Below are 56,973 nucleotides of genomic sequence, written 5' to 3' on the forward strand. Positions count from 1 at the left end.
GACCGCTGGTATCCGTCCTCCAAGACCTGCTCGGACTGTGGCGCGGTGAAAACCAAGCTCGCCCTGTCCGAGCGCGAGTACGACTGCGAGGCGTGCGGCCTGGTGCTGGACCGGGACCTCAACGCCGCCCGCAACCTAGCCGCGATCGCGGCTGATGCATTCACCGCCGGGAGTGGCCCGGTGGCTGGACGTGGAGCCGACCGTAAGACCCGCCCCGGCGGGCCGGTGGCTGCGAAGCGTCAACCCGGCACCGCGCCCGTGGGTAAGACCGGGACCGCCGCACCGCAAGGCGCGGCTGCATGAGCACTCAAGAGCGCTCATCCGCAACGGTTCGTCTGGTCCTACCCGGAGCGCAGACCCGGTACGCCGCGCATCATCCGGACCGACATCGCGGTGCTGTACGTGGGCGACGAAGCGGAGAAGCAGGCGTTACTCCTCGGCGAGCCCGAGCTGTTCTTCACCACGCCCGCGTACGATGGGTTGCCCCTGGTCATGCTGCGGCTGGCGCAGGTGGACGTGGATCGTCTGAAGGAGCTCGTCACCGACGCGTGGCGCATGCGTGCCCCGGACTCGCTCGTCGGTGAGCTCGATGACGGCACCGACTCGTTGAACCCCCATCTGAGCAGCGCCGATCAGTAAGCCGGGGTAGCAGCAGTCGGCCGAACCCGTTGCGGTGGTCGAGGCCGGCCGGCGAGCACAGCGGTTCCCTGGATCGGGCCTGTCACGATGGGCGCTCGACCGGACATGGAGTAGACGTGAGTTCCGGGACTGAGCACGAGGACCGCTTCCGACGCGTCTACGCGGTCAACTTTGAGCCGCTCTTGGCGTACGCGACGCGGCGCGTCGAGCAGCCGGAAGACGCGGCCGACGTGGTCGCCGAGACCTTCCTCGTCGCCTGGCGGCGCAGCCGGGACATGCCGCCCGAGGCCGAGGCCCGGCTGTGGCTGTACGGCGTGGCTCGGCGGGTCCTGGCCAACCACCACCGCGGCGGGGTGCGCCGGGAACGGCTGGGCGAACGGCTGCGGCAACGGCTGAAGGTCGCCGTCGCCGTCGACCCGGGCAGCGAGGTACCCCGACGACTCACGGTCCAGGCCGCGCTGGCCCGGCTGGGTGAGTTGGACCGGGAGGTGTTGATGCTGACCTTCTGGGAGGGCCTGGAGCCGCGCGAGGCCGCCTCGGTCCTGCGCGTGAGCCCGGCCGCGGTCCGTACCCGGCTGTCGCGTGCCCGGGCCCGGTTGCGAGATCTCGTCGGTGACGACCTCGACCCGCCCGGACATGTACTTGACGTCATGGCCGCACCCGCCTCGGAGGAGGGCAGATGACCGACGAGCACCTCGACCGGATGGTCCGAGACGCCGACCCGTACCGCGCCGATGTCATCAGGCACCTCGACGGGGCCGCGCAGAACCTCCTGGAGGAGATCATGTCCGTACCGGCCCTCGAACGCGTCGACGAACCGCCGGGCAAGCGCCTCCGGGCACGCCGCGGCATGATGAGCGGCCTCGCCGGCGCAAGCGTCGCGGCCACCGTTCTCGCCGGTGTCCTGGCTGTCTCGATCATGAATGACGACCAGCCGGGAGGCGGCCCGGCTTCCCCGACGACCACCTCCGAAGCGACGAGGACAACCTCTTATCCGGCGATGGTGCTCAAAGCGGCCGAGGAGAACCCGCGGTTGCTGATCGACCAGCCCGGCTGGAAGGCGACCACCGTCTACGGATTCGCCGAGAAGGCAGGCACCATCGCGTTCAGCAACGGCGAACGGCAGCTGGAGATGAACTGGTACCCGGCCGGCCAGTACGGCGGCTACCACGAGGATCGGCTCCGGGTCAGCAAGCCGGAGCCGGTGAAGGTCGACGGCTGGCCGGGCGACCTGTTCCGGTACAGCGCGAGCGACTTCGCGGTCATGCTCCGTCCCCGGGACGGTTCCTTCGTCGAACTGCGCACCGGGGGCGCCTGGACGCGTAGCGAGTTCGATCAGGTTCTCGCCGACGTGATCCGCGTCGACGCCCGCACGTGGCTGGCCGCGCTTCCGGCGGAGATCGTCACACCGGAGCGGGTGGCCGAGCGGGCGGCCGAGGTACTCGTCGACGTGCCGCTCCCTCCGGGCTTCGACACTGCCGCGCTGAACGACCTCGGCACCAACGACGCCTATCAGTTCGGTGCCGGGGTGACCAGCCGGGTCGGCTGCGGGTGGATCGCCGAATGGCTGCGCGCGAAGAAGGCCGGCGACGACGCCGCCGTCCAGCGGGCCGGTGACGCGTTGCGCAGCAGCCACAAGTGGAAGGTGCTGCACCAGATGAACGACGAGGGTGACTGGCCGGAGGTGTTCTGGGAGACCGCCGACAAGGTGGCCGCCGGAGAGCCGCCCGCCGGGTACCGACAGGCCCTGGGCTGCGAGTAGCAGTCCCGGATCGGGCAGCTTCTCGGGCCGGGCGCCGGGGATCAGGGGATCCCCGGCGCCCGCTCGGCGATGGGTCCAGAACCGGCCCGACCCCCAACCGGTCAGGCGGGACGCAGGTGGGTGCGCCGGCTCTTGCGCCCCGCCTCGTACGCGGCCCGGGCGGCCCGCCCCTCCGCGGTGGTGGCGACCTCGGCGACCGGAACGTCCCACCAGGCGCCAGCGTCCGGACCGGCCTGGAACCGGTCGGTCTGCACGTGCAGCACGCTGGTCCGGGTCGCCGCCTTCGCCGTCGCCAGAGCCGTACGAAGCTGCTCCATGGTCGACACCCGGATCAGGTCGGCACCGAGGCTGGCCGCGTTGGCGCCGAGGTCGATCGGCAGCGGCGCCCCGGTCCGGTCGAGGTAGGCGGTACCGAGCCGGTGCGCGCCGACGCTCTCCGACAGCCGGCCGATCGAGGCGAAGCCGGAGTTGTCGACCAGCACCACCACCAGCTTGAGGCCCTCGGCGACCGCGGTGGCCAGCTCGCTCGGCAGCATCAGGTAGGACCCGTCGCCGACCAGCACGAACACCTCGCGCTCCGGCGCGGCCAGCTTCACCCCGATCCCGCCGGCGATCTCGTAACCCATGCAGGAGTAGCCGTACTCGACGTGGTAGCTCTTCGGGTCGCCGCTGCGCCACAGCCGGTGCAGGTCACCGGGCATGGACCCGGCCGCGCACACCACCACGCCGCGCGCGCCGGCGGCGTCGTTGACCGCGCCGATCACCGCGGTCTGGGTGAGCGGCGCGTCCGGGGCGACGTGCCGGGCACGGTCCGCGACGGCCGTCCACCGCTCCCGCAGTTGGCTCACCGAGACCCGGTACGCCGGCTCGGTGGCCCAGCCGGCGCAGGCCTCGCGGAGGGCGGTAAGGCTCTCCCGCGCGTCGCCGACGACCTGCGTACCGGACAGTTTGGCCGCGTCGAAGCCGGTGAGGTTCAGGTTCACGAAACGCACCTCGTCGCCGAACAGGGTGCCGGAGGCGGTGGTGAAGTCGCTGTAGCGGGTGCCCACCCCGATCACCACGTCCGCGCCGGCCGCGATCTCGTTGGCCGCGGTGGTCCCGGTGACGCCGACCGCGCCGAGGGCGAGCGGATGGCCGTACCGCATCGCGCCGGTGCCGGCCTGGGTCTCGGCCACGGGCACCCCGTGCTCCTCGGCGAACCGGCGCAGCGCCTCGGTGGCCCCGCTGTAGATCACCCCACCGCCGGCCACCACGAGCGGCCGGCGGGCCGCCCGCACGATCCCGGCCGCCCGGGCCAGCGCCGCCTCGTCGGCGCGGGGGCGCGGCACGTGCCAGACCCGTTCGGCGAACAGCTCGTCCGGCCAGTCGTACGCCTGGGCCTGCACGTCCTGCGGCAGGGCGAGGGTGACCGCGCCGGTCTCCGCCGGGTCGGTCAGCACCCGCATGGCGGCCAGCAGCGCCGCCGGCAGCTGTTCCGGCCGGTTGATCCGGTCCCAGTAGCGGGAGACGGGCCGAAGCGCGTCGGTGACGCTGACGTCGTAGGAGCGCTGGTCCTCCAGCTCCTGCAGCACGGGGTTGGCCACCCGGGTGGCGAAGATGTCGCCGGGCAGCAGCAGCACCGGCAGCCGGTTGATGGTGGCGCCGGCAGCGCCGGTGACCAGGTTGGTCGCGCCGGGTCCGATCGAGGTGGTGCAGGCCAGGGTGCTGAGCCGGTCGGTCATCCGGGCGTACGCCGCCGCCGTGTGCACCATGCCCTGCTCGGTGCGGCAAAGGTGGTACGGGAGGTCGGCGCCGGCGGTGACCAGGGCTTCGCCGATCCCGGCGACGTTGCCGTGGCCGAAGATGCCGAAGCAGGCGGGGATCAGCCGCTGCCGGCGCCCGTCGCGCTGGGACCACTGCCGGGCCAGGAACACCACCACCGCCTGCGCCACCGTCAACCTGGGCATGACGCCTCTTTCGTTCCGGGCCGGGTCAGCGGCAGCCGCGGGTCGACCTGCTGCCCGGCCCAGCTGCCCCGGATCCAGCCGTGCCGGGGATCGTCCACACAGGCCATGGTGCGGGCGGCGCCGGGTCCGGCCAGCACGTTGAGGTAGTACAGGTCGTAGCCGGGGGCGGCCATCGACGGCCCGTGGTAGCCGTACGGGACGAGCACCACGTCACCGGTGCGCACCTCGGCCAGCACGTCTATCGGCCGGTCTGCGGTGCCGTAGACCCGCTGGTAGCCCGCCGGACCCTCGCCGGGCGCGCCGCCGGCCACCTCGAAGTAGTAGATCTCCTCCAGCGCCGCCTCCACCCGTCCGTCGTCGTAGGCCCGGTCCTCCTCGTGCTTGTGCGGCGGGTACGACGACCAGTTCCCGCCGGGGGTGAGCACCTCCACGGCGACCAGCCGGTCGCAGTCGAAGGCGTCCGGCGCGCAGAAGTTGTTGACCTGCCGGCTGGCCGGCCCGGCGCCGCGCAGTTCCACCGGCACGTCCCGAGCCGCGCCGTAGCGGGGCGACAGCCGGCGGCCGGCCCGGGCGGACGGCAGGGCGAAGCGGCCCTCGCCGCGGATCGTCGCCGTGGCGTCCCGGGGCAGGTAGGCGAAGTCGGTGACCGCGGCGAACACCGACGTACGCCCGGTCAGGGTGAGCCGCAGCCCGTCGCAGTGCACGGTGGCGGCGCCGGCCAGCGGCAGGACCAGCATCTCCTCGTCTCCGGTGGCGAAGCTGACCTCGCCGCCGGCGGGCAGGGTGAGCACCCGCAGTCCCGCGTACCGCCAGCCGGCCCGCTCCGGAGTGACCTCCAGCGCCCACGGCGCGCGGGCGGCGCCGCCCCAGGTCAGGTGCGCCTCGCCAGTCCTCACGCGTCCTGCCCGGTGGGCAGCAGTGACCCGGCGAGGTCCACCGCGGCGGCCACGTCGTCGTCGGGCGGGTAGAGCAGCGCCCGGCCGACCACCAGGCCGCGCACGCCGGGTAGCCGCAGCGCCCGCTGCCACCGCGCGTACACCACGTCCGGCGCCTCCACCGGGTCGCCGCCGAGCAGCAGGACCGGCAGGGTGGTCGCGGCCATCACCCGCTCCATCTCGTCGATGGCCGGCAGCTTCAACCACGTGTACGCGCTGGTCGACCCGAGCGCCTGCCCGACGCTGACGCCCTTGATGACCGCCTCCGGGCGCAGGTCGGCGCTGACCCGGCCATCGTTGCGGGCCACCCACAGCGGCTCGACCAGAGCCACGGTGCGGTGGGCCGCGAGCGCGGTGACCGCCTGGGCGCAGGCCTGCAGGGTGGAGGCGCTGCCCGGGTCGTCCGGGTCGATCCGGCAGAGCATCTTGCCGCCGTCGTAGCCCATGGCGGCGATGCTGTCGGCGTCGTAGGCGGTGAACCGGTCGTCGAGTTCGAAGGTGGCGCCGGAGAGGCCGCCACGGTTCATCGAGCCGATGGCCAGGCGGTTCTCCAGCGCGCCGAGCAACAGCAGGTCCTCCAGGATGTCCGGGGTGCCGAGCACGCCGTCGACGCCCGGCCGGGACAGCGCCACGCGCAGCCGGTCGAGCAGGTCCACCCGCCCGGCCATGGCCATCGGCCGGTCCCGCACGCCGAGGGCGCCCCGGGCCGGGTGGTCGGCGGCGATGACGAACAGCGGCCGGCCCGGCTCGGGCCACGGCCGGCGGGTACGGCGGGCTGCGGCTTCGGCGATCGCCTGCGGCCGGTGCGCGCGGGTGCGGGTCAGCGCGTCGTACTCGGTGCTCACCGGTCATCTCCTGTCAGGACGGCGGTCGACGACGCCGGCCGCGGCCCGGCGTCCCCGGCCAGCGCCGCGGTCTCGGCGTAGTCGGGCATGGCGGCGGAGCAGGCCAGGCGGGAGGCGACGATGGCGCCGGCGGCGTTGGCGAAGCGCAGCGTCCGTTCCAGTGGCCAGCCGCGCAGCAGCCCCAGGCAGAGCGCGCCGCCGAACGCGTCGCCGGCGCCGAGCCCGTTGACCACGTCCACCGGCACCGGCGGCACCCGTACACTCTGCTCGGCGGTGCGGGCGAGCACCCCGGCCGGGCCGAGCTTGACCACGGCGAGCCGGGGCCCGCGTGCGAGCAGCAGGTCCGCGGCCCGGTCCGGGTCGCGGGTGCCGACCGCGATCTCCACCTCGTCGAGGTTGCCGACGGCGACGGTGACCCGGGGCAGCGCCTCGGCGACGGCGGCGGTCGCGGCGACCGGGTCGGGCCAGAACATCGGCCGGTAGTCCAGGTCCAGCACGGTGTGCGGGCGGCCGTCCCGGGCGGCCAGCGCGGCGGTGTGCGCGTCGCGGCTGGGCTGCTGGCACAGTCCGGTGCCGGTGAGCCAGAGGACGCGGGCGCCGACGATGGCGTCGAGGTCCAGCTCCTCGGGGCGGATCTGCAGGTCCGGGGCGGTGGGGGTGCGGTAGAACCAGAGCGGGAAGTGGTCCGGTGGGAAGATCTCGCAGAAGGTGATCGGGGTGGGCAGCCCCTCGACCGGGAGCACCTGGCTGTCGTCCACCCCGAACTCCCGCAGCGCCCGGTGCACGTAGCCGGCGAACGCGTCGGCGCCGGTGCGGGTGATGACCCCGGCGCGCAGGCCTTGCCGGCTGGCCGCGACCGCCACGTTGGTGGGGCTGCCGCCGAGGAACCTGCCGAACGTCTCGACGTCAGCCAGCGGCGTGGCGACCTGCAACGGATAGATGTCCACCCCGACCCGGCCGATGGTGAGCACATCGAGCATGCGGCGCCCTCCGTCCCGGCCGGCGTCGGCGTGCCCGCCAGCTCGATCCCGTCCCTGATTGGTAACAGTGCTCTACGAGTTGTGTCAATGTGTTGTCATGACATCCGCGCTCTGCGCTCGGTGACCCCTTCGGTACAGTGGCGCCCATCATCACGCCCGACCCCGCGCAGCCGAAGCGAGGAGGATTCCGTGACCGGCCCCGAGATCGCGGTCGACCGCAGCAGCCCGGTCCCGCTCTACTTCCAGGTCGCCGAGCAGTTCGCCGCGGCGATCCAGCGGGGTGACCTGGTCCCGGGCGACCGCCTGGACAGCGAGTTGCAACTGGCGGACCGGCTGGGGCTGTCCCGGCCCACCGTGCGGCAGGCGATCCAGCACCTGGTCGACAAGGGACTGATCGTGCGCCGTCGCGGCGTGGGCACCCAGGTGGTCCGGGGTGAGGTCCGCCGCGCGGTCGAGCTGACCAGCCTGCACGACGACCTGGTCCGCGCCGGCCAGCGACCGTCCACCTCGGTGCTGGAACTGGCAGTCGTGGCCTGCCCACCGGCGGTCGCCGCGGCGCTCGGAGTGCCGCCCGGCGGCGAGGTGCAGCACCTGCGCCGGCTGCGGTTCTCCGACGGGGAACCCCTCGCGGTGATGGAGAACTGGCTCCCGGTCGACCTGCCGCGGCTCACCATGGAGGCGTTGCAGGCCGACGGCCTGTACGCGATCCTGCGCGCCGGCGGACGGCGGATCCGGGGCGCCCACCAGCGGATCGGCGCGCGGGCCGCCACCGCCGCCGAGGCGCGGATGCTGGGCGAGCGGCGCGGCGCGCCGCTGCTCACCATGACCCGCACCGCGTATGACGACCAGGGCCGCTACGTCGAGCACGGCGCGCACATCTACCGGGCCAGCCGCTACTCCCTCGAGGTGACCGTCGCCGAGCGGTGACGGTGGATGTTTCCGGCTCATTTCAGTGACAGGTATTTACGTCGTCAAGCTGTCATGACATTGTGGCCGCAAGCACCGCCGGCGGCGGACGTGCGGCCGGCGGGCGACCTCCGCGAGTCTCTTCGAAGTCTCTCCTTGCGAAGGGAAACAGCCCATGTCAGCCAAGCCGAGACACGCAGCGGGCGTGCTCGCCGCACTCACCGCCGTCGCCCTCGCCGCCACGGCGTGCGGCGGCTCGGACGAGCCCGCCGGCAAGGACGCCAAGAACATCACCCTCACCATCTCCGCCAACGCGATCGCCGGCGGCAAGAACTCCGCGGGTGCGGAGTGGATCGAGAAGTGGGTCATCCCGAAGTTCGTCGAGGCGCAGAAGGCCAAGGGCGTCACCGCCAAGGTGACGTTCGTGCCCAGCGGCGTCGACGACGAGCAGTACAAGACCAAGCTGGCCCTGGACCTGCGGTCCAAGGGCGGCGCCGACGTGATCGCCGTGGACGGCATCTGGGTCGGCGAGTTCGTCCAGGCCGGCTACCTCAAGCCACTGTCCGAGGTGGCCGGGGACCAGGTCGACTCCTGGGAGGGCTGGTCGCAGATCCCCGACACCGTGCAGGGCCTCGGCTCGTTCGAGGACAAGCGCTACGCCATCCCGCTCGGCACCGACGGCCGGGTCCTCTACTACAACAAGAAGCTCTTCGCCCAGGCCGGCCTGCCCGCCGACTGGCAGCCCAGGAGCTGGCAGGAGATCCTCGACGCCGGCGCCAAGCTCAAGGCGCTGCCCGGGGTGACCCCGATCCAGATCAACGCCGGCACCGCGATGGGCGAGGCCACCTCCATGCAGGGCGCGCTGCCGCTGCTGGTCGGCGCCGGCGGCGAGATCTACAAGGACGGCAAGTGGGCCGGTGCCAGCCAACCGGTCAGGGACATGCTCGACTTCTACACCAAGGTCTACGGCGGCGGCCTGGGCGACCCGAAGCTCCAGCAGGAGGCCAAGGGGCGCGACAAGTCGTTCACCGAGTTCGCCGCCGGCAAGATCGGCATCCTGGCCGAGGGCGACTACTTCTGGCGCGGCGTGGTGAACCCCAAGGACGGCATCGCCAAGATGGCCGACCGGGACACCACCGTCGGGTACGCACTGATCCCGGCCAAGCAGCCCGGCGCCGGCATCCGCGGGCAGGACTTCGTCAGCATGTCCGGCGGCGGCGTGCGGGCGCTCAACCCCAACTCCAAGTTCCCGTCCCAGGCGTGGGAGCTGCTGTCGTTCATGCACTCGGCGGAGGCGGTCAAGGCCGAACTGGCCGGGGCCACCCGGATCACCGCCCGGACCGACGTGAACAAGGAGGTCCTCGCGGCCGACCCGATGCTCAACTTCGTCGCCGAGAAGGTGCTGCCGGTGACCGCGTACCGGCCGCCGCTGGCGGTGTACCCACAGGTGTCGGTGGCGCTGCAGGAGGCGACCGCAGCGGCCGCGTCCGGCAAGAGTGCCGACGAGGCGGCCACCGCGTACCAGAAGAAGGTCGAAGGGATCGTCGGTGGTCCAGGTAACGTCTCGTCCTGACGAGACGGTCGAGGGAGCGCGCCCGGCGACGGGCGCCTCCCCCGCCCCCGACGCCGCCGGGCTCGGCCGGGCCCGCGCCGCCGGCTTCCTCGTCCCGAGCATGGTGCTGATCCTGCTCTTCCTCGTGGTGCCGGCCGTCTGGACGATCTACCTGGGCATCACCAACTACCGGCTGACCGGCCTGGCCGCCGCCAGCCCGGAGATCGTCGGTCTGGACAACTACACTGCCGCGCTGGGCGACGAGCGGTTCCGCAACTCGCTGCTGCTGACCCTGCAGTTCGTCCTCGGCTCGGCGGTCATCGGCCAGGCCGGGCTGGGCTTCGCCATCGCCTTCGCGCTGCGCGACCGCCGCGGTCCGCTGCGTCGGATGGTCGAGGGGTTCGTCCTGCTCTCGTGGATCCTGCCCAGCTCGGTGGTCGCGTTCCTCTGGATCGCCCTGCTGGACCGCGACGGCGGCACGCTCAACGCGCTGCTCAGCATCCCCGGGACGGCCTGGCTGCTCGACCACCCGATGCTGTCGATCATCATCTTCAACACCTGGCGCGGCACCGCGTTCTCGATGATGCTCTACGCCGCCGCGCTCGAGAACGTCCCCCGCTCGCACCTGGAGACCGCCCGGCTGGCCGGCGCGTCCACCTGGCAGCAGCTGCGCGACGTCGTCTTCCCGCGCATCCGCGGGCACGTGCTGACCAACCTGCTGCTGATCAGCCTCTGGACGTTCAACGACTTCGCGCCGTTCCTCATCACCGCCGGCGGCCCCGAACAGCGTTCCGAGATCCTGCCGGTCTACGTCTACAAGGTGGCGCTCTCCGGCGGCGAACTCGGCTTCGGCGCCGCGATCTCGTTCATCATGCTGCTGATCAACCTGGTCATCGCGCTGGTCTACCTGCGCATGCTGGGCCGCCGGAAGGAGAAGGCGTGAGCACCGCGACCACCACGGCGCCCGCGCCGGCCACCGACCCGGCGCCCGACGGCCCGACCATCGCGGTCCGGCACCTGCTCGCCCGGATCGGCCGCTACGTCTTCCTCTGCGCCGTCCTCGGGTTCTTCGCGCTGCCGCTGCTGTGGCTGGCGACCGCCCCGTTCGACGACACCCCGACGATCACCGCCTCGCTGCCGCAGTTCACCCTGGACAACTTCCGCGCCCTGCTGGACAACCCGTACGCGCTCAGCTCCCTGCGCAACTCTGTCTACCTGGCCGCCGGCACCGCGGCGCTGGTGGTGACGTTCGCGGCGCTCGCCGCGTACGCGCTGAGCCGGGTCCGGGTGCCCGGCCGGGACGCGCTGCTCTACGGGCTGCTGCTGCTGTCGTCGATCGTCACCGGCACCGCCACCATGGTGCCGCTGTTCGAGCTGGCCTTCCGGCTCAACCTGATCGACTCCCGGCTCGGCGTCATCCTGATCCTCAGCGGCGGGCTGCTGCCCGCGGCCATCTTCATCCTGAAGGACTTCATGGACGCGACCCCGACGTCCTACGAGGAGTCCGCCCGGGTCTTCGGCGCCAGCCCGTTGCAGATCCTGCGGCACATCGTGGTGCCGCTGGTCCGCCCCGGCCTGGCCACCGTCGGCGTCTGGGCGGTCGCCAACGTCTGGGGCAACTTCCTGGTGCCGTTCCTGCTGCTGCGCGGCCCGGAGAAGGCCCCCGCCGCGGTGATCATGTACACCCTCTACACCGAGGGCGGCCAGGCCGACCTGCGGCTGCTCTCCACCTTCTCGCTGCTCTACTCGCTGCCGGTGGCGCTCATGTTCGTCTTCGTCAGCAGCCGGTACGGATTCCGCTTCCACGGAGGGATCAAGCGCTGATGTCCGCCATCACCATGCGCGAGCTGACCAAGGTCTACCCCGGCGGGGTACGCGCCCTGGACGCCCTCGACCTGGAGATCGCCGACGGCGAGTTCTTCGCCCTGCTCGGCCCGTCCGGCTGCGGCAAGACGACGTTGCTGCGCACCATCGCCGGGCTGGAGGTCGCGTCCGGGGGCAGGGTGCGCATCGGCGACCGCAACGTCACCAACCTGCCGCCGGGCAAGCGGGACGTCGCCATGGTCTTCCAGGACTACGCCCTCTTCCCGCACATGACCGTCCAGGACAACATCGCCTACCCGCTGCGGATCAAGAAGGTCGACCGGCGTGGCCGGGCCAGCAAGGCCGCCGAGACCGCCGACGAACTCGGCCTGTCCGCACTGCTGCAACGGCGCCCGGGGCAGCTCTCCGGCGGCCAGCAGCAGCGGGTTGCGCTCGCCCGGGCGATGGCCTGCCACCCCCAGGTGTTCCTGCTCGACGAACCGCTGTCCAACCTCGACGCCCGGCTCCGGCTGGAGGCGCGCACCTTCCTCAAGCGACTGCAACGGGAACTCGGCGTCACCACCGTCTTCGTCACCCACGACCAGGCCGAGGCGCTCGCCCTGGCCGACCGGATCGCGGTCATGGACGGCGGCCGGATCCGCCAGGTCGGCACCCCCACCGAGGTGTTCCGCCGCCCCGCCAACACCTTCGTCGCCGGGTTCATCGGCTCCACCCCGATGAACCTCGTCGACGCCCGGGTGCACGGCGACGAACTGGCCGTGGGACAGGCCCGCCTGCCGCTGCCCGACGACACCCGCGGCCAGGTCACCGACGGGGAACGGCTGGTCTACGGGGTCCGCCCGGAATACCTCGACTACTCCCCCACCCCGGTCCCGGGCGCGCTGTCCGGGCAGGTCGTGGTCGTGGAGAACCTGGGCAGCGTCTCCCTGGTCTCCCTGGACGTACCCGCCGCGGACACCGCCGACGCCGGCGACCCGGGCGATGCCGGCGCCGTCGGCCGGACCAGCGTGCAGGTCGTCGTCGCGGAGGGCCGCGAACCCGAACCGGGCGACACCGGCTGGGTGGTGCCCCGACCCGGCCGGTCCCTGCTCTACCGCGACGGCGACCTGATCACCGCCGCCGAACCGGCGAGCGTGCCGGCCCCCCGCGCCGGCGCCGGCGTGCAGGGCTGACCATGGTCGTGCACCGGGGCAGGTGGACGCTGCAGGACCGCGCCGACGACGTGATGCGGGCCCTGCCGGTCACCGTCGCGCCCGGCACCGCCGCGCTCACCGTCCGGCTGGACTACCCGCGTCAGGCCGGGGTGCTCGACCTCGGCTGCGTCGGACCGGACGGCTTCCGCGGCTGGTCGGGCGGTGCCCGCGACGGCTACACCATCGCCGCCGACCGGGCCACCCCCGGCTACCTGGCGGGTGAGCTGGAACCCGGCGAGTGGCAGGTGCTGCTGCGGCTGCACCGCATCCCGCCCGACGGGCTGGACTACGAGGTCACCGCCACCACCAGCACCACGCCGCCACCCGCACCCGAGCAGCCGGCCGCGCCTCCGCGGCCCGACCGGCCGCCCCGCCGGGACCTCCCCGACGTCGACGGCCGGCGCTGGCTCGCCGGTGACCTGCACGCGCACACCGTGCACAGCGACGGCGCGCACACCATCGACGAACTCGCCGCGCTCGCCGCCTCCCGCGGCCTGGACTTCCTCGCCGTCACCGACCACAACACGGTCAGCCACCACCCGTGGCTGCCGGACGCCTCCGCCCGCTACGGCATCACCCTCCTGCCCGGCCAGGAGGTGACCACCGACCGGGGGCACGCCAACGTGTTCGGCCCGGTGGGCTGGGTCGACTTCCGCCGGCCACCCGACGAGTGGCTCGCCGCCGCGCGACGCGACGGCGGACTCATGTCGGTCAACCACCCCCTCGGCGGCGACTGCGCCTGGCGCCAGCCGCTTGCCGATCGCACCCCCCTGGTCGAGGTGTGGCACTCCGGCTGGTGGGACCGCACCTGGGGCGCTCCGCTGGCCTGGGCGCGGGCGTGGCGGGCGGACGTCGTACCGGTCGGTGGCAGCGACTTCCACCGGCCCGGCGCCGACGCGCTGCCCGGCTCCCCCACCACCTGGCTGCTCGCCGACCGCGACGCGCCACCCGGGGACGCCGTGCTGGACGCGCTGCGCGGCGGCCGTACCGCCATCTCTGCCGACCCCGACGGGCCGCTGCTGCTGCGGCTGGGCGACGAGCTGCTGGCGCTCGACGCCGACGGCGCGCTGCTGGCCTACCCGGACGGGCGGCACCGGCTGGTCCGCGGCGACCGGTGCCTGCTACCGGCCGGCGACGGGCTGCACGTCCTGGAGTCCCACCGCATGGAGGTGATCGCACTGTGCAGCTGACCGGACGCACACGGGTGGCCGGCGCCCCCGTCAACTACGGCATCTACCAACCCACCGGCGCGCCCGTCGGCCCCGGGGACCTGCTCGCGGCACTGGCCCGCGACGGCTACACCGGCGTGGATTCCGGCCCCATCGGCTACCTCGGCACCGGCGAGACCCTGGCGCAACGGCTGGCCGCGGCCGGCATCGGCCTCGCCGGCGGCTGGGTCGACCTGCGCTTCGCCGACCCGGCCGGCTTCGCCGAGGACCTGGCCCAACTCGACGCCGCGCTCGACGTGTTCACCGCCGCGCCGGCCGAGGACCCCCGGTTCGCCCCCCGGCCGACGCTGGCCTGCCCTGGCAACCCGGCCCGGATGGCCCGCCCGGGCACCCCGATCGACCTGGCGTCGGCGCTGCCCGCCGCGGCCTGGCCGGACTTCGCCGCCCGGGTGCAGCAGGCCGCCGACCGGTGCCGCGACCGCGGCCTGGAACCGGTGTTCCACTACCACCTCGGCACCGACGTGGAGACCGAGGCGGAGGCCGACCGGCTGCTCGAACTCACCGACATCGCCATCTGCCTGGACACCGGACACCTGGCGCTGGCCGGCGGCGACCCGGTGGCCGCGGTACGCCACTGGGCCGGGCGGATCGGCCAGGTGCACCTGAAGGACGCCGACCTCGCCACCCACGCCCGGGTCCGGGCGGCCGGGGGCGGCCTGATGGACGTGGTCGCCGCCGGCGGCTTCTGCGCCCTGGGCCGCGGCGACGTCGACCTCGCCGGGGTGCTCGCCGGCCTCGACGACATCGGCTACACCGGTTGGCTGGTGATCGAGCAGGACGCTCCCGAGGACGGCCGGGACCTGGACCGGATCCGCGCCGACCAGCACGGCAACGCACGGTGGCTCGAGGAGGTCCTGCGATGACCGAGCCGGGTAAGCGGATCCGGATCGCGGTGGCCGGGCTGGGCATCATCGCCCGCACCGTGCATCTGCCGCTGCTGCAACGCCGTGACGACCTGTTCGAGATCGTGGCGCTGGCCGATCTGTCCCCGTCGCGAGTGACCGAGCTGGGCGAGCGGTACGGCGTCGAGCCGTCCCGCCGCTACACCGACGCGGTCCGGATGGTGACCGACGGCGGCTGCGACGGCGTGCTGCTGGCCACCTCCGGCTCACACGGCGAGCTGGCCGCGCTGGCGCTGCGCGCCGGACTGCCGGTGCTCTGCGAGAAGCCGCTGGCCTACACGCTCGCCGAGACCGCCCGGCTGGCCGAGCTGGGCGCCGGCACCGCGGCGCTGATGGTCGGCTACATGAAGCAGTACGACCCGGCGGTGGCGGAGGCCGCGCGGCTGCTGGCGGAGCTCGGTGGCGCGGAGCGGGTACACGCGGTGGAGGTGACCGTGCTGCACGCCGGCGGCGACCGGCAGCTGCGCTTCGCCAACCTGCCCCCGGCCGCCGGCGACGTGCCGGCCGAGGAGGTGGCCCGCCTCTCCGCCGCCGACCGGGAGCTGCTCGACGCCGCCGTCGGCGCCGACCCGGGCGCCCGCGCCCTCTACCAGATCCTGATCAACAGCATCTCCCACGACCTCTCCCTGCTGCGGCTGTTCACCGGCGCACCGGCCACCGTGGAGCACGTGGCCACTTGGCCGCTCACCCCCGACGGCCCGGCCGAGCCGTCGGTGGAGATCAGCGGGCGGCTGCCCGGCGGCGCCCGCTACGGCGTCCGGTGGCTGAACCTGCCGGACTACCCGGCCTACCGGGAGACGGTCACCCTGCACCACGCCCGCGGCTCGCTGGAGCTGGTGTTCCCGTCGCCGTACCTGCTCAACGCGCCCACCACGCTGACCGTGGTGGACGACCACGGCGGCGGCGAGCGGCGGGCCGCGTTCCGATCCGTGACCGAGGCGTTCGAGCAGGAACTGGTCGCGTTCCACGCGATGGTCACCGCGGGCGCCGCGCCGCTGACCGGCATCGCCGAGGGGACGGCCGACGTACGGACCAGCCAGCAGGTGGTACGCCGCTACGGTGAGCTGACCGGGGCGGCGATCGGCGGAGAGGCGGCCAGCTGATGACGCGACCGACCGAGATCATCGTGGTGCCACACACCCACTGGGACCGGGAGTGGTACGAGCCGTTCCAGCGGTTCCGGCTGCGGCTGGTGGCGCTGCTCGACGACGTGTTCGACCGGATGGAACGCGACCCGCAGCAGCGGTTCACCCTGGACGGGCAACTCGCCGCGGTCGACGACTACCTGGAGGTCCGCCCGGAACGGCGGGATCAGGTGATCGACCTGGTGCGCGCCGGACGGCTGGCGGTGGGCCCGTGGCAGATCCTGCTCGACGAGTTCCTCTGCTCCGGCGAGAACATCGTCCGCAACCTGGAACGCGGGCTGACCCGCAGCGCCGACCTGGGCGGGGCCATGCCGGTCGGCTACCTGCCCGACATGTTCGGCCACATCGCCCAGATGCCGCAGATCCTGGCCGGCGCCGGGCTGGCCCACGCCTGCGTGTTCCGCGGCGTACCGGAACGGATGCACCGCCACGCCTTCGCCTGGCAGGCGCCCGACGGCACCACCATCCGCACCGAGTACCTGCCCGGCGGCTACGGCAACGCCGCCGGCCTGATGGACGACGCCGCGCAGGTCACCCGCCGGGCGGGCGACCTCGCCACCAAGCTGGCCGCGTGGCGGTTCGACGGTGAGGACACCCCGGCGCTGGCCATGTACGGCACCGACCACGCCGCCCCGGCGCCGGACGCCCCCGACCTGCTGGCCGCCGCCGACCTCGCCGACACCCGGCTGCGGCTGGGCACCCTCGCCGAGTACGTCGCCACCCAGCCGGCCACCGTCGACGGGCTACCCGTCGTCCGCGGGGAGCTGCGCTCGCACGCCCGGGCGAACATCCTGCCCGGCGTGATCTCCGTCCGTGCCCACCTGAAGCAGGCGATGAACCGGGCCGAGCGGCGGGTCGAACGGTACGCCGAACCGCTCGCCGCGCTGACCCACGACGCGTCCGTGCAGCGCTTCCTCGACATGGCCTGGACCCGGCTGATCGACGCCAGCTGCCACGACTCGGTGACCGGCTGCGGCTGCGACGAGACCGCCGAGCAGGTCGGGGCCCGCCTCGCCGAGGCCGACCAGCTCGGCCGGGCGGTCTGCGACCTGGTCGGCGCGCGGCTGGCCGCGGCCGTGCCCCGGGACGGCTACCTGCTGTTCAACCCCACCCCGGCGGCCCGCACCGCCCTGGTGCGCCTGGACGTGGAGGCACCGGCCGACAGCACGGTGGCCCTGGCCGACGCCGCCGGCCGCAGCGTCAGCGCCCAGGTCCTCGACCGGGGTCGCACGCTGCTCGCCGACGACGTGGTGCCGGCAGCCGACCTGCCGGCCGTGCTCACCCGGGTGCACGGCCGGGAACTCTACGGCCAGGAGGTCACCGCCTGGTCCGTGTCGCCCGACGACGCCACCCTCACCTTCCAGGTGGCCCGGCACGGCGACCCCGCCTTCGACGTGGAGGACGTTCGGCTGGCGCTCGCCGCCGCCGGGCGGCCCGACCGGTGGCGGGTGCGGATCCTCGCCGCCCCCCGGGCCACCGTCGCCGCCCTGGTCGAGGTGCCGCCGCTGGGGCGCGCCGCGGTCCGGCCGGTGCCCCTGCCGGCGACCGGGGAACCGGGGTACGCCCCGGTCACGGTGGCCGGCCGCGGTCTGGACAACGGCCTGCTGCGCGTCGACGTCGCCGAGGACGGCACGCTGGCGCTGACCACCCCCGACGGCGTCACCGTGGACGGGGTGGGCCGCGTCGTCGACGGCGGCGACGTGGGCGACAGCTACAACTACGCCCCGCCGGCCGCCGACGAACTCGTCGACAAGCCGCGGGCGGTGCGCACCGTGGTGCGCCACGACGGGCCGCTGCTCGGCGTGGTGGACGTGGTGCGGGAGTACCGCTGGCCGGTGGCCGCGGACGTCGACGCCGGCTCCCGCGCCGTGGACCGCGAGCCGATCACCGTCACCACCCGGGTCGAGCTGCGCTGCGGCGAACGGTTCGTCCGGCTGCGCGTCGAGTTCGACAACCGCTGCGACGACCACCGGGTCCGGCTGCACCTGCCGCTGCCGTCACCGGCCGACACGTCGTACGCCGAGGGCCAGTTCGCCGTCGTCGAGCGAGGCCTGACCGCGGAGGGCGGCGGCGGTGAGGTGCCGCTGCCCACCTTCCCGGCCAACGGGTTCGTCGCCGCCGGCGGGCCGGACGGCGCGCTGGCGGTGTTGCTGACTCAGCCCACCGAGTACGAGCTGACCGACTCCGGCCGCGAACTGGCGGTCACCCTGCTGCGCGCGATCGGGATGCTGTCACGCAACCGGCACGCGCTGCGCGACGAGCCCGCCGGTCCGCAGCTGCCCACGCCCGAGGCGCAGTGCCGCGGCACCCGCACGATCGAGCTGGCGGTGCTGCCGTACCGGGACACCTGGCACGAGGCCGGGGTGCTGACCGCGGCCGAGGAGTACCGGCACGAGCTGCTGGCCTTCCCCGGCACCGCCGACCCCGGCACCGCGCTGCCCGCGCCGGCGATCGGGCTGTCCGTCGACGGCCCCGGTGTCGCGCTGACCAGCGTGCGGGACCGGGCCGGCCGCACCGAGGTGCGGCTGGTGGCGCAAACACCGGCGGACACCACCGCCGTGCTCGGCGGCGCGACCGTCCGCGGGGCGTGGCGGACCGACCTGCTCGGCCGGGCCGGGGAGCCGCTCGCTGTCGACGGTGACGGGCTGGTCCGGCTACCGCTGCGGGCCTGGGAGATCGCCACGGTGCAACTCGACCTGACCTGACCACACCTGCGAGTCGAACGAATCGTGCTACCCGACGACGACGCCGAGCTTTCTTGACTACCGTAGGTGCGGAGTCGGTCAGCGGAGAGCTACGCCAGCCGTGCGGCCGGGCGGCCCAGGTGCGCGGGGCCGGCGGAGACCACCGATGGCTGGAGGCGATGCCGGTGACGATGGAAGCGGAGCGCACGCTGCGGGCGGAGGAGGTCAGCCAGCTGGCTGAGCTTGCCGCACAGTTGCGGGTGGACTCGATCCGGTGCAGCACCAAGGCCGCGTCCGGGCATCCGACCTCGAGCCTGTCCGCCGCCGACCTGCTCGCCGTACTGATCTCCCGGCACCTGCGTTACGACTGGGCAGACCCCCGCGGTCGCGCCAACGACCACCTGATCTTCTCCAAGGGCCATGCCTCGCCGCTGCTGTACGCGGTCTTCAAAGCCGTCGGCGCCATCACCGACCAGGAGCTGGTCGACACGTACCGTCAGTTCGGGTCGCGCCTGCAGGGACACCCCACGCCGGCGCTGCCCTGGGTCGATGTCGCCACCGGTTCGCTCGGTCAGGGACTGCCCGTCGGCGTCGGGATCGCGCTGGCCGGCCGGTACCTCGACCAGCTGCCCTTCCACGTGTGGGTGCTGTGCGGGGACAGCGAAACGGCCGAGGGCTCGATCTGGGAGGCGCTGGACAAGGCCGGCCACTACGGGCTGCGCAACCTCACCGCGATCGTCGACGTGAACCGGTTCGGGCAACGCGGAGAGACCGAGCTGGAATGGGATCTGGACACCTACCGGCGACGGGTCGAGGCGTTCGGTTGCCAGGCGATCGTCGTCGACGGCCACGACCTGGTGGCCGTCGACGACGCGCTGCGCCGGGCCCGGCAGGCGACGGGCCCGACGGTGGTGCTCGCCCGGACGCTCAAGGGCAAGGGGGTGCCGGACGTCGAGAACCAGCCGGGCTGGCACGGCAAGCCGATGAAACCGGAGCAGGCGGAGCGGGCCGTCGACGCCCTCGGCGGGGTACGCCAGATCCGCGTCACCGGGCCGCGGCCCGAGCCGGCCCCGCCCGCCGCCACCCCCACCCGGGTTTCGCTCGAGCTGCCGCGCTACGACAAAGGGGCGAAGGTGGCCACCAGGAACGCGTACGGTGACGCGCTGCGGGCGCTGGGCTCGCGGCCGGACGTGATCGCCCTGGACGGCGAGGTCAGCGACTCCACCCGCGCCGACAGGTTCGCCGAGGCGTACCCCGACCGGTTCTTCGAGATGTTCATCTCGGAACAGCAGATGGTCGCCGCGGCGGTCGGACTGCAGGTGCGCGGATACCGGCCCTTCGCCTCGACCTTCGCGGCGTTTCTCTCCCGCGCGTACGACTTCATCCGGATGGCCGCCATCTCCCGCGCCGACATCGCGCTGTCCGGCTCGCACGCGGGCGTGGAGATCGGGGCGGACGGCCCGTCGCAGATGGGGCTGGAGGACCTGGCGGCGATGCGCGCCGTGCACGGCTCCACCGTTCTCTATCCCAGTGACGCCGTGTCGTGCGCCGCTCTCGTCGCGCAGATGGTCGACCGCAAGGGCATCAACTATGTGCGCACCACCCGGGGCGCGCACCCCGTGCTCTACGACAACGACGAGTCCTTCCCGGTCGGCGGCAGCAAGCAGCTGCGTGGCGGCAGCGAAGACCACGTCGCGCTCATCGGCGCCGGGGTGACGGTGCACAACTGCCTCGCCGCCGCGGAGGAGCTGGCGGGCGAGGGCGTCAGCGCCCGGGTCATCGACCTGTACTCGGTCAAGCCGCTGGACTCGCAGCGGTTGCTGGACGCCGTCCGGGACACGGGTGGCCGGCTGGTGGTCGTCGAGGACCACTACCCGCAGGGCGGCCTCGGTTCCGCCGTTCTCGAGTCGCTGGCCGGCCTCGCCGTGCCGGCGCGGGTGACCCAGCTGGCGGTACGCGGGCTGCCCACCTCCGGGACGCCCACCGAGCTGATGGACCAGGCAGGCATCGGCGTGAGCGCCGTCGTCGAGGCGGCGCGCGCCCTGCTCGCCCGCACTCGCTGACCCGCCGGCACCGGTCGGCGACCGGTACCTCGCAGCCGGGAGCCTCACACCTCCGCTGGGAGACCCGGTGCCGGGTCGGAGGCTGCGGCCGGGGAACGCCGAGCCCGGTGGGTGCGGTAGACCTCGACGCCGACCACGAGATCCTGCCACGGCATGCCGGTCCCCTTGAACAGCCGTGGCCCACCGGCGGGCACCTGCGCGCGGCCGGTCACCACGTCGCGCAGCGGATGCAGGTCCTCGGGCCGCACGACGCCGGCCGCCAGCGGGATGATGACGTCACCCGCCTCCCGCAGCGTGCTGGCGCGGGACTCGACGACGACGCCAGCGCGGGCGACGAGCGTGTCGTCGACCTCACGCGCGTGCGGAGAGTGCGAGCCCACGGCGACGACGACCGCGTCGGGCTTGACCAGAGCGCCGTCGAAGAGCGGCGTCGACGCGCTGGTGCAGCAGCAGATGATGTCCGCCCCCGTCACCGCCTCGGTGCACGAACCGGGACCGTAGACCCGGACCGGCGTACCCGTGCGGTCCAGCCGCGCGGCGAGCCGGTCGCGCCGCGAGCTGTCCCGTCCGACGAGTGAGATCTCGCTGATCTCGTGCAGCGCGCACATGGCCTCGACGTGGCCGCGCGCCTGGGGGCCGGTCCCGAACACCGTGAGCCGTAGCGGCTCGCCGGTGCTACGGGTCAGCAGGTGTCGCACCGCGAGCGCGGACACCGCGGGGGTGCGCAGATTCGTCAGGGCGGTGCCGTCGATGACGGCCACCGGACGTTGCCCCGGATCTTCGAAGAGGAGGAAGGCCCCCTGGATGAGCGGTAGACCCCGACTGGCATTGTCGGGAGTGCTGGACAGCAGCTTGCAGCCCGAGTAGCCGCCCCGCGTGGCGGGCATGATCAGCATCTCGCCGGTCTGCGTGGCCAGGCGCGAGCGTGGCGTTTCCCGCTCGGGGTCGAGGCCCTCGCGCAGGGCGGCCTCCAGCGCGTCCACGGCGACCCGGACCGGCGTTTCCGCGACGGCGTCCTCGGAGATCAGGTGCATGCCGGCGAAGGTCGGGGCCGAACTGGTCGGATCGGTCATGGTGGCCTCCGGGCGGCGGACGGATGATTGGACCACCTGGAGGTTAGAGCCTGCCCCCGGCCGTGCCGTCCTGACGGCGCGTCCACCCAGACCTGACCGTCGGGGAGAACCCGGTGAAACAATCATGGCGTTGCCGATCACATCGAAGAGCACTACTATAATGATCGCTTCCCTGCCAGGCCGGGGAAAGCGCCGAAAGAGCCGCCAAGAGCACGCGATTGACGGCTGGAAAGGACAGCGAAACAGGCTCAGCGACCGCCCGAAATGCGCGACGCACCAAGGCGCTTCGGCGGCGAGAGCTGCGGGGACGAGGCCGCAAGGAACCGGCACGCCGTTCTCCGGTCCGCAACCGGATTACGGCCGCGTTCACAATATCCACACACTGGAAAACCGCCGGACACAAATACCCCGAAACATTCTGGCCAGACCGCCACTACCGGGCAGGCGCTGATTCGCGCGGTCCGGAGTCGGTGGAACCCGGAAGGGGTGGGGATGAGGGGTATTCCGGCCGCGTCCTTGGTCATCGGCATCGCTTCCTCGCCGACCGAACGTAGGCAACTGGCGCACTTGCTCAGCGGGACGGAGGCGGTCCTGATCGTCTCCAGCGTCGAACAGGCACGGCAGTTCATGGACGTGTCCGCGAGGCCGAGCGCCGCGGTCATGGCCTGGCCCGTCCAGATCCGGCACGCCGAGGCCGTGGACGACGAGGGTACGCCCCCACCACCGGGCCTGAGCGTCGACTCCGACCGACGGATGCTGTGCTGGCTGGACCGCGAGATAGGACTCACCCCGTTGGAGCACGATCTCCTGGTGTGCCTGGTCGGGACTCCCGGACAGCTCTGGACCTCCGACCGGCTGCACCTGGAGGTGTGGGGCAACGAACGCCTCGGTCGCGGCTCCGACCTGCATTCGGTGGTGCGGAGGGTGCGGCGCAAGCTCGCCCGGCTGGGCGCCTCGGCGACGATCCACGCGGTGCGCGGGGTCGGCTTTCGCCTCTCCCTGGCCTGACCGCCGGCTGCGCCGGCGTCGCGGCCGGCAACCCAGACGTGATCCGGCCCGCCTGGCTGAAAGCCAGACGGGCCGGGTCTGTCAGCCGACGGTCAGCGTCAGCAGCGAACGGGGGACAGTGCGAAGTCCTCCACCCTCGGGGTGGTGATGATCGTGGTCTGACGGGTCTGGGGCTGCCAGCCGTCCTTGGCGACGATCATGTTCAACGGGTTGTGCCGACGGTCCAGCCAGTAGGCGTACTTACCGTTGGCGTCGGTGGCGAACGTCCACGCCATCTCCTTCGCGTTGACCTGGACGATCGCTCCAGGGAGCGGTGACCTGTCACCCTCGCAGCTCGTCCCGGTGACCGTACCCATCAGCTTGCCCCAGGTCTTCGGAGGCTGCGCGTTCATCGTCACCGCCACCGGCTGCACCGTGTACGGCGTGTTCTCCTTGATCGAGACCGACGCGGAGTAGGTACCCGGCTGGTCGACATTCGCCGTCATCCCGACGGTGACCGTGACCTTCTCACCCGGCGCCAGCGTGGCTGCCGTCTTGTCGATCGCCATCCAGCTGACGTCGGCGGCACCCTCGGCGCACTCCTCGAGACCAGGCAGCACCTCGCTGTCCGGAGTCGCGGTGAAGCCGCCGGACGAGCCGCCGACCTTGTAGAAGCCGCACGCCGCGCCACCGCGGTACCGCGGCGTGTTGGCGTTCGGCAGGTTGGACCACGAGTCGGTGGCCGGGTCGTAGGCGAAGCCGGCGTTGGTGACCGCTCCGCCCTGCACACCGCCCACAACGAGGAGCTTGCCGTTCGCGACGGCGAACGAGCTGGCCCAGGTGTCGGCCGGCGCATCCGGGATGGCGGTCCAGGCGTTGGCGCCCGGGTCGAAGGCGTAGCCGGCCTTCTGCGCGGCGGACCCGTCGTTGCCTCCGGAGCAGTAGACGACGCCGTCGATCCCGCCGCAGGAGGCGAAGGCCACCGACTTCGGGTAGTCGGGCAAGGCCTCCCAGGTGTCGCTGCCCGGGTCGTACCGGACGACATCGTTCGACATCGGCGTACAGGACGACGTGGTGCAGCCACCGATGGCGTACAGCTTGCCGTCGACGACTGCCTGCCCGGCCGCGGACCGCGGCGCGGGGTTGTCGGCCTTCTTCGTCCAGGTGTTGGCCGCCGGGTCGTACGACCAGGTGGTGCGGTCGGGGCCGGATGCCGCCCAGCCGCCGGTCGCGATGATCTGCCCGTTCACGACGCCCACCGTCATGGCGTTACGCGCGCCCGGGAGATCGGCGATCGGCGTCCAGCTCTGCGCGATCGGGTCGTAGACGAAGTTCTTCGTCGTGGACGCCGATCCGTTGCCGCCGGCGATCGAGTACACCTTGCCGTCCAGGTTCACCACCCGGTTGTCCATCACGTTCGCCGGGTAGTCCGCGATGTCCGTCCAGGGCTCGGCCTGCGGGCCGACCCCGGCGGTCGCCGTGGCCGCATTGCCGGACGCCGTCGCGGCGAACGACGTCGGGACGTTGAGCCGCTGCTGCGGTGCGCCGCTGGATGCGAGCACCTCCTGCTTGCCCACCCGGGACCCGTCGGCCCGGAGTAGTTCGAAACCGCCGTCCCGCTCGCCGAACTCGATGTCGACGGGGGCCCCGCCGGTGTTGGTCACGGTGAACGTCTTGTTGACCTTGCCGGAGGGCATCTGGACCGTCCCGCTCACCACGGTCGGCTGGATCGACAGCCGGCCGGCCGCGAGCTGGAATTCCGTGGCGGTCGCGCCGTCGGCCTGGACGTTGACGTCCTTGCTCTGGCTGACGTAGCTGCCGGCCTTCGCGGTGAACGGGTGCGCCCCGGTCAGCGACGAGAACATCCAGAAGAAGCCGTCGGGCAGTTCCGTGTCGTCCGGGGTCGCCGCGGTGGTGGTCTTCTCTGCCGGCCGGTCGTCGCTGGTGACGGTGGCGCCGTTGACGTAGCCGTCGTCGTTCTTGTCCCGGACGTGACCGAGCACCAGGCCGCCGTTGATCGGGTCGCAGGTGACCGTGCTACCGATCAGGACGTTGTCGACCTCCCACCACCACTCGAAGGAGGCGTTGTAGTAGTGGAACCGGACCTGGACCTGTGCCTGACCGGCGGCCTGCGGGATCGGAACCTCGGTCACTCGAGGTCCACGCACGTCGGCCGCCTGCCGGAGCACGTTGGTCCAGGTGGCACCGCCGTCGATGCTCAGGTCGACATCGGCGCGATCGGGGCTCAGCCAGTTGAAGTCCTGGTTGAACCGGATCACCGGTGCTGCGACATCGGTCAGGTCGACGACCGGGCTGACGAGCGAGGTGTCCTGCCGCCCACTGGATCCGTACTCGTCGCTGTCGATGATCGCGAAGTTGCCGGTACCGCCGGTCAGATTGCCGCGATTACCGTCGTCGGTGAACTTCCAGACCTGGCCGGTGCCGATGTGGTCCACGACCGACCAGCCAGCCGGCGCGGTGGTGCCGTCGAAGGTCTCGTACTCACCGTCTGAGCCGTACGCGTAGCCGGGCGCCGTCGTACAGGCGTTGACCTGGACCGGTACGGCGACGTTGTGGGTGACGTCGCCCGAGCCGACCATGACCGGCGTCGTGACGGTCTGGTAGCCCGGGTACCGCGGCTCGACCTTCAGGCTGTACGTCGCCTGCGCGGGGACCGTGAAGCTGTAGCGGCCGTTGGCGGGAGTGGTGTAGTCGGACAGACCCGACGGCCCCTCGACGGTCACCTTCGCGTAGAGCGGCCAGCCGTGTCCGGAGCCGTCGGTGACCGTGCCACTGACAGTGACGCTCGGCACCGCCGTCAGCGCGACGTTGAGCGTCGTGGTCACATCCTTGGTGACCGTCGCCGGCACCGTCCTGGCCTCGTAGCCGAACGCTGTCACGGCGACCTGGTAGTCGCCGACCGGGAGAAGGGACGAGTACCTGCCGTCGGCAGCGGTGGTCAGCTGACGGCTCGCCGCGCCGGTCAGGGTCACCGTGGCACCCGCGATCGGGGCATTGGTGGCCGCGTCCGTGATCGTGCCGGCCAGGGTGCCGGTGTCGCCGATCGGGGCGGAGTTCAGCAGCGCGAGGGCGTCCAACCGGCCCTCACCGTAGACGTTGTTGTCGTCCGTGGTGCCACCGCACTGGGTGTCGGCCTTGTCGATCGCCGTGTTGTCCAGCAGCTCACGCGTCGCCGCGACCTCACCGACCAGCGCCGGTGCCGCCGACCACAGCAGCGCGATCGCGCCCGCGAGGTGCGGGGCCGCCATCGAGGTTCCGTTGAAGCTGGCGTAGGCGCTGCCCGGAACGCTCGACCGCACATTGACACCGGGTGCCGAGAGGTTGGGCTTGATCTGGCCGTCCTGCCCGGCGCCGCGCGCCGAGAAGCTGGCGATGTTGTTGTTGATGTCGTACGCGCCGGCCGAGTAGTTGCTGGTCCGGCTGCCCGGAGAGCCGCTGGTCTGGCACGCCGGACCGCTGTTGCCGTTGGACCAGGTCCCGAAGATGCCCGATGCGGTCCAGGCCAGGGTCACGTCCTCCATGAACGGATCGTTGGAGGGCAGGGTCGTCCCCCACGAGTTGTTGATGATGTTCGGCCGCTTGCTGGCATCCGGGTTCTGCCCGTTGAGGTCCCGCGGCTCGAGCATCCACTCGCCGGAGGCGATCAGGGCAGCATCACTGGGGCAGCAGCCGTTCGCCGCGATCCACTTGACCTCGGGTGCCACGCCGATCTTGTTCGCACCGTCGGAGCCGGCCATGGTGCCCATCGTGTGGGTGCCGTGGCCGTTGCTGTCGCAGGGCGCGGCGGCGCAGGACCCGGCGGCCTTGAACCAGTTGTAGTTGTGGTCGAACGTGCCGTCGCCGTTGTTGCCGCGGTAGGAGTTGACCAGCGCCGGGTGGTTGAACTGGACCCCGGTGTCGATGTTCGCCACCGTGATGCCGGCGCCCTCGACGCCATACTGGGACCAGACGTCGTCGGCGTTGATGTTCGCGATGCCCCACTCGAGGGCGTTCACCGTCTTCTCGTCGGTGCCCTGGGTGACCTCGGGCACCTTGTACTCGACCGGTGCGTACAGGCCGTCGACCTCGGCATGGGCCGCGATGCTCAGGGCCATCTCCTGCGATCCGCCACTGACCTTGATGGCGTTGGACGCCCAGAACGTCTGGTACTTCGTACCCGTGGAATCCAGCTCGGCCCGAATCTTGGCCTGGCTCTCGGCGGCCGTCTTCTTCAACGCGTCCGCGACCGCGGTCCCACGCCTCGCCCAGTCCTTGATCGCACTGGCCTGGGTCAGGTCGGCCTTCTGGCCGAAGTGGATCCAGAAGTCGCCTTCGCTCTTGACCTGGAACTGCTTGGTGAGCTCCGGACGGATCTTTTCCGCTGGTGAGATGACATCTGGTCCGGACGGCGCGGCCTGCGCGCCGGTGCCTCCCGTGGCCAGTCCCGTCGCGACGAGGGCGATCGTCGCGACGGCGCTGACCAGCGATCTGGCTGTGCGCCTCCTGTGTGGACGTGTCGACATCGGTTCTGCCTCCTCCAACCCGAGGTGAAGGGTGCAGGAGATCCATCTCCGTGTGGATGAACCGGGCCGACGAACCCCCCGTGCCCCCGGGCGCCGCGCGGTCGCGCCGGCCACCCGAGTGGACACTACGGGCCAACTGAAAGGATGATCAAGAACAGGGAGTGAGCAACTCGTCACCCAAAGGTGAGCTGGCCGCAAGCAGGGCTGACAACTATTGTCACGGCCATGAGGAAGCTGGGCAGTTATTGCCCACCGGTGCCGGGGGTGAAACCCTTCTGACGAAGGACCACGACGACATGGCACGCGGACCCGCTCCTGCCGTCGACCTGTTCCCGCTGGTGATCGCAGTGACCCCGTCGCCGACCGAGCGACAGCGACTCGCGGAGCATCTCGACGGCGTGGCGCCCCTGCTCCTGGTCGCCGACCTCGATGAACTGCGTAGGCTGATCACCGAGCCGCAGCAGCCTGCCGAAGGCTCGCCCACGTCGGCACCCGTCGCCGAGCCCGAGCCGGCCGACACGCTGCTGGTCGACTCGGCCCGCTCCACCGCCCGCTGGCGGGACCGCGAGATCGACCTGACCCGGCTCGAGCACGACCTGCTGACCTGTCTGGCCACCGAACCGGTCCGGGTGTGGAGCTACGCCGAGTTGCATCAAGCGGTCTGGCGCGACGAGGGGCTGCAGCGCAGGGCGGACGTGCAGTCCCTGGTGAAACGACTGCGGCGCAAGCTCAAGGAGATCGGCACCGGCGTCAGCATCGACGCGGTACGCGGTCTCGGCTTCCGACTGGCCGACCACAGACGACCCAGCGTCAGCGGCACCTGACACCTGCCCGGGCCGGAGCCGCAAGATCCTTCCGGTCGTCGACGGCTGCCGTCACGCCCCCATCGAACTAACCGGAGATCACGGTGATCAACCCTCCGGCCCCTGATGCAGGCGCTCCGTAAGGACCGGAATGTCCGGTCCTAACGGAGCACCGACCGGACTTCATCCCCGAAGGGCCGAGCACCCAGGTTTTCGGATTAACGGGCCGACTGGAGCCAGTCCTGGTAGCGCGTGGGTGCCAGGTGCGCGTCCGGGCCCGCGATGAGCACGTCGCCGGTGACGACCGCGAACATGCCGGCCTTGTCGTCGGTGACGACGGTCCGGTCGTCCTGCTTCGCGGCCAGGGTGACCCTGCCGAGTTCGTCGAGGGCGAAGACGTCCGGGCCGGCGACGTTGCGGATGCCCTGCAGCGGCGTGCCGGTGGCGACGTCGACGACCGCGTCGACGACGTCCGCGGCGGCCATCGGCTGAACACGGGTAGCGGGCAGGCGAACCGTGGTGTCGTCGGAGGTCCAGGACAAGACCGCGTTCACGAACTCGAAGAACTGCGTGGCACGCACGATGGAGTACGGCGTGGGCCCCTGCCGGAGCAGGTCTTCCTGCAGCGTCTTGGCACGGTAGTAGTCCAGCTGGGGCACCTGGTCCACACCGACGATCGAGAGGACCACCTGGTGACGGACGCCGGCACGCTCCCCGGCGGCCAGCAGGTTGTTCATGGAGGTACGGAAGAAGCCCAGGGAGGCCTCGTCGAAGGTCGGCGAGTTCGCCACGTTGACAACGACCTCGGCGCCCTCCAGCGCCTTGTCCACGCCCTCTCCCGTGATCAGGTCGACGCCGGTGGACGGCGCCGCGGGGACGGCCTCGTGTCCGGCCGCGGTCAGCTTCTGGACCACCTGCGAGCCGATCAGTCCGGTACCGCCGATGACTGTGATCTTCATGGCTCTCACCCTTCCACGACGTGCCGCGTGGCACGCCAACTTCGCCGAGGACACGGCCCCGAACTCGGATACCTTCTGTCCGAGACACTAACCGGATAGTCTTTGTCCGAGTCAAGTGGGGGGTAGCGTGAAGCTGTCAGGTGGGGTCGAGTGGGCACTGCACTGCTGCGTGGTGCTGACCACGGCGACAGAACCCGTGCCCGCTGCCCGGCTCGCGGAACTACATGACGTCTCCGGCAGCTACCTGGCCAAACAGCTGCAGGCACTCTCCCGCGCCGGCCTCGTGACCTCCGTCCAGGGCAAGGCGGGCGGATACGTCCTGACCAGGGCACCCGAACTGATCACCATCCTGGACGTCGTCACTGCCGTCGACGGCGCTCAGCCCGCGTTCGTATGCACCGAGATCCGCCAGCGCGGCCCCCTGGCGGCACCTCAGGAGGCCTGCACCCGGCCGTGCCCCATCGCTCGCGCGATGGCCGGCGCCGACGCCGCCTGGCGTGCCGCCCTGCAAGCGATATCCGTCGCGGACCTCGCCAGGGGCGTGGACGAGGACTACGGCCCTTCTGCGCTCGCCGGCATCCGCACCTGGCTCAGCCCGACCGACGGCGATAGCGCGATCGTCGAGCAGGGGTAGACGCGCGAGGCGATGTCAGCCTCCGCCGGAGACGTACGAGGCGCGGGCGGTGATCGCGCCGCTGCGACCGGAGCCCGGCGGGTTTCGGGGGCGGTGGCCTCAGCTCGCGACCAAGGGTATGGACGGCGACCGAGGGGGAATGCGGACCGAAAGCAGGCAGCGAGGCAGCCAGCATCCTCGGCCCCGCCACCCGCGGGTGGGGCTGCCGAGATGTCTCGGAGGGTCGATGTCGGATGGACCAGCGGGATTGAGCGGGCCGGCGCCGCCGGATGACGTGGTGGAGTTGCGCGTGCACGGGGTCTCCGCCGCGGGCGCCAGCCAGGTGTTGGACCGGCCGCACGTACAGCAGGTCGCGGGGGATCGCAGCGGGGGCTTCTACCGGCCTCAATCCGACTGCCCGCACGGCAACGGCGCCGGCGGGGTGACCCTGGAGGCGTACCGGTGGAGTGACCTGCCCTCCGGCACCGCGGTTCGGACCCTGTCGCTGGTGTTCCTGCTGCCGTTCATGCTGCTCAACGTGGCGATCTGGATGCGCCCGGGATACCCCGCTTCCGATGCGGTGGTCAGATCTCTGTGCCGGGTGCTGGGACTCACCCTGACCGCGCTGTACGTGCTTGTCGCCGTTGGCGTCGCGCTGGATCTGGTTGCCTGGCAGTGCATGTCCTCCTCAGCCTGCATGTCTGGTCGTAGCTGGCTGTCCTGGCTGGGTGAACGCCCCACCGGGTTGCGGTTGGCGGTGCTCGCGCTGGTCCCGGCCGCTGCCATCGGCCTGATCTGGTGGGCCAGCACGCGCCCGGGGCGGTCGTACGAGGCGTTCCGGGCGCCGGAACGCACGATGTCCGGGCACCGGCTCAGCACGGTGGGCCAGTGGGACGCCGAGCCGCTGGTGGGACGCCTGCGCTCGATCCACGTCGCTGCGGCGTTCGCGACCCTGGACGTCAGCCTGCTCGTCGCCCGGGCCGCACAGGACGCCTCGGCGGCCACCATCGTGTTGGCGGTGGCGACGGGGGCGGTCCTGGCCACCTGTGTGGCCCTGCTCTGCATGCCCCCGCTGATCGACCGGGCCCCCGCGAATCGGCGGCTCGACGCCGCCGCCCGCGTGCTGCGGACGATCGCCGTCGGTCTCACCATCGTGGTCCCCGCCCATGTCCTGGCCACCCCCACGCGCTGGCAGGAGGGGGGTGGCCTGCCCGGCTACGGCTCGACGCTCACCTGGCTGTTCATCGCTCATGCCGGGCTGCTGGCCGCGCTGGCATCCGCGTTGCTGTGGCGCCGGGACCGACAGCCGGGTCGCACGCCGCTACTCGGGCTGGGGGCGCTGGCGACCGCGGCCGTGGCCGCAGGTCTCGCGGTGGCGTTCTCCGCCGGCCTCGTCCACCGGGTGGCCGACTTCCTGGACCGCAACGCCTCAACCGCGGAAGGCCTGGTCCCCCGCCCACCGCGGGCCTACACCTGGGCGATCTTCGGCTTCTTCCGGGCGCTGCTGATCACGCTGGTCGTCGCCGCCCTGGTGACCCTGATCTCCCGACGCGGCCGGTCCCGCGCGGCGGCCGCGATCGTCGCGCGCGACTTCCCGGACCCGCCGGCGGAGGCCGCGCCCCGGCTGCGGCAGGTGCGGGAGGCCATCGTCCGGGCCCGGTTCACCGAATGGCTGTTCCCGCTGGCCGTGGTCTACGCCTGCCTCGCCGGGCTCGCGGCGGCAACCACCGCACTGGATCTGCTGGGGCTGTATCCGGGCGACGTCATCGAACGGTACGCGCGGGTGCCGACCGACCTGATCAACTTCGGCATCGGGTTGGGCAGCTACGTAATCGCGGCGACCATACTCGGCCTGGCCATCGGCGGGATCTTCGCGTTCCGGACCGCCGGGTTCCGGCGCCATGTGGGCGTGCTGTGGGACCTGGGCACCTTCTGGCCCCGGGCCGCCCACCCCTTCGCGCCGCCCTGCTACGTGGAACGGGCTGTGCCGGAGCTGGCACGACGCATCACTTACCTGGTCGGACGTGGCAACGCGGTCCTGATTGCCGGGTACAGCCATGGGTCGGTCCTGCTCGCCGCCACCATCCTCCAACTGCCGCCCCAGGTCACCGGCCGGGTCGCCCTGCTCACCTACGGCTCACCACTGCGCCGGCTCTACGCCCGGCTCTTCCCCGCCTACATCGACGACGAAATGATGCACGAGGTGGGTGGTCGGGTCGGCTGGCGATGGTTGAACCTGTGGCGCGACACCGACCCCCTCGGCGGATGGATCTTCTCCGCCCACCGGCCGGACTCGCCGCTCACCGTCACCGGCCCGGCAGCAACGGTGGACCGCCGGCTCCGAGACCCCGACGACGTGGTCACGCCACCCAGCGACAGCGTCCCGCCACCGATCAAGGGACACTGGTCCGCCGAGTCCGACGAGGCGTTCGCCGAGGCGGCACGGGAACTGGTCGAGCGCCTCCGCAAGCCGATGGCCCGAGGGCCTCATCCGGCCGACCCACGCGCCGGACGCTGAGTTCGACGCGAGGAGGTACACCCGGCCGCCGAGGCAGCCCCTACCCTGCTTGAGCTTGCTGACAGGCGCACGGCAGACTCGTGGCATGACGCGAGGCATTGCCCTGGTCCGGCAACCCAGCGGCCGGCTGGCCGAGGGGCTGGTCACCCACATCGAGCGCACGGACGTGGATGTCGAGCGAGCCCGGCGTCAGCACGACGCGTACCGGGCCGCGCTCGCCGAAGCCGGCTGGCAGGTGCGCGACGTCGCCCCCGCCGACCACTGCCCCGACTCGGTGTTCGTCGAGGACACCCTCGTGGCCTGCGACGACCTGGCGGTCATCACGCGGCCGGGCGCGCCCCAGCGCCGTCCGGAGATCCCCGGCGCGGAGAAGGCGGTGCGCGACGCCGGGCTGGAGATCGCGCGCATCGAGGCTCCCGGGACGCTGGACGGCGGCGACGTGCTGCAGGTCGGCACCACCGTGTACGTAGGCCTGGGCGGCCGTACCAACAGCGAGGGCGTAGCCCAGCTGCGCGCCCACCTGGCGACCCGCGGGCGCACGGTGATCCCGGTCCCGCTGCGCGACGTGTTGCACCTCAAGTCGGCCGTGACCGCGCTGCCCGACGGCACCCTCCTCGCGCTGCCGGAACTGTTCGACGCGACCCCGCTCCGCCAGCCGGTGCGCGAGGTCGACGAGGAGGCCGGCTGCCACGTCGTACCCCTCGGTGACGACCTGGTGCTGCTGGCCGCGTCGGCGCCGCGCACCGCGGCGCTCGTGGCCGACCTCGGCTTCACGCCGGTCGTCGTCGACATCAGCGAGTACGAGAAGCTCGAAGGCTGCGTGACCTGTCTGAGCGTGCTGATTCCCAAGGTCTGACCCCACCTCGGCCGGACGTGGCCGGAGAGAGGATGAGCGATGAGGCTTGGCCTGCACTACTGGAACTTTTCCACGCCCGCCGACCCCTCTGAGACGGCCGCGACACTGGCGGAGACCGCCCGGATCGCGGAGCAGGCTGGTGTCGCCACGTTCACGGTCATGGACCACTACTTCCAGATGGAGTTCAGGACGTCGGCCGAGGAGCCGATGCTCGAGGCCTACACCACGCTGGGCTACCTGGCCGCGAAGACTGACCGGATGACGCTCGGGGTGCTCGTCACCGGGGTGATGTACCGCTACCCGGGACTCCTCGCCAAGATCGTCACCACGCTCGACGTGCTCTCTGGCGGGCGGGCCCGGCTCGGCATCGGCGCGTCGTGGTACGACCGCGAGCAGCGTGGCCTCGGCGTACCGGTCGTCCCGATCAGCGAGCGCTTCGAACGGCTCGAGGAGACCTTGCAGATCTGCTTGCAGATGTGGAGCGACAACGACGGCCGGTTCGACGGCAGGCACTACCAACTGGCCGAGACCCTGTGCGTGCCGGCACCGATCACCCGACCGCACCCGCCGATCATGATCGGCGGTGGCGGCGAGAAGAAGACGCTGCGGCTCGCGGTTCGCTACGCCGACTCGTGCAACCTGTTCGGCAACAGCCCGGCCGAGGTCGCCCACAAGCTCGACGTACTTCGCAAACACTGTGCCGCCGAGGGCCGGGACTACGCCAGCATTGAAAAGACGGTGCTGGTCATGCGACCGCCCCTGGCCGACGTCGACGCCTTTGTGGCCGAGGTGGCCGAGTACGCCGCGCTCGGGGTGACCGAGGTTCAGACGATGCCCGATCGTCACCCGGTGGAGTTCGCGCAGCAACTGGCTGAGCAGCAGGTCGTACCGCGGCTGGCCGACCTCGGCTGAGCCCGGGCGCCTCCGGACCGCCAACGTCGGTCGACTCCGCAGCGACAGCAGTGCGACCACTTCGGTCTACCCCCGGAGAGCGGCACCTGGCTGGCCTTTTACCGGTACTTCCTGATCCGGCCGCGGCGCATCCAGGCCTGGCGTGAGGCGAACGAGCCGCGGGGACGCGACCTCATGCGCGACGGCCGCCGGCTCGGCTGACCGCCGCACGGGAACACCCCCGCCCCGCGCACACGCCCGCAGGTCAATCGACGGTTGTCTCTAGCGCGAACGACGCCCGGGTGGTAGGAATCTGCCAAGCAGTTCGTCGAGGGCGAAGATTTCCCACCGAGAGGGCGTCGAGGATGAGAAGGATCGTGGCCAGCCTCATGCTCGCCGCCGTCGGTCTGGCCGTGGCGGCTACACCGACGTGGGCGGCCCCCGCGGAGGAACGGGCCCTCAGCTACCGCGGCTACCGCCTGTCGGTGCCGGCCGACTGGCAGGTGGTCGACCTGTCCACCGACCCGCACGCCTGCGTCCGGTTCGACCGGCCCGCGGTCTACCTCGGCCATCCGGGCGACGAGCCCTGGTGCCCCTCCCGGCTCGTCGGGCGAACGGCAGGGCTGATCATCGAGCCACTCGACTCCGTCACCGCCGAGCGGCTCACGGCGGACACCGCGATCACGGGGAGCGGGAAGGCGACCGCTGGCAGCCCGGCGTCCCGCGACGGATCGATCCAGATCGCGGTGCGCGACGCGGGTGTGCTCGTCACCGCCCTGCACACGCCGGACACCGAGCCGGCGGTCCGACGGATCCTGGCCTCCGCCCGGCTCGGCCCGGGAGCCACGCCGGTGCCGGTGGGCGACGTACGCACCGACGCGGGGCCCGCCACGGTGACGTCGGCGGCGGCGTCCGACCCGCAGCCGGGCACCTACACCGGCAGGGGCTTCGACACGTGCACCGCCCCGTCGCAGTCCACGATGGACGCGTGGCGGAACGCTTCGCCCTACCGGGCCATCGGCATCTACATCAGCGGCTCCAGCCGCTCCTGCACGCAGGCCAACCTGACCGCGAGCTGGGTGACCAACCAGACCAGCAACGGCTGGCACCTCATCCCCATCGAACTCGATCGCCAGGCGCCGTGCGGCACCCGCACGCCGAAGATGTCGTACGACCCGGCCACGGCCCGGTCCGAGGGAGCGGTCCGCGCCAACAGTGCGGTGAGCGCGGCCCAGGCGCTGGGCATCCCTGCCGGGAGCGTCATCTACAACGACATCGAGCACTACCCGTCGAGTGAGCCGTGCAAGGCGGCCGTGCTCTCGTACCTCTCCGGCTGGACCGAACGGCTCCACGCGCTCGGCTACCTCTCGGGCATGTACTCCAGCGGATCCTCCGGGGTCCGGGACCTGTGCAGCGCCTATCACGACAGCCGGTACACCCGCGTCGACCATCTCTTCTTCGCCTGGTGGAACGGCGTGGCCGACACCGACGCCGGCGACTACTGCTTGGACGCCTACTACGCCGACCGGCAACGCATCCACCAGTACACCGGTGACAGCTACGAGACCTGGGGCGGCGTACGGATCTACATCGACCGCGACTACCTCGACGTCTCGACCGGCACCACGACGCCACCGGACGGGTCCAGCATCACGATCGACAACACCACCACGGGCCGGTTCACGGCGAGCGCGAACTGGGGCACGTCGGCTTACTCCGGTCAGCGGCACGGTCCCGACTACCGGTTCGCCACCCCGACCCCCACCAGCGATATCGCCTGGTTCCGGGCGGACGTACCGGAGACCGGCTTCTACCAGATCTCGGTCTGGTACCCGGCCGACCCGGGCTACAACGACTCGACCCCGTACATCGTGGCCACCACGAGCGGCAACCAGACGGTGCGGGTGAACCAGCGTCTCGACGGCGGCCGGTGGGTGTCGCTCGGCGTGTTCACCCTTTCCGCGGGCGACCGCAACACGGTGGGAGTGAGCCGGTGGACCAGCGGCACCGGCTACGTCATCGCCGACGCTGTCCGCATCACCCGGGTCTGACGGACGATTCAGACAATTCATGCCGGCGCTGGAGCTGTCGCCAGATGTGTACGCCCCAAGCGCGTCGGCGGTTGTAAGGTCGACGCCTTGATCGGCGAGAGGGCGGCGGCAGGACATGCGCGTGACGATGACCAGCGCTGCGGCACGGACCGGCCGCCCGAACGAGGACTTCACTGGTGCCGTACCGACGGCGGCGGTGCTGATCGACGGCGCCGGCATCCCCGGCACCGAGGCGATCTGCCGGCACGGCGTGGCCTGGTACGCCAGCCGCCTGGGAGGCACTCTCCTCAGCCTCTTGTCACTCGTGCGGGACCGCAGCCTTTCGGCGCTGCTCGCCGAGGCCATCGAGCAGGTGACGGACGATCACCGGGACACCTGCGACGTCGCCAACCCCATCAGCCCGTCGGCGACCGTAGCCATCCTGCGCCTGTCCGACGGCCTCGTCGAGCACCTGGTGCTCGGTGACTCGTTCCTCGTGCTCGACAAAGCAGGCGGTACGCCGCTCGTCGTCTCCGATCCCCGGGAGGTGATCATCAGCCGGTCGTACCAGTCCGCCCTCGAGGCCGCCGAAGAGGATAGCGACGAGTACCACCGAATCCTCCGAGACCTGCGGGCCAACCGGAACCAGCCGGGCGGCTTCTGGCTGGCCAAGGACGACCCGCGGGCGGCGGACGAGGCGATCACCGGAAGCTGTCCGATCTCCGAGCTGACCGGTGCCGTCCTGCTCAGCAATGGAGCCAGCCGCATCGTGGACCGCTTCCGGCTCGCCGACTGGCCAGGGGTCACGGCCGTCCTGGCGTCGAGCGGACCCGCCGAAGTCATCCGTCGTGTCCGCCAGGCGGAGGCGCGCCACGCGGTGGCGGCGGACGATGCGACGATCGCACACTGCACGGACCTCGGCGGGGCCTGACTGGCCGCCAACGCACTTTCCAGCTACTGCTCCGGGATACCGGGACCGACCTCGCCACGCTCCAGGTGCTCGACGTTGCGGTCGGCTTCGCTGTCTGCGTGCGCCGCCCCGGTGCCCGGGTCTGTGGTTCGGCGTCCCTCGGCGTCCTGATACAACTCGCCGCTCTCCAGCGCTTGCTCCTCCTGCCGCCGACTCTCGGGTTTTGTCATGACCGCCCAATTACCCTGCGCCTGCACCAGCAAACGACCGCAGCGGACAACGTCCGACACAAGCGGCAACACCCGCAGGACATCGTGAAGCGGTATCCCCACCCCGCGTGTCAGGACGCCTCCGATCCGTACGGCGTTCCCCTCGGTCGAGCCGCTGACCTGGGGGTTATTTCTCCGAATAGTCCATTGGACGATCGCTGGACGAAGATCGCTTGGTGTCGGCCGGCGCCGCATGCCAGCGTTCTCCGCAACCACCCACAGCAGAAAGGGAGAGTTCGTCTTGCGCATTTCGCAGAAGATCGCCGCGCTGGGACTCACGGCGGCCGCCGCCACGGCGGGAGCCCTGGTCAATGCCGCACCCGCGCACGCTGCGCTCTACGGCGGGCAGTGCGGCTCCGGCTATGGCGTCGTCAACCTGATCGACCTTCCCGACCTCCGCGGCACGGTGTACCTGACCTACAACTCGTCCTCCGGGAAGAACTGCGTCGTCACCGTGCGGGAGAAGCCGGGGACCGCCACCCTCATGGAGGCGTACCTCCGCCGTTCCGGCACCTCCTCGTGGGCGAAGGACAGCGGCAACTACACGACCTACGCGGGGCCGGTCTACGTGTCGGCGGCGGGCTCGTGCGTCGACTGGGGCGGCACCATCGGGACTGCCTCCAGGACCCGCTACGGCACCAACTGCGGCTGACCCGACCGACAGACCCGACCGACAGCAAGCACCGGAGGAACCACATGAAGCTCGTCAAGACCGCCACCGCAACCGTCGCCTGCACCGCAACCGTGGTGGCTGGGGCGTTGGCTGCGGCGACCCCGGCGTACGCGGCCACCTACGGGGGCGAGTGCGGGTCCGGCTACGGCGTCGTGAACTCCGCCGCGATCGGCGCCAAGGGGACGGTGTTCCTCACCTACAACTCGTCCACGGGCAAGAACTGCGTGGTCGCCAAGCGGAACACTGCCGGCTCGGCCGTGCTCATCGAGGCAGGCCTGGCGGTCCACCCGGTCGGAAACCACTGGACGGCCTACGAGGGCGGGTACTTCACGTCCTACGCCGGTCCGATCTACCTGTCCGCGGCGGACAAGTGCGTGGACTGGATGGGCCGCATCAGCGGCACCGAGGGCGGCAAGCGCGGCACCAACTGCGGCTGACGCATACGGATGTCTAGGTAAGTCGGCCCCCCGAACCTGCGCACCAGAGTGGTGTGTGGGGGCGAGGAGCGTGAACGGGGGCGAAGCCCAGCCGGTGCGATGCGGCCCCGGCTGGGCTTCGCCGCCTCACCGTCCCGTTCGTAGGCGGCAGGACCGACTGATGGGAACGGGAAACGTACGGGTCGGCGCGGAAGTCACGAGACACCGACCCGTACGTCCAGGAAGACCGGACGCTTGAGGGGGAAGAGCGTTCGTCCCTGCTCGTCGGCCATTTTCCAGTAGATTTTGCATCTTCCCGGCTTGCTGGGGGTCCGGACGGTTACCGCGATGTCCACGGCCTCTCCCGGCTTTGTCTGCGGGATGGTGACCGCCTTCGGCGCTTGGCAGCTTTCTTCGTTCACGCGGGCCAAGAAGCGGTTGGCCCAGAGCACCGTGCCCGTGTTGCGGATCCTCCAGACCTTCGTGAACGAGGAGTTGGGCGGCACCAGACTCCCGTCGGGATAGGTGATGTCGCCTTCGAATTGAGAGTCGTCATGATCAGATGGAGCGGTGACCGCCGGTGTCACGCTGGCATCGCTCTTGTCCGTCTGCCGGCCGGGCACGACGAACGCGAGAACGGCGCCGGCGAGGACAGCCATGGCCGCGGCCACGCCGGCGATCCCGATGCGCCGACGACCGCGCAGCCGGGGCAGTGAAGGCGGTGAAGGCTCGACGGCGGCCGGAGCCGCCTGTCGGCGCCCGCTCTCACCGCTGTCGCCGGTTCGGCCGGTGCTGTCGCCAGTTCGGCCGGTTCCGCCGTTCGGCCTGAACTCCTCGGTCTCGCTGGTCTCGGACGGCGTTCTCTCGAACGCCGCGGACGCCTCCGACGCACCGGGCGGTTCCGGCACCGGATCGGCCGCCGACACGGTGTCCGCCGGATGCCCAACAGCCTTGGCCTGTATCCAGCGCTCCCGCCACTCCTTCTCGGTATCCACCAGGTCGTGGCCCAGCCGGTCGACGGCGAGAACTCGTACGAACTCCCACGTCGTCTCCCAGCTGGGAAGACTCCGACCCTGGGCCGCGGCGGCCAGCGACGACTTCGAGGCGGCCGCGCCCAGGCGCCCGGACATCTCCTCGTATGAGGGATTGCCCGCCTCCTGCTTCAATCGCCAGAGGCGGTCGGCGAAGGCGCCCGCCGGGCCCCGATCAGGATCGGGACGCGTCGGCCGTCGCCCCCGCCGTCGCGGTACCCGATGCTGGCCCTGCGTTTCTCTCTCCACGTCACCCACCTCGTCCGAACCGAGCACGCAAGCACGGCCGCCCATATCCGGCGGCCACGATATCCGTGAGGTGAGTTCCTTCCTCGCTGGCGCAGAGCAGCGCCAAATGCCGGCGGGGACAGAAGCCCAGGTCGCGCCTTTGCGCCGATTCCAGCGGTTCTTGACGTGCCGCATGCCCGTCTCGCGCCAGAAACCCTAACGACCAACGCGAATCAGTCCTGAGCTGCAGCAAAATGGATTCGTGCCATCCGACAAGAGGCAGTACGAGATCTTCACCACTCGACCGGCCGGGTCGCAGGCAGGGCCCCGGCAAAGTCGTCAGGTGATGCCGAGTAGAGCCAGCGGACGAGTGCTGTCGCGGGCGTAGTGGCGGTTGGCGGCAGCGATGTTGGTGACGCCGGCGGTGCGGAGGGCGCCGATGGCGGCGTTGCGCAGGGCGGCCATGACCTGGGCTCCGGTGCCGGTGCGGATCTGGGAACGGTCCTCGTCGTAGGTGACGTCGCGGACCCAGTGGATCTTGTTTTCGATCGACCAGTGGCTGCGGATCCAGCCGGCCAGTTCGGCGGGTTTGGCCTGATGGATGCGCAGGTCGGTGATGGCGTAGACGATCTCGGTGGTGAAGCGTTTCGGCTGGTCGAGGCGTCGTCTGCGGCGACGGATCTGCAGGGCCTGGGCGGCGAGCGGAAATTCGATCCCGGTGGATATCGTCAGGATCTTGAGGGTGCGGATCTCGCGGCGGCCGTGTCCACGGGCGGTGTCGCGGGCAGCGTTCGGCACTGCTGACCAGGGCAGGCCGGCGAGTTGAGCGTGCAGCCGGGGCTGGTTGGCTTTGACGGTCAGGATCCAGTGCGCGCCGCGTTCGGCGAGGTAGTCGACGTGGTCACGCTGGCAGTGCAGGGCGTCGGCGGTGATCACCGTGTCGCGGAGGTCGCCGATCTGGTCGAGCAGCGGCTGGAAGCGGGTGATCTCGTTGGTCTTGCCGTCCACATTGGTGCTTGCCAGGACCACACTGGTGGCATGGTCGCAGGCGGCGAGGACATGCGCGGCAGCGGTGTCGGTGGTTCGGGAGCCCCGCAGCGTCTTGCCGTCCACGGCGACCGCCCGCCTGCTCGCTGGTGATGTGACCGCGGTTCGCGCGGCGAGCCACCCGCCGATGGCCGTGGTGAGCAGGTCCGGGTCCAGGGCCTGCAACAGGCGGCGGATCATCGCCTCCGACGGGCGCCGGTCCGGGGCGATACCCAACGCCAACGCGGTGGAGTCCGGGACGTCGGCGACCCACTCGGCGATCGCGGTGTAGGAGCGGTAACCAGCCGCCACAGCGCACACCGCCGCGGTCACCACGACGACCAAGCCATGCCGCACGCCCCGGCGGGCACGAGGATCCGGCAGTTCGGCCAACGCGGCGGACAACCCAGCAGCGGTTTCGGGCACCGTGACAGCCGGTGCGCCAGACAACGACGAGATCAGCGATGATGGCAGCGCGGGCATGACTCACTTCGGACGATCAACAAGGCGTAGGAACCTCGATGATCATCTGAACCGGTCATGCCCGCCCTGCTACCACCAGCAAGGGCGCGTCTACACCAACCCCATCAAGCCGGACACCTTCACGACTTTGCCGGGGCCCTGGGGTCGCAGGGGTCAGGCGTTCCTTCACACCCGTGACGGCTGCCCGAGGTGGCATCGGTGGTTGCCAAGAATCTTCCGGCTGGTTGTCGGATCCGGTCGCTCGCCGGTCGTCTGGTTGGTGAAGGCACACCAACAGAGGAGGATCGCCGATGACGGCGTCAGCCAGCCCCGACCCGATTCCCGACACCTACCGCCGCGTCACGCCCTGCCTGGTCGTACACGGCGCTGCGAAGGCGCTGCGGTTCTACGCCGACGTGTTCGGTGCGATCGAGCGAATGCGGTTCCCCGGCCCCGACGGCAGCATCGCCCACGCCGAGATTCAGATCGGCGACGCGGTGGTCATCGTCGAAGACGAGGATCCGCAGCGCGGAACGACCGCTCCGCCGGCCGGTGGCCTGCCCGGCACCCCTGTCTTCCAGTTCATCTACGTCGAGGACGTCGACACGACGGTGGCGCGGGCGGTCGAGCTCGGCGCGACGATGCAGCGCTCGCCGGAGAACCAGTTCTACGGTGACCGGGACGCCTTCATCGTCGATCCGTTCGGGCACGGCTGGACCGTTGCCACGCACATGGAGGATGTGAGCCCCGAAGAGATGTCCCGGCGTATGGCCGCCCTGTTCGCATAGACCCGACGGAGGACCGATGAAGTACGTACTGATGTTCGTCGACACGGAGCAGTTCGCCGCGGACCTGGCCGCCATGGACGAGTCCGAGCGGGAACGTGCCTACGCCCGCGTGCGGCAGTGGTTCGCCGACCACCACGACAAGATCAGCCACCACGCCCACCTCATGCCGCCGGACACCGCCACCACCCTGCGGCTGGATCGGGGCGAGCCGTTGGTCTCCGACGGGCCGTTCGTGGAAGGCAAGGAGATCATCAGTGGCTACGCGGAGATCGAGGTGGCTGATCTCGACGAGGCCCTGCGCCTGGCGAAGTCGTGGCCGGCCTGTCCGGTGGTGGAGATCCGACCCATCGCCGGATGACTCAACCGACACACGCCGAGCTCGCCCGCGTGGTCCGCGATCACGCGGGCCGGCTCGCCGCGTCCCTGGTCCCTCTGGTCGGCGACTTCACCGCCGCCGAAGATCTCGTACAGGACGCCATCGAGGCCGCGCTGACGCACTGGCCCGTCGAGGGCATCCCAGACCGGCCGGACGCATGGCTGTTCACCGTGGCCCGCCGTCGCGGCCTCGACCAGCTCCGCCGGGAGCACCGCCACCGGCAGAAGATCGCCCTGGTGCCGTGGCCGGCCGAGCCGCAACCCGACGACCGCCTGCGGCTGATCTTCACCTGCTGCCACCCTGCCCTGCCCCGCACGGCCCAGGTCGCCCTGACCCTCCGGGTGGTGTGCGGGCTGACCACCGCACAGATCGCCAAGGCGTTCCTCGTACCGGAGAGCACCGTCGGCCAGCGCATCACCCGCGCGAAGCGGAAGATCAGCGACGCCGGCATCCCCTACCGGATCCCGTCCCCTGAGGAGTTCGGCTCCCGCCTCGCCGAGGTCCTCGCCGTGATCTACCTGTTGCTCAACGAGGGCTACCTGTCCACCGGCGGCGATCGCGCCCAGGCCCGAGACCTCGCCGACGACGCCGAGTTCCTCGCCGCACTGCTGCACCAGCTCATGCCCACCGAACCCGAGGTCGCCGGCCTGCTCGCCCTGATCCGGCTGCACCGAGCCAGAACCACCGCCCGCTTCGACCACAACGACGAGATCGTGCAACTCCAGCACCAGGACCGGTCACTCTGGAACCACCAGGCCATCGCCGACGCCGGCCGGCTGATCGCCCGTGCCGCAGCACAGAAACGACCAGGCCCGTACCAACTGCAAGCCGCGATCGTCGCCTGTCACGCCGAAGCCCCGCGGTGGGAGGACACCGACTGGACCCAGATCGCCGTGCTGTACGACATGCTGCTGCACCTGGCGCCGTCACCGGTCACCGGGCTTCACCGGGCAATCGCTCTGCGATACGTCACCGGGTCGGCGGCCGCGCTCGCCGAAGTCGACCGCCTGGCCGACGATCTGAACGACTACCACCTCTTCCACGCCACCCGCGCCGAACTGCTTCGTGACATGGGCGACCATGCCCAGGCACGAGCCGCCGACCAGCGGGCCCTAGCCCTGACCGCCAACCCTGCCGAACGATCCCTCCTGCGCCAGCGACTCAACTGGGCCTGAACCGGCGAGGGCATGCCCACACCATCAATGCAGCAAAGGGGATATCATCGCCCAGTGGCGATTGGTTATGCACCTGGCTTGGCGCCCGCCGTGGCGTTGTTCCGGTCCCTCGGTGATCCGACCCGGCTGGCCATCCTGCGCCGGATCGCGACTGCAGAGGCCCGGGTGGTAGACCTGACGGGCGAGTTGGGGATGGCGCAGTCGACGGTGTCCAAGCACCTGGCGTGTCTTCGGGACTGCGGGCTGATCGACTACCGGGTTGAGGGTCGCCAGTCGTTCTATGCGCTGACCCGGCCGGAACTACTGGACCTGCTTCGCTCGGCGGAACAACTCCTGGCCGCCACGGGCGAGGCAGTCGCCCTCTGCCCGGTCTACGGGACTCCGGCCGACTCCACGACGGAGGTAACGGCGTGAGCACCTCGATCCTGACCCCGGAGCGGCGGGCCGCACTGTCGCGGCGCAGCCTGTGGCTGGCCTACGCCACCGCCGGCTACAACCTCCTGGAGGGCCTGGTCGCCATCGCCGCCGGCACGACGGCCTCGTCCACGGCGCTGATCGGCTTCGGGCTGGACTCGTTCGTCGAGGTGTCCAGCGCCGCCGTGCTGATCTGGCAGTTCCGCTCCCGCGTACCCGAGGACCGGGAACGGTTTGCCCTGCGGCTGATCGGCGTGTCGTTCTTCGCCCTGGCCGCCTGGGTGTCCGTCGATGCCGTCCGCTCGCTGCTGGCCGGCGGAGACGCTGACGCCAGCCCGGTCGGCATCGGTCTTGCCCTCGCGTCGCTGCTCGTCATGCCGCTGCTCGTACGGGCCAAGCGGCGTACCGGCCGCGAACTCGGCTCGGCAACGGTCATGGCCGACTCGACGCAGACGATGCTGTGCACCTACCTGTCCGCGGTGCTGCTCGTCGGGCTGATCCTCAACGCCGCCTTCGGCTGGTCGTGGGCCGACCCGATCGCCGCGCTGGTCATCGCCGCAGTCGCGGTCAAGGAAGGCGTGGAAGCGTGGCGCGGCGAGCACTGCGACGACTGCGCACCCCTCCCCGCCGCCGAGGGCTCAGGCTGCGCCGACGGCTGCTGCACCGACGGAAAGGCATGACGGTCGGGCCGAAGTCACCCGATCCTTCCGGTCGTCGACGGCTGCCGCCACGCCCTCATCGAACAAGCCATCGACGTTTCTTGACGCCTGTCGTCCGGCTGTCTAGCGTCGGATGCCATGACCCGGCCCAAGGTCCTGCCGCTGCTCACCGCCCTGATCATCGCCGTGGCCGCGGCGGCCCTACCGGGCAGCGCCGCGTCCGCCAACCCCGCTGGGTCCGCGGGCGGCCCCGGGGCGCTGATGCTGATCGGCGGCGCTCTCGCCGACGACAACAGCGCCGTCTACGGGGAGTTCGTCCGGCAGGCCGGCGGCTCCGAAGCGCGTATCGGCGTGCTCAGCGCGTCCTCGGCGTCGCCGCACTGGGCCGCCAACCAGGTGGGCAAGGTCCTCGAGCAGTACGGGGCCGCGAAGGTCACCTGGATCCCGGTGAGCGTGAAGAAGAAGGGCAGCGGCGACGATGCGGCGAACGCCGCGCTGGCCGCGTCGATGACCGGGTTCTTCTTCGCCGGTGGCGACCAGTTCCGCTACGTGCAGTCGATGATCCACGCCGACGGCTCCGACGGGTCGGTGCTCGCCGCGATCCGGCAACGCTTCCAGGCCGGCGCGCCGGTCGCCGGCACCAGCGCCGGCATGCAGATCTTCGCCGGCCCCGACATGATCACCGGCGGGTTGAGCTACTACGGGGTTCGCGACGGGGCCCAGCCCGGCTACTACGACACCGACGAAATCCTCGGCTACTGGCCCACCGGTGGCTTCAACTTCTTGACCTCCGGCCTCGTCGACACCCACTTCGACGCGCGCGGCCGCAACGGGCGCTCCCTCCGGCTCGCCGCCGACACCGGGCACGACCGCGTGTACGGAGTGGGCGAGAACACCGCGCTGATCGTCAGCGGGGCCGGCACGGCAAGCGAGACCGCGCGGGTCGTGGGCACGAACGGGGTGTCCATCCTCGACCTCCGCTCGGCCCAGGTCGGCACAGTCGGCGGGCACTGGTCCATCAGCGGTGTCCGGTGGAGCTACCTCACCGACGGCGACAGCTACGATCCCGGCCAGTGGCAGGTCACGAAGGGCGCCACGAGCACACCCGCCGTGCCGCACGACCACGCGGCGGCACCGCCGTCGACCGACGTGTTCGGCTCGTACGCGCTGCGCGACGCCGCCCTGGACCTTGCCGGCGCCGGGCAGTCCACCGCGACGACCGGCACGACCGCGCAGACCGCTCCGCGGTTCGTGGTCGGGTTGACCAAGGACGCCTCGTTCCTCGCGTACACCGCCGGCGGAGCGGGCCCCGCGTCCTTCACCGACCTGACGGTGTCGATCCAGGCGGGCTGATCGCCGGCGCCCCTTTCGCCACCGTCAGCGCCGGCCGGTCATCCGCTCGGCGAACTGCCGGAGCTTCTCCTGGGTGCTCGGTTTCGCCGCTTGGCGGCGTCCGACGTCGGTCATTTTGCGCCCCTGGGGACTGTTCAGGAATCCCTTGATTCGTTGGCCGACCGATGTCATGACCTGCCCCTTCCGTGCTTGTCGGCGGTGTGGCAGCGCGGCACTGCCTTGGCTTGGCTTGTTCGGTGTGGCCGCTGGCTGCGGCGCGGCTGGCTGTGTTGTGACGGGCCAGGGGCGCTCTAATGCATGTCTCTGCTCGGTCCGGGTACCCGCACGTGCCTCGTTTATCTGTCTTCGGGGCGGAACGGAAGAGGGGAGGTCCGATGACGATCCGGAGCAGTTCGACAGCAACCGGTGGGCCTGACGGCAAGCCGCAAAAGGCCCGGGACGAAGCGATGAAGGTCGGGCATGAGGCGGCGCAGGCTGGCGGCCAGGTTGCGCGGCAGGCCGCCGGACAGGGCAAGCAGGTTGTGACGGAGAGCCGCCAGCAGGCACGCAACATCATGGGGGAGGCATCCGCGCAGTTGCGGGAGCAGGCGGGGACGCAGCAGAAGCGTGCCGCTGAGGGCTTGCGCGCGTTGGGTACCGAACTCCAGTCGATGGCGAGCAAGAGCGAGCAGGACGGGATGGCCGGCCAGGTGGTCCGGCGCGCCTCGGACGCCGCTCAACAGGCCGCGGGCTGGCTGGAAGGGCAGGAACCGGGCGCCCTGGTGGACGAGGTGCGTGACTACGCCCGCCGGCATCCCGGTGCCTTTCTCGCCGGCGCCGCCGTCGCGGGTCTGCTGGTCGGCCGGTTGACCCGCGGTCTCACGGCCACCGGCGACGGGGGTCTCCAGGGTGGCGAGCACGAACAGGGGCAGGCGGGCGTTCCAGGCGCGCCCGCTGCTGACACCACCGGCAGCCAACCGCTCGCCGGTCTGGGAACGACGCAGGCCCGCACGCCGGAGAGGCGGTGACGCCATGACTAGATCAACAACCCGCACAGCCGAGCGGTCTGAGACCTCGGTCGGGGAGTTGCTCACCGAGGTGACCCGTGACGTGTCCACGCTGGTGCGGCAGGAGGTGGAGCTGGCGAAGGCCGAACTGCGCGAGGAGGCGAGGACGGCCGGCAAAGTCGCCGGGATGTTCGCGGCAGCCGGGCTGGCTGGCCTGCTGACCCTGCTGTTTCTCTCCTATGCGCTCTGGTGGGGTCTGTCCAACGTCATGGACGAGGGTTGGGCTGCCCTGATCGTCGCCGTGATCTGGGCAGTGATCGGGATGGTTCTCCTCGCCCGCGCACGCGGCAACATGCGGCAACTACGGCCGCTGCCACGCACGAAGCAAACCGCCCGGGAGATACCACAAACGATGCGGGGCCGCTGAACCCCGAGGCTAGAGAGGAGTCGGTCGTGTCGAATGATCCCGACCAGATCCGCGAACAGATCGAAACGACGAGGGTCGAGCTGCGCAGGAACGTGGACACCCTCACCGACCGGGTCAACCCACGGCGGGTGGCCTCGGAACGGGCAGACCGCGTCCGCGGCCGGCTCGGCCGGGTCAAGGACAAGGTGATGGGCAGTGCGATGCAGGCTCGTGAAGTCGGCGGTCAGCGAGCCTCGGGAACCGGGCAGCGGGTCTCGGGCACGGCTCACCAAGCGTCCGGTGCGCTCGCTGGCGCGGCCCACCGAGCATCCGACACCGCCTCGTCAGCCGCCGACCGTGCGCGGGCGATGCCGCAGATGACGCGCGAGCGCACCGAGGGGGCGCCCCTCGCAGCCGGGCTGATCGCCTTCGGGGTAGGGCTGCTCGCGTCCTCGCTCATCCCACCCAGCGAGCCGGAACGGCGGCTCTCGGGGCAGGCGAAGCAGAAAGCGAAGGAACACTCCGGCGAGATCAAACAGCAGGCCGGGGCGATGACCCACCGGGTGCAGGAAGACCTCCGCGGGCCGGCACAACAGGCGGCGCAGTCAATCAAGTCCAAGGCGACTGAAAGTGCGTCAGCCGTCCAGGACCAGGGCAGGACGGCGGCACGCCAGGTCCAGGGCCAGGTACGCGAGAGCCGGGACGATCAGCGGCGCTAAGTGTCCGACGTGCGCCGTCAACTGTGATCAGGGTTTGCCGACCCGTCCTTGACCTTTCCTACTCCTCCTCGGCGAACACGACCTCGCGGCGCTTGCGAATCGTCGGGAGGACAGCGACGACGAGCGCTGCCACGGCCAGCGCCAGGAGCACCGCGGAGATCGGTCGGGTCAGGAAGACCGACGAGTCGCCGCGGGAGATGATGAGCGCCCGCCGCAGGTTCTCCTCGAGCAGCGGGCCGAGGACGAAGCCGAGCAGCAGGGGCGCCGGCTCGCAGCCGCACTTGATCAGGAGGTAGCCCAGCAGCCCGAAGAACGCGATCGCGTAGACGTCGTACGCGTTGAAGCTCAGCGAGTAGGTGCCGATCGCGGCGAACAGAATGATCATCGGGAACAGCACCTGGTACGGGATGCGCAGCATGCGCACCCAGACGCCGATCAACGGCAGGTTCAGCAGCACGAGCAGCACGTTGCCGATCCACATCGATGCGATCAGCCCCCAGAACAGCGCCGGCTCGTCGGCGATGACGTTCGGGCCGGGGGTGATGCCGTGGACGATGAACGCGCCGACCATCAGCGCCATCACCGGGTGGGCGGGCAGGCCCAGGGTGAGCAGCGGGATGAACGACGTCTGCGCGGCGGCGTTGTTCGCCGACTCGGGGCCGGCGACGCCCTCGATCGCACCGCGCCCGAACTCCTGCTGCCGCTTCGAGATCCGCTTCTCGACCGCGTACGAGGTGAACGAGGCCAGCACGTGGCCACCGCCGGGCAGCACGCCGAGCGCGGCGCCGAGACCGGTACCCCGCAGGATCGGGCCGACGATCCGGCGCCGGTCCTCGCGGGTCGGCCAGAGGTTCGTCACCTTGCCGACGATGGCGGTGCGGCTCTGCTCGTTCTCCAGGTTGCGCAGGATCTCTGCCACCCCGAACATGCCGACGGCGACCGACACGAAGTCGATGCCGCCGTACAGCTCGCGCTGGTCGAACACGAACCGGGGCGTGCCGGTGTAGATGTCCTGGCCGACCGTGCCGAACAGGATGCCGAGCACGATCATCGCCAGTGCCTTGAGCGCCGAGCCACGCGCCAGCGCGATCGACACGATCAGGCCGAGCAGCACCAGCGAGAAGTAGTCGGCCGGGCCGAACTGCAACGCGACGCGGGCCAGCGGTGGGGCCGCGACTGCCAGCGCGACGGTGGCCAGGGTGCCCGCGATGAAGGACCCGATGGCGGCGGCGGCCAGCGCCGGGCCGGCCCGGCCCTGCCGGGCCATCTCGTGACCGTCGAGCGCGGTGACCGCCGCCGACGACTCACCGGGCAGGTTGATCAGGATCGCCGTCGTCGAGCCGCCGTACTGTGCGCCGTAGTAGATGCCGGCCAGCATGATCAGCGCCGTCACCGGCTCGAAGTTGAACGTGATCGGCAGCAGCATCGCCACCGTCGCCGTCGGTCCGATGCCGGGCAGCACGCCGACCGCCGTCCCGAGCAGCACGCCCACGAAACAGTAGAGGACGTTCTGGACCAGGAAGGCGGTCGAGAAGCCCAGCGCGAGGTTGTCGAGAAGTTCCATGCCTCAATCCGGATGGCGCGTCAGAACGAGAGCCACGGGCCCCACAGCGGGATCCGCAGCTGGAGTCCGACGACGAAGATGAGGGTGCTGGCCACGGTCAGCCCGGCGGCCACGGCCAGGGCCGTGGGCAATCGCACCTGCCGACTGGCCAGGGTGGTGAGGAGGGCGGTCACCGCCGACGTCGGCACGAATCCGAGGCCCCGGAAGCTGTATCCGAAGAACACGACCGCGACCACGATGACGCCGACCGCACGCCAAGGGACCGCCCCGAACGAGACCACCTCGCCGGCGATGAGCCCCTTGCCGACGATCGCCAGGCCGAGGGCGGCCAGTATCGCGCCGACCATCAGCGGGAAGTAGCCGGGGCCCATCCGCAGTGGGGTGCCCAGCTCGTAGCTGAGCGACCCCACCACGAACGCGCCACCGATGAGGATGAAGATTCCTCCGGCGAGGACGTCCGGAACGGACCGTCGGCGTTCCACCTCAGGAGGCCTTGACCCCGGCGTCGGCGATGATCTTCGCCCAGGTTTGGAGCTGTTCCTCGAGGTGCGCCCGGTGTGCCTGCGGGGTCGCGTCCTCCGCCGGGACCGGCGCGGTGCCCAGCTTGGCCATCTGGTCGATCACCGCTTGGTCGGCCAGCGCCACCTTCAGCGCCTCGGACAGCTTCTGGACGACGTCCTGCGGCGTGCCGGCCGGGGCGTAGAGGCCGTGCCAGACGCTGACCTGGAGCTGGGGCAGCCCCGCTTCGGCCGTGGTGGGCAGGTCGGGCAGGCTCTTCACCCGCTCCGGGGTGGTGACCGCGTACGCCTTGACCTTGCCCCCGGAGATCTGGCCGCTGGTGTTGGTCGTCTGGTCGCACATGAAGTCGACCTGGCCGCCGACGAGGTCGGTGAGCGCGGGGCCGGTCCCTTCGTACGGGACTTCCTGGAGCTTGACGCCGGCGGCGTTCTGGAACAGCAGGCCGCACAGGTGGGACGCGGCGCCGATGCCGGCGTTGGCGAGGGTGACCTTGTTGGCGTTCGCCTTGACGTGGGTCACGAGGTCCTGGAGCGTCGCGGGCTGGAAGTCCTTGCGGGCGACGATCGTCATCGGCACCTCGGTGACGAGCCCGATCGTCTCGAAGTCCTCGAGCGGCTTGTAACCCAGGTTCTCGTAGAGGGCGGGCGCGGTGGACATGCCGATGTGGTGCATGAGCACGGTGTAGCCGTCGGGCTCGGCCCGCGCGACCTCGCCGGCGCCGACCGTGCCGCCCGCACCCTCGACGTTCTGTACGACTATCTTGGCGCCCAGCTTCGCGGCCATCGGTTCGGCGATCATGCGGGTGACGGTGTCCGTCGGGCCGCCGGCGCTGAAGGGCACGACGAACGTGATGTTCTGCTCCGGGTAGTTCCCGGCGTCGGCTCCGCTGCCACCGCCGCCATTGCCGGAACAGGCGGCCAGGAGCGAAACCGCGCCGATCGCGGCGACCATCCGCGCCGCGGCCCGGTGCCTGGTCGTTGTCATATCGGGGCCTCCTCGTCAGCGCATGCGCATTCGTCGGTGAGTGCGCGGCCTCAGTCTCGGCTTGCCGGGAAGCGGATGGTGTCAGAGGAATCCCAAGGAATGCGCCGGATGTCAGAGGAATCCCAAGAACCGGAGGGCTACCACGAGCCTCGATCCGGGCCGTACACTTCGCCGGTATGCGGATCACCGTCATCGAGGATGACGACCGCGTGGCGCGGGGTCTGGTGACCGTCCTGGCCCAGGCGGGCTTCGAGGTCCACCGCATCGCCACCGCCGCGGAGGCCATGCGTGCCGCCCCGTCCGATGTGGTCCTCGTCGACCTGGGTCTGCCCGACGGCGACGGACTCGACGTGATCCGCAAGCTGCGTGACCGCCCGGAGACCGCCGTCATCGCCGTGACAGCGCGATCGGAGGAGCACGAGCGGGTCCGTGGCTTGCGCGCTGGCGCCGACGACTACATCGTGAAGCCGTTCGGCATCCCGGAATTGCTGGCCCGGATCGACGCCGTCCTGCGGCGCACCCGGGTGGCTCGTGCCCTGAGCCACCCGGACGAGCCGCTTGTCCTCGGCCCGATGCGGATCGGCGTCGGCACCCGCGAGGTCACCGTCGACGGCACGCCCGTGACGCTGACCCGCAAGGAGTTCGAGCTGCTCCTGCTGCTGGCCCGGCGGGCGCCGAACGTGGTGAGCCGCGACGTCATCCTCGACCAGATCTGGGGCGCGACCTGGGAGTCCTCGAGTCGCACCCTGGACACCCACATCGCGACGTTGCGGCACAAGCTCGGGCCGACCGTGCTCATCCGCACGATCCACGGGGTCGGCTATCGGCTCCTGGCCGACCAGCCGGAGCTGATCGGCTGACGCGCCGTGCACCGTCGCCTGCTCGTCGTCCTGGTGCCCCTCGCGGTGCTGCTCGTCGCGGCGCTCGGGGTGCCGCTCAGCGTCACCGTGGCCGAGCGGGAGATGCAGGAGACGTACGTCGACCGGCTCAACGATGTCGGCCGGTTCGCCTCGCTTGCCGAGACCGCGCTGTCAACCGGGCGGACCGAGGCGCTCCACCAGGCGCTGGTGCGCTACCACGAGCTGTACGGCATCCCGGTCGCGGTGATCGACACGTCGGGCACGGTGCTGGTCGGACCCGCCGCTGCGTACGAGGAGGCGGCGCGGGCCGAGCCGGCGTTGCCCCGGATCGTGACCGCGGCGCTGGCCGGGGCGAGGTCCGAACCGTCCTGGGAATGGGCGCCATGGGACGACTCCGCACTCGTGGTCGCGGAGCCGGTGGGCCGGGACAGCGAGGTCGTCGGCGCCGTCGTGACGGTTTCCGACCTGTCGAAGACGCGCGATCGCATCCTCGTGCGGTGGGCCCAGCTCGCCGGGCTCGGGCTGCTGCCGTTGATCGCGCTGGTGGCCGTCGCCTGGCCGGTGTCGGCGTGGGTGCTGCGGCCGGTGCGGGAGCTGGACGCGGCGAGCTCGCGGATCTCGCAGGGCGACCTCACGATCCGGGCGGACGCCGAGGCCGGCCCGGTCGAGCTGCGGCGGCTGGCGGAGTCGTTCAACACCATGATGGACGCGGTCGAGAATGCCGTGCAGCGGCAGCGGGCGTTCGTGTCCGACGCGTCGCATCAGTTGCGCAATCCGCTGACCAGCCTCCGGCTCGCTGTGGAGAGTCTGGAACCGCATCTGCGTCCGGCCGGCAACGGGCGGCAGGTATACGACGTCGCCGTCGACGAGCTGAAGGCAATGCAGCGGATGTTGAACTCACTGCAGGCCAGTGCGCGGATGGAGAGCATGCGGACGGCGTCGCCGGTGGATCTCGACGCGGTGCTGGCGACCCGGGTGGAACGGTGGCGGGCGTTGACGGCGGCGGCGGGGCAGACCCTGGCGGTCGACGTGCCCCCGGGGCTGCGGTTGCTGGAGCCGCCGGGCGGACTGGGCAGCATCCTGGACGAGCTGATCAGCAACGCGTTACGGCTATCGGACGCGCAGGTGGTGGAGGTGAGCGCCCGAGTCGTCCCCGGTGGTGCGGGCGCCGGACCCGGCGACGCCGCCGCGGCCGAAGCCGTGGTCGCCATCGCTGTCCGTGACGATGGCCAGGGCATCGACGTTTCCGAACGGGCCCAGGCGCTACGGCGGTTCTGGCGGTCGCCGCAGCACCAGAACGTGTCCGGGACCGGCCTGGGACTGGCAATCTGCGCCGACCTGGTCGGGGCGGCCGGGGGCGAGCTGCGGCTGGAGGAGGGCCTGCCGCATCCGGACGGGTCCGGGCACGGATTCGCCGCAGTGGTTGCGTTGCCGGTCGTACCGCGGGTGGCGTCGTCGTCGGGCGCCCCGGCTCCGTCGCCGGTCTGAGGACCCGGGCTCGTCGCCGGCCGGTCGCTGTCCGGGTCAGCGCTTGCGGTCGCGGAACCAGGCGGCCGCGCCCGGATGGAGCGGGACCGATGCGGTGGAGATCCCGGTACGCACGTTGATCTGCCACGCTTCGGGTACGGCTTCGGCGTCGTCGCGGCTGGCGGAGGTGATCGTGCCGGTGTGCGTGAAGATCGTGTCGGTGATGGCGTAGACCAGGTCATCGGGCAGGTCGTTGCGCACGAGGAGCACGTTCGGCACAGCGACGGTGCGGGTGGCCGGGACGCCGGCGTAGGCAGTCGCGGGGACCATGGCCGGAGTGTAGGGACCTGGGTACGCCGTGAAGAGCGTGTCTGCCTGTGCGTCCAACGGGATCAGCCGGATCGGGTGCCGCTGCGCCAGCTCCGTGATGGCGGGTGTCGGGACGCCGGTCAGGGAGAACATCGCGTCGATCTCGCCGTCGCGCAGCGCCGCCGCCGACTCGGCCTGGCTGAGGTACCGACCGTCGGCCTTCACCGGGTCGAGCTCCAGAACCCGCAGCGACGTGAACTCGGTGCCCGAGTCGCGGGCACCGAGGGATATTCGCCTGCCCTCGAGGTCCCGGAACTCGTCGATCGCTGAACCGGCCATGACCACGAGATGCAGGTGACTGTCGTAGAGCCGGCATATCGCCGAGAGCCCCTCGGGCGCGCTGCCGTCGGTCGTGATCAGCGCGTCCAGACTCGTCAGCCCAAGGTGCACCTCGCCGGCCCGCAGCATCCGGATGTTGTCGGTGGACGCCCTGCTCGGCACGGTGGTCACCGTGGCACCCGGCACCTGCTCGGAGATGTGTTCGGCCAGCGCACCGCCGATGCGTCGGTATACCGCCCCCGCCGGCCCGGTCGCCAGTCGCAGGTGGACCTTGTCGACCTCGGCCTGCTGGGAGCAACCGACGAGCAGCCCTCCGGCGGCCAGGAGCACCGCCCGCCGGCTGAACCGTACCTCCGGGTTCAGCACCATGCCGAGATGATACGGACGGCGCACCAGACGAGGCAGGACAGCCGATCGCGTCAGCCTCACTACTGGGGCGTGTGGTTGTGGCACGCGTTGACCGGCGTACCGCATTCCGTCGCGGGGAGCGTCGCCAGGACCGTAGCCTGGCAGACAGGGCGCCGATGCGTGCTGTTCCTGCACGGCCGGCCGCAGTCGGGGTACGCGTTGCGGTTGATGCGGCGGGCACACTCGTGACCGGGCGACAACCGCGAGAGGAAGAAGCAATGTCCTTGACATTGGGGCACGCCCCATTCGCCAAGCAGCGCGGCAGGTTCGACTTTCCCGCTCCGAAGCACGTGCGCTATTGGGAACCCTGGCCCCGCCGGATGCGGGCGGTGTTCGCCGGGCGGACCGTGCTGGACAGCCAACGCGGAATCGTGCTGCACGAGACCGGACGCCTGCCCCAACACTTCTATCCCCTTGACGACCTGGACCAGGACCTGCTGTCAGCCGCCGAACCCGACGCGCACGGCCGGGCACAGTTCGGTGTGCGCGTCGGCCAGCGCAGCGCATCCGGCGCGGTCACCGCCTTCCCGGACGGCGACGACGCAATCCCGGCGCTGCACGGATACGTCTCAGTGGCCTTCGCCGCCATGGATCGCTGGTTCGAGGAGGACGAACCGATCTACGGCCACGTCCGCGATCCCTACCACCGCGTCGACGTACGCACCGCATCACGCCACGTAGTGGTCCGCCACGCCGGACGGATAATCGCCGAGTCCACCCGGCCGAAGCTGCTGTTCGAGACGAGCACCCCGATCCGCTACTACCTGCCCTTCGCCGACGTAGATCTCGGTGTCCTCGAACGCAGCGACACCGTCTCGGAATGCCCCTACAAGGGCGACGGCCAGCACTGGCACCTGCACGTCGAGGGACAACGGGTACCCGACGCGGCGTGGAGCCTGCCGCACCCGCTCCCCGAGGGCTTGGCCGCCGCCGAACACATCTGCTTCTACCCTCACAAGGTCCACCTCGAGGTCGACGGCCGTCAGGTCAGCGCGTAAGACGGTGCCAGGGCCGGTGCGAGGTGCGCCGCTGGCTGGTGTAGACGCGCTGGTCACTCCAGATCCTCGCGCGGCGACCTCTGGGTTCGCTCAGTCCGGCAGCAGCCGCCGGAGCACTCCCTTGCCGGTCGCTCCCATCCGGTACGACTGGACGAGGTACGAGCCGCAGGCGATGTTCGCCCCGGCCAGCACCGGCACCACGTACTGGGTCAGCCGCTGCCTCCGCTGCCAGACGGCGATCTCGGACGGCGTCTCCGGCGTCGACAGCGTCGCGTCGCGTACCTCGACCCTGTCACCGCGTTGATGCGCCTCCTCGGCGAGCCGGCCGATCCTGCTTCCGCAGTAGGCGGCGTAGGCGGTGGCCGCGGCGCCTGCGACGGCGAGTCCGGCCTTCAGAGCCCCGACCGTCCCGAAACCCTTCTGCAACGCCATGCGTCGCCCACCCACCCGGGCAAGTTGTGCGCCGGCGAGCAGGGTGGCGCCGATGCCGAGCCACTGCACCGGGCCGAACCTGCCCCACGCCGATTCGGCGACCCGGATGCGGTCGATCCCATCCCGCAGATCGCTGCCCGACTTGTTCACTCCGGCCACGCCCATCACCGTCCCGCCGAACCAGAGGGCAGACCCGATGTCGTGCACCGCCTGGGCGACGGCGTGGTTGTCGGTGGCGGTCATCTGCATTCCGGACTCCTCGACGGGCGACTTCGCTCGGGTTCCTGCCATACGTTCGCTTTGGTCCGATTGAAGCATCTTCACGCCGCCCGCACCGGCCGATTCCCTGACGGACACTCGCCTCTCCGGGTGGTGTGCGATTCAGCGAGTGCGACCACCCCGGCGAGGGCGGCGCGGCGTCGTGCGGATCTCCAACTGCCGCACGACCTCGCGGCGGGCTGACGTCATCGGCGGTCGGAGCGGGCAAGCTCTCATGGCCTGGGCGGACCAGCCCCATTCGCGGTCGAGGAGTCGCTCGTGGCCGTGACGCGACCTGGCCGGCGGCTGAGAGGCGAGTCCGGGTCCGGCCAGCAGCGCAGGCCCTACGCGGAGCGGCTCGCGGGCGTGTGCGCCTGGGTTGGCGGGGTAGACGGGACGCCCCCCACCGTTCGACTTCACGTCGGTGGTTGATGGAGCGGTATGGCGAAACCCGACCGGCCACTGTCAACGACGCCCGATCTGCGGCAGATCTGGACGATCCCTCAGTGAAGAGGGCCGCAACCGCCTCGGCTGGCCGCCGATTCGATCAGGAATCGAGAAGCGCCAGGGTTCCGTCAGTCCTAGCCTTCCTTCAGATGGCCGGCAGCACGCTGAGCCTTGACCGAAAGGCAGCCTGGGGAATGTCCGTGAAGAGTTCCACGAACGAGTCCGACGGCTTCAGCGCCGAGGAGCGCGCCGCGATGAAGGAGCGCGCCGCCGAGCTGCGCGCCGAGGGCAAGAAGGGCGCCAAGAAGGCCGACGGACTGCAGGCGGTCCTCGACCGGATCGCGCAGATGGCGCCGGAGGATCGTGCGCTCGCCGAGCGCGTGCACGTGACGGTGACCGACGCCGCCCCGGAGCTGTCGCCCAAGACCTGGTACGGGATGCCCGCCTACGCGAACGCGGACGGCAAGATCGTCGTCTTCTTCCAGGACGCGGGCAAGTTCAACTACCGGTACTCGACCCTGGGCTTCCAGGACACGGCCAACATCGACGACGGGGACATGTGGCCGGTGTCGTACGCGCTCCAAAAGTGGAGCCCCGTGGTAGAGAAGAAGGTGGTCGAGCTGGTGACGGCTGCGATCT

Annotated in this window: 51 protein-coding genes and 1 pseudogene (1 of these 52 only partly in view); 37 read left to right on the forward strand and 15 right to left on the reverse strand. The window is 71.1% G+C overall.

The features are described from left to right. The 4 genes and pseudogenes from ACTMS0_RS17190 to ACTMS0_RS17205 all read left to right on the forward strand — a co-directional run. On the forward strand, window positions 1-303 hold a 303-nt coding region (locus tag ACTMS0_RS17190; protein WP_441156219.1), incomplete at its 5' end, for a zinc ribbon domain-containing protein. Window positions 304-330: 27 nt separating this feature from the next. After that, window positions 331-639: pseudogene (locus ACTMS0_RS17195) on the forward strand (hypothetical protein); the annotation flags it as partial. A 116-nt stretch (window positions 640-755) separates the two neighbouring features. After that, on the forward strand, window positions 756-1,322 hold the full coding sequence (locus ACTMS0_RS17200; protein ID WP_441156220.1) for an RNA polymerase sigma factor: 567 nt from the start codon (window positions 756-758) through the stop codon (window positions 1,320-1,322). Continuing rightward, entirely contained in the window at window positions 1,319-2,401 is a 1,083-nt protein-coding gene (locus ACTMS0_RS17205) for a hypothetical protein (protein WP_441156221.1), read from the forward strand. The genes ACTMS0_RS17200 and ACTMS0_RS17205 overlap by 4 nt, the downstream gene beginning before the upstream one ends. A 101-nt stretch (window positions 2,402-2,502) precedes the next feature. Here ACTMS0_RS17205 and iolD read toward each other — a convergent pair whose 3' ends face one another. Genes iolD through iolC form a run of 4 tightly spaced genes read right to left on the reverse strand, consistent with a single transcriptional unit; the run spans window position 2,503 to window position 7,107 of the window. Further along, on the reverse strand, window positions 2,503-4,347 hold the full coding sequence (iolD, locus tag ACTMS0_RS17210) for a 3D-(3,5/4)-trihydroxycyclohexane-1,2-dione acylhydrolase (decyclizing) (protein WP_441156222.1): 1,845 nt from the start codon (window positions 4,345-4,347) through the stop codon (window positions 2,503-2,505). After that, window positions 4,335-5,243, reverse strand: coding sequence for a 5-deoxy-glucuronate isomerase (iolB, locus tag ACTMS0_RS17215; RefSeq protein WP_441156223.1), 909 nt, complete (start codon window positions 5,241-5,243; stop codon window positions 4,335-4,337). The genes iolD and iolB overlap by 13 nt, the downstream gene beginning before the upstream one ends. Then, complete coding sequence (locus tag ACTMS0_RS17220) at window positions 5,240-6,127, reverse strand: Cgl0159 family (beta/alpha)8-fold protein (protein WP_441156224.1); 888 nt, start codon at window positions 6,125-6,127, stop codon at window positions 5,240-5,242. The genes iolB and ACTMS0_RS17220 overlap by 4 nt, the downstream gene beginning before the upstream one ends. Further along, on the reverse strand, window positions 6,124-7,107 hold the full coding sequence (gene iolC / locus ACTMS0_RS17225) for a 5-dehydro-2-deoxygluconokinase (RefSeq protein ID WP_441156225.1): 984 nt from the start codon (window positions 7,105-7,107) through the stop codon (window positions 6,124-6,126). Before iolC ends, ACTMS0_RS17220 begins: the two co-directional genes overlap by 4 nt. Window positions 7,108-7,296: 189 nt before the next feature. Here iolC and ACTMS0_RS17230 point away from each other — a divergent pair, with 189 nt between their 5' ends. The 10 genes from ACTMS0_RS17230 to ACTMS0_RS17275 all read left to right on the forward strand — a co-directional run bounded on the left by ACTMS0_RS17230 (window position 7,297) and on the right by ACTMS0_RS17275 (window position 20,605). Then, on the forward strand, window positions 7,297-8,034 hold the full coding sequence (locus ACTMS0_RS17230; protein ID WP_441156226.1) for a GntR family transcriptional regulator: 738 nt from the start codon (window positions 7,297-7,299) through the stop codon (window positions 8,032-8,034). A 154-nt stretch (window positions 8,035-8,188) separates the two neighbouring features. Then, complete coding sequence (locus ACTMS0_RS17235; protein ID WP_441156227.1) at window positions 8,189-9,586, forward strand: extracellular solute-binding protein; 1,398 nt, start codon at window positions 8,189-8,191, stop codon at window positions 9,584-9,586. Continuing rightward, entirely contained in the window at window positions 9,561-10,508 is a 948-nt protein-coding gene (locus ACTMS0_RS17240) for a carbohydrate ABC transporter permease (RefSeq protein ID WP_441156228.1), read from the forward strand. The genes ACTMS0_RS17235 and ACTMS0_RS17240 overlap by 26 nt, the downstream gene beginning before the upstream one ends. Beyond that, window positions 10,505-11,389 carry a carbohydrate ABC transporter permease gene (locus tag ACTMS0_RS17245; RefSeq protein WP_441156229.1) on the forward strand — a complete coding sequence of 295 codons (885 nt, stop codon included), beginning with the start codon at window positions 10,505-10,507 and terminating at the stop codon, window positions 11,387-11,389. Before ACTMS0_RS17240 ends, ACTMS0_RS17245 begins: the two co-directional genes overlap by 4 nt. After that, window positions 11,389-12,561 (forward strand): ABC transporter ATP-binding protein, encoded by a 1,173-nt coding sequence (locus tag ACTMS0_RS17250; protein ID WP_441156230.1) that lies wholly within the window; start codon window positions 11,389-11,391, stop codon window positions 12,559-12,561. Before ACTMS0_RS17245 ends, ACTMS0_RS17250 begins: the two co-directional genes overlap by 1 nt. A gap of 2 nt (window positions 12,562-12,563) precedes the next feature. Then, window positions 12,564-13,772 (forward strand): CehA/McbA family metallohydrolase, encoded by a 1,209-nt coding sequence (locus tag ACTMS0_RS17255; protein WP_441156231.1) that lies wholly within the window; start codon window positions 12,564-12,566, stop codon window positions 13,770-13,772. Continuing rightward, window positions 13,763-14,674 (forward strand): sugar phosphate isomerase/epimerase family protein, encoded by a 912-nt coding sequence (locus tag ACTMS0_RS17260; protein WP_441156232.1) that lies wholly within the window; start codon window positions 13,763-13,765, stop codon window positions 14,672-14,674. The genes ACTMS0_RS17255 and ACTMS0_RS17260 overlap by 10 nt, the downstream gene beginning before the upstream one ends. Then, window positions 14,671-15,816 carry a Gfo/Idh/MocA family protein gene (locus tag ACTMS0_RS17265; protein ID WP_441156233.1) on the forward strand — a complete coding sequence of 382 codons (1,146 nt, stop codon included), beginning with the start codon at window positions 14,671-14,673 and terminating at the stop codon, window positions 15,814-15,816. Before ACTMS0_RS17260 ends, ACTMS0_RS17265 begins: the two co-directional genes overlap by 4 nt. Beyond that, window positions 15,816-18,563: a hypothetical protein gene (locus tag ACTMS0_RS17270; protein ID WP_441156234.1), complete on the forward strand. Its 2,748-nt coding sequence runs from the start codon at window positions 15,816-15,818 to the stop codon at window positions 18,561-18,563. Before ACTMS0_RS17265 ends, ACTMS0_RS17270 begins: the two co-directional genes overlap by 1 nt. A 170-nt stretch (window positions 18,564-18,733) precedes the next feature. After that, entirely contained in the window at window positions 18,734-20,605 is a 1,872-nt protein-coding gene (locus ACTMS0_RS17275) for a transketolase (RefSeq protein ID WP_441156452.1), read from the forward strand. Window positions 20,606-20,649: 44 nt separating this feature from the next. On the opposite strand, the gene ACTMS0_RS17280 is transcribed toward ACTMS0_RS17275, so the two are convergent. Then, window positions 20,650-21,678, reverse strand: coding sequence for an ornithine cyclodeaminase family protein (locus ACTMS0_RS17280; protein WP_441156235.1), 1,029 nt, complete (start codon window positions 21,676-21,678; stop codon window positions 20,650-20,652). A gap of 492 nt (window positions 21,679-22,170) precedes the next feature. Between ACTMS0_RS17280 and ACTMS0_RS17285 the strand changes: the two genes are divergently transcribed. After that, entirely contained in the window at window positions 22,171-22,686 is a 516-nt protein-coding gene (locus ACTMS0_RS17285; RefSeq protein ID WP_441156236.1) for a winged helix-turn-helix domain-containing protein, read from the forward strand. Window positions 22,687-22,784: 98 nt separating this feature from the next. Here the strand turns inward: ACTMS0_RS17285 and ACTMS0_RS17290 are convergent, their stop codons facing one another. Then, entirely contained in the window at window positions 22,785-27,188 is a 4,404-nt protein-coding gene (locus ACTMS0_RS17290) for a S8 family serine peptidase (RefSeq protein WP_441156237.1), read from the reverse strand. 296 nt (window positions 27,189-27,484) lie between these two features. Between ACTMS0_RS17290 and ACTMS0_RS17295 the strand changes: the two genes are divergently transcribed. Next, entirely contained in the window at window positions 27,485-28,012 is a 528-nt protein-coding gene (locus tag ACTMS0_RS17295) for a winged helix-turn-helix domain-containing protein (protein ID WP_441156238.1), read from the forward strand. Window positions 28,013-28,209: 197 nt separating this feature from the next. Here the strand turns inward: ACTMS0_RS17295 and ACTMS0_RS17300 are convergent, their stop codons facing one another. Next, complete coding sequence (locus ACTMS0_RS17300; protein ID WP_441156239.1) at window positions 28,210-28,950, reverse strand: SDR family oxidoreductase; 741 nt, start codon at window positions 28,948-28,950, stop codon at window positions 28,210-28,212. 127 nt (window positions 28,951-29,077) lie between these two features. Between ACTMS0_RS17300 and ACTMS0_RS17305 the strand changes: the two genes are divergently transcribed. The 6 genes from ACTMS0_RS17305 (at window position 29,078) to ACTMS0_RS17330 (ending at window position 36,789) form a co-directional block, all read left to right on the forward strand. After that, window positions 29,078-29,584, forward strand: a complete 507-nt coding sequence (locus tag ACTMS0_RS17305) for an RrF2 family transcriptional regulator (RefSeq protein WP_441156240.1) — start codon at window positions 29,078-29,080, stop codon at window positions 29,582-29,584. A gap of 226 nt (window positions 29,585-29,810) precedes the next feature. Continuing rightward, entirely contained in the window at window positions 29,811-32,081 is a 2,271-nt protein-coding gene (locus ACTMS0_RS17310) for a hypothetical protein (RefSeq protein WP_441156241.1), read from the forward strand. Between the two features lie 85 nt (window positions 32,082-32,166). Beyond that, complete coding sequence (gene ddaH, locus ACTMS0_RS17315) at window positions 32,167-32,937, forward strand: dimethylargininase (protein ID WP_441156242.1); 771 nt, start codon at window positions 32,167-32,169, stop codon at window positions 32,935-32,937. A 39-nt stretch (window positions 32,938-32,976) separates the two neighbouring features. Continuing rightward, window positions 32,977-33,849: an LLM class F420-dependent oxidoreductase gene (locus ACTMS0_RS17320; RefSeq protein ID WP_441156243.1), complete on the forward strand. Its 873-nt coding sequence runs from the start codon at window positions 32,977-32,979 to the stop codon at window positions 33,847-33,849. A gap of 344 nt (window positions 33,850-34,193) precedes the next feature. After that, window positions 34,194-35,879, forward strand: a complete 1,686-nt coding sequence (locus ACTMS0_RS17325) for a glycoside hydrolase domain-containing protein (protein WP_441156244.1) — start codon at window positions 34,194-34,196, stop codon at window positions 35,877-35,879. A 127-nt stretch (window positions 35,880-36,006) separates the two neighbouring features. Further along, a complete protein-coding gene (locus tag ACTMS0_RS17330; protein WP_441156453.1) occupies window positions 36,007-36,789 on the forward strand; it encodes a hypothetical protein in 783 nt (260 codons plus the stop codon). Window positions 36,790-36,812: 23 nt separating this feature from the next. Here ACTMS0_RS17330 and ACTMS0_RS17335 read toward each other — a convergent pair whose 3' ends face one another. Beyond that, window positions 36,813-37,286, reverse strand: coding sequence for a hypothetical protein (locus ACTMS0_RS17335; RefSeq protein WP_441156245.1), 474 nt, complete (start codon window positions 37,284-37,286; stop codon window positions 36,813-36,815). On the opposite strand from ACTMS0_RS17335, the gene ACTMS0_RS17340 reads away from it, so the two are divergent. Both ACTMS0_RS17340 and ACTMS0_RS17345 read left to right on the forward strand, forming a co-directional pair. After that, window positions 37,279-37,689 carry a hypothetical protein gene (locus tag ACTMS0_RS17340; RefSeq protein WP_441156246.1) on the forward strand — a complete coding sequence of 137 codons (411 nt, stop codon included), beginning with the start codon at window positions 37,279-37,281 and terminating at the stop codon, window positions 37,687-37,689. The genes ACTMS0_RS17335 and ACTMS0_RS17340 overlap by 8 nt on opposite strands. A gap of 44 nt (window positions 37,690-37,733) precedes the next feature. Next, the gene (locus ACTMS0_RS17345) at window positions 37,734-38,147 is read left to right on the forward strand and encodes a hypothetical protein (protein WP_441156247.1); all 414 of its coding nucleotides are present in this window, start codon (window positions 37,734-37,736) and stop codon (window positions 38,145-38,147) included. 194 nt (window positions 38,148-38,341) lie between these two features. Here the strand turns inward: ACTMS0_RS17345 and ACTMS0_RS17350 are convergent, their stop codons facing one another. Then, window positions 38,342-39,292, reverse strand: coding sequence for an NBR1-Ig-like domain-containing protein (locus ACTMS0_RS17350; RefSeq protein WP_441156248.1), 951 nt, complete (start codon window positions 39,290-39,292; stop codon window positions 38,342-38,344). A 432-nt stretch (window positions 39,293-39,724) separates the two neighbouring features. Further along, window positions 39,725-40,894 carry an ISAs1 family transposase gene (locus ACTMS0_RS17355; RefSeq protein ID WP_441156249.1) on the reverse strand — a complete coding sequence of 390 codons (1,170 nt, stop codon included), beginning with the start codon at window positions 40,892-40,894 and terminating at the stop codon, window positions 39,725-39,727. Between the two features lie 290 nt (window positions 40,895-41,184). Here ACTMS0_RS17355 and ACTMS0_RS17360 point away from each other — a divergent pair, with 290 nt between their 5' ends. From ACTMS0_RS17360 to ACTMS0_RS17400, 9 genes are all read left to right on the forward strand, one after another. Beyond that, window positions 41,185-41,661, forward strand: coding sequence for a VOC family protein (locus ACTMS0_RS17360; RefSeq protein WP_441156250.1), 477 nt, complete (start codon window positions 41,185-41,187; stop codon window positions 41,659-41,661). Window positions 41,662-41,677: 16 nt separating this feature from the next. Continuing rightward, window positions 41,678-42,019, forward strand: a complete 342-nt coding sequence (locus tag ACTMS0_RS17365; protein ID WP_441156251.1) for a YciI family protein — start codon at window positions 41,678-41,680, stop codon at window positions 42,017-42,019. Then, the gene (locus ACTMS0_RS17370; protein WP_441156252.1) at window positions 42,016-43,212 is read left to right on the forward strand and encodes an RNA polymerase sigma factor; all 1,197 of its coding nucleotides are present in this window, start codon (window positions 42,016-42,018) and stop codon (window positions 43,210-43,212) included. Before ACTMS0_RS17365 ends, ACTMS0_RS17370 begins: the two co-directional genes overlap by 4 nt. Window positions 43,213-43,266: 54 nt before the next feature. Continuing rightward, window positions 43,267-43,626 carry an ArsR/SmtB family transcription factor gene (locus ACTMS0_RS17375; protein ID WP_441156253.1) on the forward strand — a complete coding sequence of 120 codons (360 nt, stop codon included), beginning with the start codon at window positions 43,267-43,269 and terminating at the stop codon, window positions 43,624-43,626. Further along, window positions 43,623-44,306, forward strand: coding sequence for a cation diffusion facilitator family transporter (locus ACTMS0_RS17380; RefSeq protein ID WP_441156254.1), 684 nt, complete (start codon window positions 43,623-43,625; stop codon window positions 44,304-44,306). Before ACTMS0_RS17375 ends, ACTMS0_RS17380 begins: the two co-directional genes overlap by 4 nt. Window positions 44,307-44,423: 117 nt before the next feature. Next, window positions 44,424-45,638 (forward strand): cyanophycinase, encoded by a 1,215-nt coding sequence (locus ACTMS0_RS17385; RefSeq protein ID WP_441156255.1) that lies wholly within the window; start codon window positions 44,424-44,426, stop codon window positions 45,636-45,638. A gap of 374 nt (window positions 45,639-46,012) precedes the next feature. Then, window positions 46,013-46,645, forward strand: a complete 633-nt coding sequence (locus ACTMS0_RS17390; protein ID WP_441156256.1) for a hypothetical protein — start codon at window positions 46,013-46,015, stop codon at window positions 46,643-46,645. A gap of 4 nt (window positions 46,646-46,649) precedes the next feature. Beyond that, complete coding sequence (locus ACTMS0_RS17395) at window positions 46,650-47,051, forward strand: phage holin family protein (RefSeq protein WP_441156257.1); 402 nt, start codon at window positions 46,650-46,652, stop codon at window positions 47,049-47,051. Between the two features lie 26 nt (window positions 47,052-47,077). After that, a complete protein-coding gene (locus tag ACTMS0_RS17400; RefSeq protein WP_441156258.1) occupies window positions 47,078-47,749 on the forward strand; it encodes a DUF3618 domain-containing protein in 672 nt (223 codons plus the stop codon). A 58-nt stretch (window positions 47,750-47,807) separates the two neighbouring features. On the opposite strand, the gene ACTMS0_RS17405 is transcribed toward ACTMS0_RS17400, so the two are convergent. Genes ACTMS0_RS17405 through ACTMS0_RS17415 form a run of 3 tightly spaced genes read right to left on the reverse strand, consistent with a single transcriptional unit; the run spans window position 47,808 to window position 50,816 of the window. Continuing rightward, on the reverse strand, window positions 47,808-49,313 hold the full coding sequence (locus ACTMS0_RS17405; protein ID WP_441156259.1) for a tripartite tricarboxylate transporter permease: 1,506 nt from the start codon (window positions 49,311-49,313) through the stop codon (window positions 47,808-47,810). Window positions 49,314-49,333: 20 nt separating this feature from the next. Then, window positions 49,334-49,795, reverse strand: a complete 462-nt coding sequence (locus tag ACTMS0_RS17410) for a tripartite tricarboxylate transporter TctB family protein (protein ID WP_441156260.1) — start codon at window positions 49,793-49,795, stop codon at window positions 49,334-49,336. Window position 49,796: 1 nt separating this feature from the next. Then, window positions 49,797-50,816 carry a tripartite tricarboxylate transporter substrate-binding protein gene (locus ACTMS0_RS17415; RefSeq protein ID WP_441156261.1) on the reverse strand — a complete coding sequence of 340 codons (1,020 nt, stop codon included), beginning with the start codon at window positions 50,814-50,816 and terminating at the stop codon, window positions 49,797-49,799. 176 nt (window positions 50,817-50,992) lie between these two features. Here ACTMS0_RS17415 and ACTMS0_RS17420 point away from each other — a divergent pair, with 176 nt between their 5' ends. Together ACTMS0_RS17420 and ACTMS0_RS17425 are read left to right on the forward strand one after the other, a co-directional pair. Further along, window positions 50,993-51,676: a response regulator transcription factor gene (locus ACTMS0_RS17420; RefSeq protein WP_441156262.1), complete on the forward strand. Its 684-nt coding sequence runs from the start codon at window positions 50,993-50,995 to the stop codon at window positions 51,674-51,676. 6 nt (window positions 51,677-51,682) lie between these two features. Beyond that, complete coding sequence (locus tag ACTMS0_RS17425; protein WP_441156263.1) at window positions 51,683-53,164, forward strand: ATP-binding protein; 1,482 nt, start codon at window positions 51,683-51,685, stop codon at window positions 53,162-53,164. 36 nt (window positions 53,165-53,200) lie between these two features. On the opposite strand, the gene ACTMS0_RS17430 is transcribed toward ACTMS0_RS17425, so the two are convergent. After that, complete coding sequence (locus ACTMS0_RS17430; RefSeq protein ID WP_441156264.1) at window positions 53,201-54,160, reverse strand: TAXI family TRAP transporter solute-binding subunit; 960 nt, start codon at window positions 54,158-54,160, stop codon at window positions 53,201-53,203. Window positions 54,161-54,519: 359 nt separating this feature from the next. Between ACTMS0_RS17430 and ACTMS0_RS17435 the strand changes: the two genes are divergently transcribed. Continuing rightward, window positions 54,520-55,197 carry a DUF427 domain-containing protein gene (locus ACTMS0_RS17435; RefSeq protein ID WP_441156265.1) on the forward strand — a complete coding sequence of 226 codons (678 nt, stop codon included), beginning with the start codon at window positions 54,520-54,522 and terminating at the stop codon, window positions 55,195-55,197. A 90-nt stretch (window positions 55,198-55,287) separates the two neighbouring features. Here ACTMS0_RS17435 and ACTMS0_RS17440 read toward each other — a convergent pair whose 3' ends face one another. Next, window positions 55,288-55,878, reverse strand: coding sequence for a hypothetical protein (locus ACTMS0_RS17440; protein WP_441156266.1), 591 nt, complete (start codon window positions 55,876-55,878; stop codon window positions 55,288-55,290). 650 nt (window positions 55,879-56,528) lie between these two features. Here ACTMS0_RS17440 and ACTMS0_RS17445 point away from each other — a divergent pair. Further along, a protein-coding gene (locus tag ACTMS0_RS17445) for an iron chaperone (RefSeq protein ID WP_441156267.1) crosses the window boundary here: on the forward strand, window positions 56,529-56,973 show its 5' portion. The gene runs 5 nt beyond the window's last position; only the first 445 of its 450 coding nucleotides appear in the window; its start codon is at window positions 56,529-56,531; the stop codon falls past the right edge of the window.

This window comes from Micromonospora sp. H33, assembly GCF_052068455.1.
GTDB lineage: Bacteria > Actinomycetota > Actinomycetes > Mycobacteriales > Micromonosporaceae > Micromonospora.

Coding starts and splice junctions, on each gene's coding strand:
- ACTMS0_RS17335 (WP_441156245.1), bottom strand. CDS start 37,286: ATGCGCAAGACGAACTCTCCCTTTCTGCTGTGGGTGGTTGCGGAGAAC.
- ACTMS0_RS17405 (WP_441156259.1), bottom strand. CDS start 49,313: ATGGAACTTCTCGACAACCTCGCGCTGGGCTTCTCGACCGCCTTCCTG.
- ACTMS0_RS17275 (WP_441156452.1), top strand. CDS start 18,734: ATGGAAGCGGAGCGCACGCTGCGGGCGGAGGAGGTCAGCCAGCTGGCT.
- ACTMS0_RS17345 (WP_441156247.1), top strand. CDS start 37,734: ATGAAGCTCGTCAAGACCGCCACCGCAACCGTCGCCTGCACCGCAACC.
- ACTMS0_RS17440 (WP_441156266.1), bottom strand. CDS start 55,878: ATGCAGATGACCGCCACCGACAACCACGCCGTCGCCCAGGCGGTGCAC.
- ACTMS0_RS17355 (WP_441156249.1), bottom strand. CDS start 40,894: ATGCCCGCGCTGCCATCATCGCTGATCTCGTCGTTGTCTGGCGCACCG.
- ACTMS0_RS17265 (WP_441156233.1), top strand. CDS start 14,671: ATGACCGAGCCGGGTAAGCGGATCCGGATCGCGGTGGCCGGGCTGGGC.
- ACTMS0_RS17290 (WP_441156237.1), bottom strand. CDS start 27,188: ATGTCGACACGTCCACACAGGAGGCGCACAGCCAGATCGCTGGTCAGC.
- ACTMS0_RS17370 (WP_441156252.1), top strand. CDS start 42,016: ATGACTCAACCGACACACGCCGAGCTCGCCCGCGTGGTCCGCGATCAC.
- ACTMS0_RS17390 (WP_441156256.1), top strand. CDS start 46,013: ATGACGATCCGGAGCAGTTCGACAGCAACCGGTGGGCCTGACGGCAAG.
- ACTMS0_RS17430 (WP_441156264.1), bottom strand. CDS start 54,160: ATGGTGCTGAACCCGGAGGTACGGTTCAGCCGGCGGGCGGTGCTCCTG.
- ACTMS0_RS17250 (WP_441156230.1), top strand. CDS start 11,389: ATGTCCGCCATCACCATGCGCGAGCTGACCAAGGTCTACCCCGGCGGG.
- ACTMS0_RS17270 (WP_441156234.1), top strand. CDS start 15,816: ATGACGCGACCGACCGAGATCATCGTGGTGCCACACACCCACTGGGAC.
- ACTMS0_RS17285 (WP_441156236.1), top strand. CDS start 22,171: ATGAGGGGTATTCCGGCCGCGTCCTTGGTCATCGGCATCGCTTCCTCG.
- ACTMS0_RS17300 (WP_441156239.1), bottom strand. CDS start 28,950: ATGAAGATCACAGTCATCGGCGGTACCGGACTGATCGGCTCGCAGGTG.
- ACTMS0_RS17255 (WP_441156231.1), top strand. CDS start 12,564: ATGGTCGTGCACCGGGGCAGGTGGACGCTGCAGGACCGCGCCGACGAC.
- ACTMS0_RS17295 (WP_441156238.1), top strand. CDS start 27,485: ATGGCACGCGGACCCGCTCCTGCCGTCGACCTGTTCCCGCTGGTGATC.
- ACTMS0_RS17420 (WP_441156262.1), top strand. CDS start 50,993: ATGCGGATCACCGTCATCGAGGATGACGACCGCGTGGCGCGGGGTCTG.
- iolC (WP_441156225.1), bottom strand. CDS start 7,107: ATGCTCGATGTGCTCACCATCGGCCGGGTCGGGGTGGACATCTATCCG.
- ACTMS0_RS17330 (WP_441156453.1), top strand. CDS start 36,007: ATGACCAGCGCTGCGGCACGGACCGGCCGCCCGAACGAGGACTTCACT.
- ACTMS0_RS17395 (WP_441156257.1), top strand. CDS start 46,650: ATGACTAGATCAACAACCCGCACAGCCGAGCGGTCTGAGACCTCGGTC.
- ddaH (WP_441156242.1), top strand. CDS start 32,167: ATGACGCGAGGCATTGCCCTGGTCCGGCAACCCAGCGGCCGGCTGGCC.
- ACTMS0_RS17325 (WP_441156244.1), top strand. CDS start 34,194: ATGAGAAGGATCGTGGCCAGCCTCATGCTCGCCGCCGTCGGTCTGGCC.
- ACTMS0_RS17360 (WP_441156250.1), top strand. CDS start 41,185: ATGACGGCGTCAGCCAGCCCCGACCCGATTCCCGACACCTACCGCCGC.
- ACTMS0_RS17385 (WP_441156255.1), top strand. CDS start 44,424: ATGACCCGGCCCAAGGTCCTGCCGCTGCTCACCGCCCTGATCATCGCC.
- ACTMS0_RS17365 (WP_441156251.1), top strand. CDS start 41,678: ATGAAGTACGTACTGATGTTCGTCGACACGGAGCAGTTCGCCGCGGAC.
- ACTMS0_RS17235 (WP_441156227.1), top strand. CDS start 8,189: ATGTCAGCCAAGCCGAGACACGCAGCGGGCGTGCTCGCCGCACTCACC.
- iolD (WP_441156222.1), bottom strand. CDS start 4,347: ATGCCCAGGTTGACGGTGGCGCAGGCGGTGGTGGTGTTCCTGGCCCGG.
- ACTMS0_RS17205 (WP_441156221.1), top strand. CDS start 1,319: ATGACCGACGAGCACCTCGACCGGATGGTCCGAGACGCCGACCCGTAC.
- ACTMS0_RS17415 (WP_441156261.1), bottom strand. CDS start 50,816: ATGACAACGACCAGGCACCGGGCCGCGGCGCGGATGGTCGCCGCGATC.
- ACTMS0_RS17320 (WP_441156243.1), top strand. CDS start 32,977: ATGAGGCTTGGCCTGCACTACTGGAACTTTTCCACGCCCGCCGACCCC.
- ACTMS0_RS17310 (WP_441156241.1), top strand. CDS start 29,811: ATGTCGGATGGACCAGCGGGATTGAGCGGGCCGGCGCCGCCGGATGAC.
- ACTMS0_RS17280 (WP_441156235.1), bottom strand. CDS start 21,678: ATGACCGATCCGACCAGTTCGGCCCCGACCTTCGCCGGCATGCACCTG.
- ACTMS0_RS17435 (WP_441156265.1), top strand. CDS start 54,520: ATGCGGGCGGTGTTCGCCGGGCGGACCGTGCTGGACAGCCAACGCGGA.